The organism is Luteolibacter sp. Y139 (genome assembly GCF_038066715.1).
Taxonomy (GTDB): domain Bacteria; phylum Verrucomicrobiota; class Verrucomicrobiia; order Verrucomicrobiales; family Akkermansiaceae; genus Haloferula; species Haloferula soli.
Genome location: NZ_JBBUKT010000010.1, coordinates 173,015 through 230,685, shown reverse-complemented (window position 1 = coordinate 230,685; position 57,671 = coordinate 173,015). Strand labels below are relative to the sequence as shown.

Annotated in this window: 40 protein-coding genes and 2 tRNA genes (2 of these 42 running past the window's edge); 20 read left to right on the top strand and 22 right to left on the bottom strand. The window is 62.2% G+C overall.

Features of this window, described 5'->3' with window-relative positions; translation table 11 throughout:
* Together WKV53_RS22235 and WKV53_RS22230 are read left to right on the top strand one after the other, a co-directional pair.
* On the top strand, positions 1–403 hold the end of the coding sequence (locus WKV53_RS22235) for an SGNH/GDSL hydrolase family protein (RefSeq protein ID WP_341407011.1). Its footprint begins 887 nt before the window's first position; only the last 403 of its 1,290 coding nucleotides appear in the window; its start codon lies beyond the left edge, outside the window; it ends in the stop codon at positions 401–403.
* A gap of 43 nt (positions 404–446) precedes the next feature.
* Positions 447–1,337, top strand: a complete 891-nt coding sequence (locus WKV53_RS22230) for an aldo/keto reductase (protein WP_341407075.1) — start codon at positions 447–449, stop codon at positions 1,335–1,337.
* 215 nt (positions 1,338–1,552) lie between these two features.
* Here WKV53_RS22230 and htpG read toward each other — a convergent pair whose 3' ends face one another.
* Entirely contained in the window at positions 1,553–3,397 is a 1,845-nt protein-coding gene (htpG, locus tag WKV53_RS22225; protein WP_341407010.1) for a molecular chaperone HtpG, read from the bottom strand.
* Between the two features lie 179 nt (positions 3,398–3,576).
* Between htpG and WKV53_RS22220 the strand changes: the two genes are divergently transcribed.
* Entirely contained in the window at positions 3,577–5,073 is a 1,497-nt protein-coding gene (locus WKV53_RS22220; RefSeq protein WP_341407009.1) for a glycogen synthase, read from the top strand.
* A gap of 28 nt (positions 5,074–5,101) precedes the next feature.
* Here WKV53_RS22220 and WKV53_RS22215 read toward each other — a convergent pair whose 3' ends face one another.
* Positions 5,102–5,704: a DUF4304 domain-containing protein gene (locus WKV53_RS22215; RefSeq protein WP_341407008.1), complete on the bottom strand. Its 603-nt coding sequence runs from the start codon at positions 5,702–5,704 to the stop codon at positions 5,102–5,104.
* Positions 5,705–5,975: 271 nt separating this feature from the next.
* On the opposite strand from WKV53_RS22215, the gene WKV53_RS22210 reads away from it, so the two are divergent.
* The 4 genes from WKV53_RS22210 to WKV53_RS22195 all read left to right on the top strand — a co-directional run bounded on the left by WKV53_RS22210 (position 5,976) and on the right by WKV53_RS22195 (position 16,656).
* On the top strand, positions 5,976–7,706 hold the full coding sequence (locus tag WKV53_RS22210) for a bifunctional alpha/beta hydrolase/class I SAM-dependent methyltransferase (protein ID WP_341407007.1): 1,731 nt from the start codon (positions 5,976–5,978) through the stop codon (positions 7,704–7,706).
* On the top strand, positions 7,703–8,968 hold the full coding sequence (locus WKV53_RS22205; protein ID WP_341407006.1) for a phosphatase domain-containing putative toxin: 1,266 nt from the start codon (positions 7,703–7,705) through the stop codon (positions 8,966–8,968). The genes WKV53_RS22210 and WKV53_RS22205 overlap by 4 nt, the downstream gene beginning before the upstream one ends.
* A gap of 46 nt (positions 8,969–9,014) precedes the next feature.
* Positions 9,015–9,929: a metallophosphoesterase gene (locus WKV53_RS22200; RefSeq protein ID WP_341407005.1), complete on the top strand. Its 915-nt coding sequence runs from the start codon at positions 9,015–9,017 to the stop codon at positions 9,927–9,929.
* A 232-nt stretch (positions 9,930–10,161) separates the two neighbouring features.
* Positions 10,162–16,656 carry a LamG-like jellyroll fold domain-containing protein gene (locus WKV53_RS22195; RefSeq protein WP_341407004.1) on the top strand — a complete coding sequence of 2,165 codons (6,495 nt, stop codon included), beginning with the start codon at positions 10,162–10,164 and terminating at the stop codon, positions 16,654–16,656.
* Positions 16,657–16,755: 99 nt separating this feature from the next.
* Here WKV53_RS22195 and WKV53_RS22190 read toward each other — a convergent pair whose 3' ends face one another.
* The 3 genes from WKV53_RS22190 to WKV53_RS22180 all read right to left on the bottom strand — a co-directional run bounded on the left by WKV53_RS22190 (position 16,756) and on the right by WKV53_RS22180 (position 20,993).
* Positions 16,756–18,792, bottom strand: coding sequence for an autotransporter outer membrane beta-barrel domain-containing protein (locus WKV53_RS22190; protein ID WP_341407003.1), 2,037 nt, complete (start codon positions 18,790–18,792; stop codon positions 16,756–16,758).
* A gap of 87 nt (positions 18,793–18,879) precedes the next feature.
* Positions 18,880–19,629, bottom strand: coding sequence for a LytR/AlgR family response regulator transcription factor (locus WKV53_RS22185; RefSeq protein WP_341407002.1), 750 nt, complete (start codon positions 19,627–19,629; stop codon positions 18,880–18,882).
* Positions 19,626–20,993: a histidine kinase gene (locus tag WKV53_RS22180; protein ID WP_341407001.1), complete on the bottom strand. Its 1,368-nt coding sequence runs from the start codon at positions 20,991–20,993 to the stop codon at positions 19,626–19,628. The genes WKV53_RS22185 and WKV53_RS22180 overlap by 4 nt, the downstream gene beginning before the upstream one ends.
* A gap of 153 nt (positions 20,994–21,146) precedes the next feature.
* Between WKV53_RS22180 and WKV53_RS22175 the strand changes: the two genes are divergently transcribed.
* Positions 21,147–22,283 carry an alpha/beta hydrolase family protein gene (locus WKV53_RS22175; protein ID WP_341407000.1) on the top strand — a complete coding sequence of 379 codons (1,137 nt, stop codon included), beginning with the start codon at positions 21,147–21,149 and terminating at the stop codon, positions 22,281–22,283.
* A 148-nt stretch (positions 22,284–22,431) separates the two neighbouring features.
* Positions 22,432–23,562, top strand: coding sequence for a hypothetical protein (locus tag WKV53_RS22170; RefSeq protein WP_341406999.1), 1,131 nt, complete (start codon positions 22,432–22,434; stop codon positions 23,560–23,562).
* Here WKV53_RS22170 and WKV53_RS22165 read toward each other — a convergent pair whose 3' ends face one another.
* The 3 genes from WKV53_RS22165 to WKV53_RS22155 form a co-directional block, all read right to left on the bottom strand.
* Positions 23,563–24,210: a hypothetical protein gene (locus WKV53_RS22165; protein ID WP_341406998.1), complete on the bottom strand. Its 648-nt coding sequence runs from the start codon at positions 24,208–24,210 to the stop codon at positions 23,563–23,565.
* A 148-nt stretch (positions 24,211–24,358) separates the two neighbouring features.
* Positions 24,359–24,433: transfer RNA gene (locus tag WKV53_RS22160), tRNA-Gly, on the bottom strand.
* Positions 24,434–24,548: 115 nt separating this feature from the next.
* Positions 24,549–27,779 carry a S41 family peptidase gene (locus WKV53_RS22155; protein WP_341406997.1) on the bottom strand — a complete coding sequence of 1,077 codons (3,231 nt, stop codon included), beginning with the start codon at positions 27,777–27,779 and terminating at the stop codon, positions 24,549–24,551.
* Between the two features lie 118 nt (positions 27,780–27,897).
* Between WKV53_RS22155 and WKV53_RS22150 the strand changes: the two genes are divergently transcribed.
* Positions 27,898–29,247, top strand: a complete 1,350-nt coding sequence (locus WKV53_RS22150; protein WP_341406996.1) for a right-handed parallel beta-helix repeat-containing protein — start codon at positions 27,898–27,900, stop codon at positions 29,245–29,247.
* Between the two features lie 82 nt (positions 29,248–29,329).
* Here the strand turns inward: WKV53_RS22150 and WKV53_RS22145 are convergent, their stop codons facing one another.
* Positions 29,330–29,812, bottom strand: a complete 483-nt coding sequence (locus WKV53_RS22145) for a DUF3592 domain-containing protein (protein WP_341406995.1) — start codon at positions 29,810–29,812, stop codon at positions 29,330–29,332.
* A 146-nt stretch (positions 29,813–29,958) separates the two neighbouring features.
* Here WKV53_RS22145 and WKV53_RS22140 point away from each other — a divergent pair.
* Positions 29,959–30,032, top strand: a tRNA-Met gene (locus tag WKV53_RS22140).
* An 85-nt stretch (positions 30,033–30,117) separates the two neighbouring features.
* Here WKV53_RS22140 and WKV53_RS22135 read toward each other — a convergent pair.
* Positions 30,118–31,671, bottom strand: coding sequence for an FAD-dependent monooxygenase (locus WKV53_RS22135; protein WP_341406994.1), 1,554 nt, complete (start codon positions 31,669–31,671; stop codon positions 30,118–30,120).
* A 78-nt stretch (positions 31,672–31,749) separates the two neighbouring features.
* Between WKV53_RS22135 and WKV53_RS22130 the strand changes: the two genes are divergently transcribed.
* Complete coding sequence (locus WKV53_RS22130) at positions 31,750–32,415, top strand: TetR/AcrR family transcriptional regulator (protein WP_341406993.1); 666 nt, start codon at positions 31,750–31,752, stop codon at positions 32,413–32,415.
* A gap of 98 nt (positions 32,416–32,513) precedes the next feature.
* Here the strand turns inward: WKV53_RS22130 and WKV53_RS22125 are convergent, their stop codons facing one another.
* Complete coding sequence (locus WKV53_RS22125; protein WP_341406992.1) at positions 32,514–32,984, bottom strand: hypothetical protein; 471 nt, start codon at positions 32,982–32,984, stop codon at positions 32,514–32,516.
* 533 nt (positions 32,985–33,517) lie between these two features.
* On the opposite strand from WKV53_RS22125, the gene WKV53_RS22120 reads away from it, so the two are divergent.
* Positions 33,518–33,940: a GNAT family N-acetyltransferase gene (locus WKV53_RS22120; RefSeq protein WP_341406991.1), complete on the top strand. Its 423-nt coding sequence runs from the start codon at positions 33,518–33,520 to the stop codon at positions 33,938–33,940.
* Between the two features lie 18 nt (positions 33,941–33,958).
* Here the strand turns inward: WKV53_RS22120 and WKV53_RS22115 are convergent, their stop codons facing one another.
* From WKV53_RS22115 to WKV53_RS22090, 6 genes are all read right to left on the bottom strand, one after another.
* The gene (locus WKV53_RS22115) at positions 33,959–34,663 is read right to left on the bottom strand and encodes a hypothetical protein (RefSeq protein WP_341406990.1); all 705 of its coding nucleotides are present in this window, start codon (positions 34,661–34,663) and stop codon (positions 33,959–33,961) included.
* A gap of 11 nt (positions 34,664–34,674) precedes the next feature.
* A complete protein-coding gene (locus WKV53_RS22110; RefSeq protein ID WP_341406989.1) occupies positions 34,675–38,175 on the bottom strand; it encodes a hypothetical protein in 3,501 nt (1,166 codons plus the stop codon).
* A 490-nt stretch (positions 38,176–38,665) separates the two neighbouring features.
* Positions 38,666–39,013 (bottom strand): hypothetical protein, encoded by a 348-nt coding sequence (locus WKV53_RS22105; RefSeq protein ID WP_341406988.1) that lies wholly within the window; start codon positions 39,011–39,013, stop codon positions 38,666–38,668.
* A 594-nt stretch (positions 39,014–39,607) separates the two neighbouring features.
* Positions 39,608–40,000: a bleomycin resistance protein gene (locus WKV53_RS22100; RefSeq protein ID WP_341406987.1), complete on the bottom strand. Its 393-nt coding sequence runs from the start codon at positions 39,998–40,000 to the stop codon at positions 39,608–39,610.
* Between the two features lie 31 nt (positions 40,001–40,031).
* Positions 40,032–41,123 carry a flagellar basal body-associated FliL family protein gene (locus tag WKV53_RS22095; protein ID WP_341406986.1) on the bottom strand — a complete coding sequence of 364 codons (1,092 nt, stop codon included), beginning with the start codon at positions 41,121–41,123 and terminating at the stop codon, positions 40,032–40,034.
* Positions 41,124–41,259: 136 nt separating this feature from the next.
* On the bottom strand, positions 41,260–43,689 hold the full coding sequence (locus WKV53_RS22090; RefSeq protein ID WP_341406985.1) for a transglycosylase domain-containing protein: 2,430 nt from the start codon (positions 43,687–43,689) through the stop codon (positions 41,260–41,262).
* 166 nt (positions 43,690–43,855) lie between these two features.
* On the opposite strand from WKV53_RS22090, the gene WKV53_RS22085 reads away from it, so the two are divergent.
* Positions 43,856–44,839, top strand: coding sequence for a class I SAM-dependent methyltransferase (locus tag WKV53_RS22085; protein WP_341406984.1), 984 nt, complete (start codon positions 43,856–43,858; stop codon positions 44,837–44,839).
* A 268-nt stretch (positions 44,840–45,107) separates the two neighbouring features.
* A complete protein-coding gene (locus WKV53_RS22080) occupies positions 45,108–46,331 on the top strand; it encodes a hypothetical protein (protein ID WP_341406983.1) in 1,224 nt (407 codons plus the stop codon).
* Positions 46,332–46,352: 21 nt separating this feature from the next.
* On the opposite strand, the gene WKV53_RS22075 is transcribed toward WKV53_RS22080, so the two are convergent.
* The gene (locus WKV53_RS22075) at positions 46,353–47,312 is read right to left on the bottom strand and encodes a helix-turn-helix transcriptional regulator (RefSeq protein ID WP_341406982.1); all 960 of its coding nucleotides are present in this window, start codon (positions 47,310–47,312) and stop codon (positions 46,353–46,355) included.
* A gap of 186 nt (positions 47,313–47,498) precedes the next feature.
* Between WKV53_RS22075 and WKV53_RS22070 the strand changes: the two genes are divergently transcribed.
* A complete protein-coding gene (locus WKV53_RS22070; protein ID WP_341406981.1) occupies positions 47,499–48,959 on the top strand; it encodes a hypothetical protein in 1,461 nt (486 codons plus the stop codon).
* Between the two features lie 57 nt (positions 48,960–49,016).
* On the opposite strand, the gene WKV53_RS22065 is transcribed toward WKV53_RS22070, so the two are convergent.
* Positions 49,017–49,445 (bottom strand): dimethylsulfonioproprionate lyase family protein, encoded by a 429-nt coding sequence (locus WKV53_RS22065; protein ID WP_341406980.1) that lies wholly within the window; start codon positions 49,443–49,445, stop codon positions 49,017–49,019.
* 145 nt (positions 49,446–49,590) lie between these two features.
* Here WKV53_RS22065 and WKV53_RS22060 point away from each other — a divergent pair, with 145 nt between their 5' ends.
* Positions 49,591–52,263: an MGH1-like glycoside hydrolase domain-containing protein gene (locus WKV53_RS22060; RefSeq protein ID WP_341406979.1), complete on the top strand. Its 2,673-nt coding sequence runs from the start codon at positions 49,591–49,593 to the stop codon at positions 52,261–52,263.
* 200 nt (positions 52,264–52,463) lie between these two features.
* Here the strand turns inward: WKV53_RS22060 and WKV53_RS22055 are convergent, their stop codons facing one another.
* Both WKV53_RS22055 and WKV53_RS22050 read right to left on the bottom strand, forming a co-directional pair.
* A complete protein-coding gene (locus WKV53_RS22055; RefSeq protein ID WP_341406978.1) occupies positions 52,464–55,220 on the bottom strand; it encodes an Amuc_1099 family pilus-like system protein in 2,757 nt (918 codons plus the stop codon).
* A 15-nt stretch (positions 55,221–55,235) separates the two neighbouring features.
* Positions 55,236–55,772, bottom strand: coding sequence for an RNA polymerase sigma factor (locus tag WKV53_RS22050; protein ID WP_341406977.1), 537 nt, complete (start codon positions 55,770–55,772; stop codon positions 55,236–55,238).
* Positions 55,773–55,887: 115 nt separating this feature from the next.
* Here WKV53_RS22050 and WKV53_RS22045 point away from each other — a divergent pair, with 115 nt between their 5' ends.
* Positions 55,888–56,487 carry a polysaccharide biosynthesis/export family protein gene (locus WKV53_RS22045; RefSeq protein ID WP_341406976.1) on the top strand — a complete coding sequence of 200 codons (600 nt, stop codon included), beginning with the start codon at positions 55,888–55,890 and terminating at the stop codon, positions 56,485–56,487.
* 9 nt (positions 56,488–56,496) lie between these two features.
* Here WKV53_RS22045 and WKV53_RS22040 read toward each other — a convergent pair whose 3' ends face one another.
* Positions 56,497–57,180: a metal-dependent hydrolase gene (locus WKV53_RS22040; RefSeq protein ID WP_341406975.1), complete on the bottom strand. Its 684-nt coding sequence runs from the start codon at positions 57,178–57,180 to the stop codon at positions 56,497–56,499.
* Between the two features lie 117 nt (positions 57,181–57,297).
* Here WKV53_RS22040 and WKV53_RS22035 point away from each other — a divergent pair, with 117 nt between their 5' ends.
* Together WKV53_RS22035 and WKV53_RS22030 are read left to right on the top strand one after the other, a co-directional pair.
* The gene (locus WKV53_RS22035; RefSeq protein ID WP_341406974.1) at positions 57,298–57,564 is read left to right on the top strand and encodes a DUF2164 domain-containing protein; all 267 of its coding nucleotides are present in this window, start codon (positions 57,298–57,300) and stop codon (positions 57,562–57,564) included.
* A gap of 13 nt (positions 57,565–57,577) precedes the next feature.
* Positions 57,578–57,671 carry the start of a hypothetical protein gene (locus WKV53_RS22030; protein WP_341406973.1) on the top strand. Its footprint extends 152 nt past the window's final position, so the window shows 94 of its 246 coding nt (coding positions 1–94); its start codon is at positions 57,578–57,580; the stop codon falls past the right edge of the window.

Sequence of the window (57,671 nt, the reverse complement as noted above, 5' to 3'; positions counted from 1 at the left end):
GAATGACGATGTCATCGCCGCGGGACTCGCACTCGTTCCCTTCGATGACGAGCTGAACCGCCTCACCCTCAGGATCGATTTCCCCGAAGCGAAGAACTACGACGTGACCTGGGGCGACGCGACCAAGACCTACACGGCGGACGAACTCAAGAAGGGCGTGAATCTCGCCAAGGACTTCGTCAACAACCCGCTGGTGCCCGCCTTCAAGAAAGTCTGGGACGCTGTGTCCGCGAAGCAAAACTACGAGACCCGCCAGATCAAGGAGCTGGCCCACGGGATGGAAGGCAAGACGGATATCGATGGAACCTTCACGCTGACCGAGAAGGTCCGCGCTAAGCTCGCCAAGGCAGTCGCCGACTCGGTGCAGCCTGCCGAGCACGTGATCACCGTCACGGCAAAGTAAGCACTTCATCGACAGGCGGCGGATCGATGCCATCGTGCCCGACATGACCCGGCGTGACACCTTCCGACTGATTGCCGGCGGCCTGGCGATGAGCCATGCCGCCGCCCAGCAACCCGCTGCCCCTGCCATGCTCACACGCCCCATCCCCTCGTCCGGCGAAAAGCTGCCCGTCATCGGCATGGGCACGTGGCAGACCTTCGACGTCGCCGATCCAGCGCCGCTTGAAGAAGTGCTGAAGGTCTTCTCCGAACTCGGCGGCAAGCTGCTCGATTCCTCGCCGATGTATGGCAAGTCCGAGCAAGTTGCCGGCGACCTGATCGGCAAGCTCGGGCTGCGCGAGAAGCTCTTCATCGCCACCAAGGTCTGGACCAAAGGCAAGGCGGAAGGCATCGCCCAGATGGAGTCATCGATGAAGAAGCTCCGTGCCAAGCCGATCGACCTGATGCAGGTGCACAATCTCGTCGATGTCGGCACCCACCTCGATACCCTGCGCGGCTGGAAAAAAGACGGCACCGTCCGCTACCTCGGCGTCACCCATTACACCGCCAGCCAGCATGAAGCTGTCGCCAAGCTGGTCGCCTCCGAGACGCTCGATTTCCTCCAGATCAACTATTCCCTCGGCGAGCGCGAGGCAGAGGAGAAGCTACTCCCCTTGGCAAAAGACCGCAGCGTCGCCGTCATCGTCAACCGCCCCTTCGCCGGCGGCGAGTTATTCAAGAAGCTCCGCGAAAAACCTCTGCCCGCTTGGGCAAAGGAAATCGATTGCGACAGCTGGGCGCAGATCATGCTGAAGTTCGTGGTCTCCCATCCAGCGATCACCTGTGCGATCCCGGCAACCTCAAAGGTCGAACACCTCCGCGACAACATGAAAGCCGGTCTCGGCACCATGCCGGACGAAGCGATGCGCAAGAGGATCGCGGCCGAAGCCGTCTAACGGTCCGCCTGATAGTAGCCGAAGGCCCTTGGACTGCTGTGATTCTTCGCAGCTTTCGAATGCATCTAATAGCCGTCTGCCCATGAACGAATTGAGGCGACCCCGAAGGATCGCCTCATCTCCTCACAACGACCAGCTGCACCCTAAGCTCCGGATAACCGGAGCAGCCCAGAGGCGGCTGCGCCGCGTTCATCGCTTCGTGCCGCAAAATGGGCTCACCCCATCGCCTTCTCCATCAGCGCGTTCATCCGCTTCACCGTCTCGCTCGCATCATCCAGCAAGCCGGCAGCAATCAACGCATTGTCAAAAAGCTGCCCCGCCACCAGCTTCGCCAGCTCCGGATTCGACTCACTCGTCTCAGCAAGCTTCTTCACCAGCGGATGCCGTGGATTGATCTCCAGCTCGACCTTCACGTCATCCTGGAAGTTCTCATCCATCGCCTTCATCATCCGGCGCATCTGCGGCGTCATGCCATCTTGCGGGACGAGAGCGATCACCGGGCTGTCCACGAGACGCTTGCCGCTGGCAACACTGGTCACCTTCCCGCCGAGCTCATCCTTCAGGAACGAGCACAGCTTCTCCGTCGCCTCCGCTCCCAGCGCATCGCCTTCCGTTGCATTGTCATCCAGCTCGACACCGGCATGGCTGATCGAAACGAGCTTTTTGCCATCGAACTCGCCCAATGACTCGACGACATATTCATCGACCGGGTCCGTGAAATAAATGACCTCCAGCCCACGCGCCTTGAATGCCTCGATATACGGACTGCTCTCAAGCTGCACGCGGCTCGGGCCCACGAGGAAATAGATCTTGTCCTGCCCGTCCTTCGCGCGGGTGACGTAGTCGGCGAAGCTGGAGAGCTTGCCTTCATCCGTCATCGATGACTCGAAGCGCAGCAGCTTCGCAAGGCCGTCCTTGTTCGCATAGTCGGTCGCCACGCCTTCTTTGAAGAACCGGTCGAACTTCTTGTAGAAAGCCTGGAACTTCTCCGGATCCGCCTCGGCTTCTTTCTCGAACATCTTCACCACCCGCTTGGCAATCACGCTGCCGAGCTTCCGCACCAGCGCACTGTCCTGCATCGTCTCACGGGAAATGTTCAGCGGCAGGTCGGCGCTATCGATCACCCCCTTGAGGAAACGCATCCACTCCGGCAGCAACCCCTTCGGCGCAGGATCGATCAGCACCTTCTTGCAATACAGCGCCACCGCCGGCTCGGTCTTCTGCATGCCCCAGCGCTCCATATTCTCATCGGGCACGAAGATCAGCGCATTGATCGCAAGCGGCGCATCCGCAGCGAAGTGCAAGCGATACGCCGGATCATTGTAGGCGTGGCAGGCGAACTGATAGAACTCCTTGTATTCCTCCTCGCTGATGTCCGCCTTGTTCTTCAGCCACAGTGCCTCGACCTTGTTGACGCGCTCGCCATCGAGAAGAATCGGGAAGCCGACGAAATTGCTGTAGCGCTCGATGAGATGCTTCACGCGCGCATCCTCCGCGTATTCGGCATGCTCCTCCTTGAGGTGCAGCACGATCTTCACGCCACGCTCAAGGCCGCTCGCTTCCTCGATCGAGTAGCCGCTGACGCCATCGCTGGTCCACAGCAGCTCCTCGCCATTCTCGCGCCACGAGCGGGTGAAGACCTCCACCTTCTCCGCGACCATGAAGGCCGAGTAAAAGCCCACGCCGAACTGCCCGATCATGTTCGCCGGCGAGTTGCCGCTTTCCTTCATCGCCGTGAGGAAAGCCTTTGTGCCCGAGTGCGCGATCGTTCCCAGATTCTCCACCAGCTCCTCGCGGGTCATGCCGATGCCGCGGTCGGCGATGGTCACGGTCCGGGCCTCCTTGTCGGTGGTGATTGTGATCTCCAGCGGCAGCGCCGCATCGTGAATGTCCTTCTCCGTGCCCTGCAGGTGGCGCAGCTTCTCCATCGAATCGGAGGCATTCGAGACCAGCTCGCGCAGGAAGATCTCTCGGTCGGTGTAGAGGGAGTGGACGACGAGATCGAGCAGCTGCTTGATTTCGGCCTGGAAGGAGTGCGTTTCGAGAGTGGCGTCGCTCATGGGAGTGGAGTGGTTTGGGGCCGCGAAAATAGCGGGCGATTCCCGGCTGTCAAAGGGCGACCTGCACGGTCCCCGCAGTTCCTCGCCCCGGAAATGCGGAAATCTTTGGTGGTGTCATCACACATTCTTGCTTTCGTGCAACTGAAGCGCCTAAAAAATCGGGAAACCCGGAATAGCCAATGTCTGATAACCCTCCCCGTCGCCCTCGGATCCTCGTCGTCACCCCGGAAATCACCTACCTGCCGGAGGGGATGGGTAACCTCGCCCAGCGCATGTGCGCCAAGGCCGGCGGCCTCGCCGACGTCTCCGCTTCGCTCGTCAAGGCCCTCTACGACCAAGGTGCCGACGTCCACGTCGCCCTGCCGAACTACCGCCGGATGTTCCACCAGGACGTCGCCAGCGTCTTCGACAATGAGTTCGAGAAAGTCAGCAGCGCTTTGCCCGAGCAGCGCATCCACCTCGCCCAAGATCGCGTCTTCTACCACCGCTCCAGCGTCTACGGCGCGGAGAATCACCTCATCGCCCTCGCCTTCCAGCGCGAGGTCATCAATCACACCCTCCCGCAGGTCCGGCCGGACCTCATCCACTGCAATGACTGGATGACGGGACTGATTCCCGCCGTGGCGAAGCAATACGGCATCAAGTCCCTCTTCACCGTCCACAACATCCACTCCGAGCACCTTACGCTCGCGCAGATTGAGGACCGTGGCATCGACGCCGCCGCATTCTGGCAGCACTGCTACTATCGCCGCGCCCCATGGAACTACGAGGAAAGCCGCGCCAACAATCCGGTCGACCTTCTAACCACCGGCATCCTCTCCGCCGACCATGTGAACACGGTCAGCCCGACCTTCCTCGATGAAATCGTGCAGGGCTATCACCACTTCATCCCGGATGCGATCCGCAACCAGCTCCGCGACAAGCATCGCGATGGCCGCGCCACCGGTATCCTGAATGCCCCGGACCCGGGCTTCGACCCGGCCAGCGATCCCTACCTGAAGAACCACTTCACCGCCGCCGACCACTCGGAAGGCAAGCGCAAGAACAAGCTGGAACTCCAAGAGCGCCTCGGCCTGATGGGCGATCCGGATGTGCCGCTGTTCTTCTGGCCTTCACGCCTCGATCCCGTGCAAAAGGGCTGTCAGCTCCTCGGTGACATCCTCCACAGCCTCGTCACACAGAACAAGCTGCAGATCGCGATTATCGCCAGCGGCGCTTACAAGAACCACTTTCACGACATCGTGAACCGCCACCGCTTCCACGGCCAGGTGGCAGTGCGCGATTTCGATGAAGGACTCTCGCACCTCGGCTACGCGGCCAGCGATTTCATCTTCATGCCCTCCTCCTTCGAGCCCTGCGGCCTGCCGCAGATGATCGCGCCGAAGTATGGCAGCCTCACCCTCGCCCACGACACCGGCGGCCTCCACGATACCGTCGACCCCTTCGACGCCGAAGCCGACAAGGGCAATGGTTTCCTCTTCAAGCACTTCAACGGCGACGGCCTACGCTGGGCAGTAAACGAAGCTCTCAAGTTCTACCACGGCGGTGAAGAGCACCGCACCCACCACCGCGCCCGCATCATGAAGGAAGCCGTCGCCCGCTTCAATCATGAGGCCACCGCCGCAGCCTACATCAAGCGCTACGAGCAGATGCTGGACACGGCCGTGATGACGTGACTTGGCAGCCTCTCTGAAACCCCTCCTGTCAGTCGTCGGACTGAATGGGAATTGATAGCGATCTCGCGATACGCAGGAGGCGGGGACGGAAATGCTCGTTTGCACTCGAAAGGGCCTTGGCCATCATTGCCTCCGCCTCTATCGGCATCTCCGCCAGATGAAAGGCGACAGCCGCCTTGAAGTCGATTTCCTGCCTCTCAAACTCCTTCGCTAAACCTTCGAAGGAATCCAAGCTCTCAAGCCACGGAATGCCATGGTCCGCAATCTCGGCAAAGAGTTCGTCGGCCAAGATGCCTGGCGATATTGAGGGAGTGACTTCCCACCAGTAGTCCTTCCTGTCCGGTCGGAGCTGTCCGATCCTGACACGGGGCATGCAGTGATACTCCTTCAGCTTCCCCTTCAGAGGACTGTCACCCACTATCTTACCGATCTCCTCCACAAACACTCCGAAGTTTAACGTGATCTTCGCCTCATCAGCCGTGTTCCATGACGAGAGTTGGAGGTTGATCACTTGAGGCCATTTCGACGTCCGCACCCACGTATTGCCATCCTTGCGAAAACCGAGGCCTTTCAGGCGCCGGGCATGCAATGACGATACGGCCTCCTTGATCACATCTTGGGCGGTGGGCATTTGTTCAGTCGGACTTTGAACAGATGTTCTAAGCCGAAGGAAAGGGGCCTTTCAATCGAAACCCCAGATGCCAAATTTCAATTCATTGAGAAAACCGATACATCTCCAAAAACTCACGATGAGGTCCTGACGCCAGCTCATGCCACACTCCCCGGTGACTCTTATGAACCTCAGCTTCACGATGCCTCTCGAATGGGTTAGAGAACCAGTTGACCGCAGTCCCTCCCCGCCACCCGCGCAGCCCGCGGCCGAGCTTCTCCCCCGCCCCACCATGAGCACCCGTCTCCAATTCACTGCCGACGACGGCGCTTGCCTCCACTACAAAACCTGGAACGTCCAAGGTGCCACGCGCGCCCTGGTGCTGATCCACCGCGGCCACGAGCACGCCGACCGCTGGGATCCCGTGATCCCATCGCTCGAAATGCCGGACACCGCCATCTACGCGTGGGAAGCCCGCGGCCACGGCCAATCCGAAGGCCGCCGCGGCCACGCCACCGGCTTCATGCAGTATGTCCGGGACCTCGACGCCTTCGTCCGCCACCTGAAGGCTAGCCACGGCCTGACGCCAGAGCGCACGGTTGTCGTCGCCCACAGCGTGGGTGCAGTGATCACCGCAGCATGGGTGCACGATTTCGCCCCACGGATCGCCGGACTGGTGCTGGCAACCCCTGCCTTCCACGTGAACCTCATCGTGCCCGGCGCGCTCACGAACATCCGCCTGATGCAGAAGCTCAAGCCGGACTCCACCATCAAGAGCTACGTCCGTGGCTCGTGGCTGACCCGCGATACCCAGGCAGCCGCCACCTACGACGCCGACAGCGCGATCTCCAAGGACATCTCCGCGAAGATTCTCGTCGAGCTCTTCGACACCGGCAAACGCGTCACCAGCGATGCCGCGGTCATGGACCGCCCGCTGCTGCTCTTCTCCGCCGGTGCCGACCGCGTCGTGAAGCGCGAGGCGATCGATGCTTTCTACGACAACTATGGTAGCGATCAAAAGGTCCACCTCTCGTTGAAGGACGCGCGCCACGCCATCTTCCACGACCTTTGCCGCGAGGAAGCCATCGGTGCCATCCGCCGCTTCGCCGAGCGCTGCTTCGAGAAGCCCACACCACCGCGACTGGAAGCAGACCTCTCCCATCCCGCGACGAACGAGGAATACGCAGGCCTCCAGAAGCCGCTGCCCGCGCCCTCACTAAAGGGCCTCTCCTTCTCCATCCAGCGCTCGATGTTAGGCACGCTCGGCAAACTGAGCCGCGGCATCCGCATCGGCCACGCGACCGGCTTCGACTCCGGCGAGTCGCTCGACTACGTTTACGAAAACCAATCCCGCGGTGCCCTCGGCCTCGGCAAGGTGATCGACCGCGGCTATCTCGATGCCATCGGCTGGCGCGGCATCCGCCAACGCCGCGAATGCATGAACCAAGCCCTGCGCTTCGCCCTCACCAAGGTCCGCGAGGATCACTTGCCGCTCGAACTCATGGACATCGCTGGCGGAGCGGGCCGTTACTTGCTCGACATCCTCGATGACCCCGAAGTCGGCAGTAACCTGCACGTGCTGTGCCGCGATTGGAGCCAGTCCGCGCTGGAAACCGGACGCGCTGCTGCCAGCGCGAGGTTACTAAAGAACCGAATCGACCACATCCGCGCCGATGCCTTTGACGAAACTTCCCTCGCCAGCGTAGATCCCAAGCCCTCGGTGGCAGTCGTCTCCGGCCTCTATGAACTCTTCCCCGAAAACGATCGCCTCCAGCGATCCCTGCGCGGCCTCTTCTCCGCCGTCTCTCCCGGCGGCTGGCTGGTCTACACCGGCCAACCCTGGCACCCTCAGGTGGAAATGATCGCCCGCACCCTGACCAATCGCGACGGCCGCTTCTGGGTCATGCGCCGCCGCCCGCAGGGCGAAATGGATGCGCTCGTCGAAGCCGCCGGCTTTCGCAAGGAACGACAGTGGATCGATGACTTCGGCATCTTCACCGTGAGCATCGCTCGCCGTCCATGAACCTAAACCTGCCTCCCCGCGAACCCGGCCTGCTGTGGGCGAGACTATGGCGCTTGGCCCTCGCCGGCGGGATGTTCGTGCTGGTCTACGGCTTCTGCAATCGCTTCACTTCCACGCGCCCCAACGTCGGCACCTGGTTCTGGGAATGGGAACGCCACATTCCCTTCGTGAGGGAAATGGTGGTCCCCTACTGGTCGCTGGATCTCTTCTTCATCGGGTCGTTCTTCCTGTGTTCTAACAAAGCGGAACTGAACCTCGTGACCAAGCGTCTGGTCGCTGTGGTCGTGGCGAGCGGACTCTGCTTCCTGCTGTTTCCCTTGAAGATGGGCTTTCCCCGGCCGGTTCCCACCGGCTGGACCGCCCCGCTCTTCCACGCGCTCTACGCGAATGACATGCCCTACAATCTCGCGCCGTCGCTTCATATCAGCCTGCGCTCGCTGGTATGGTTCGTCTACGGAGCCCATCTGACAGGCCTCACAAGGAAGATCACCAAGGTCTGGTTCATGCTGATCAGCCTGTCCACGCTGCTGGTCTGGCAACACCATGTCATCGACGTGGCCACCGGCTTCATGATGGGGTGGCTGATCGCAGCGCTGATTCCGGATCCGCGTTTCAAAACCGGGCCCACTCCGTCGCCAAAGCTCGCATTCCGTTACGGGATCGGAGCACTCGCCTGCGCGGCGCTGGCGTTCCTGTGGTTCGGTTTCGCTTGGCCGGCACTTTCTCTGGGCATCGTCTCCCTCGCCTACGCCACCGGCCTTGCACGCGTGCTGGGGAAGGAAAATGGCACGCTTTCACCCGCCGCGGAGTGGTGCCTGATGCCGGTGCTACTGGTGACGCGCCTCTATCAGCGGCGCTGGCTGAGGCGCGAGCCGGCGTGGTGCGAGATGGCACCGGGAGTGATGTTCGGTCGCAGGTTGACCGGGCGCGAAGCGGAAGGACTGCTGACGGGTGGCCCGCTCGCCGTGCTCGACCTGACCGCAGAGTCGACCGCCGCGACCGTGCTCCGCGAGCAAGCCCTTTACCGCAGCCTTCCCCTCCTCGACCTGGTAAAACCCGCGGACGAAGAAATCGCGAAAGCCATCGCCTTCATCCGCGAACAGCAGCCGCAGCGGCGGGTCTATGTCCACTGCCAACTCGGCCTCCAGCGCTCGGCCCTGATCCTCGCCCACTGGCTGGTCGAAAGCGGCGGCGCAGGAGACTTGGAGCGAGCCAAAGCCATGATCTGCACCCGGGTGCCGGAGGCCGTTCTGTCACGATGAGCGATGTTGCAGCCGTCCCGTCGGGCCGCTATGGAGTGAGGGAGCCATGAAACGCCGCCATTTCCTCGGCACCGCCGCAGCCATCCTGCCCGGCGCAGCCCTCGCCGCAGACGAGCCAGCAGTCGCTGAAGCCCAAGCTCCCCTCCTCCGCTTCGGCCTCATCGCCGATGCCCAGTACGCCGACGCCGACCAAGAGGGCGAGCGCCACTACCGCTCCACTCCGGAAAAACTGAAGCGCGCCGTGGAAATCATCCGAGCGGCGAAGCCAGAGTTCACCCTGCAACTCGGCGACTTCATCGACCGCGATTTCAAGTCCTTCGACACGATGCTGCCGATCATCAAGGAACTCGGGCACCCGGTGTATCACCTGCTGGGAAATCACGACTACTCGGTTGCGGACACTGAAAAGTCCCGCGTGGTGGCGACACTCGGCATGCCCCACGACTACTATACCTTTCGTAGTGGCAACATCCGCATCGTGATGCTGGATACCAATTCGATCTCGACCTACAAGTATCCCGCAAACACTCCCTCCGCCACCGCCGCGGCAGAGCAGCTGAAAGCCCTCGAAGCCACCGGCCAGCCCGGCGCGAAGCCGTGGAACGGCGGAGCATCCACCCCGCAGCTCGAGTGGCTCGACCGCGAACTCACCGCCGCCGACGTCGCCAAGGAGCGAGTGATCCTCTGCGGCCACCATCCTCTGATCCCCGCAGACATGCACCAGCTCTGGAACCACGAGGCCGTCCTCGCCGTGATCGACAAGCACCCCAGCGTCGTCGCGTGGTTCAATGGCCACAACCACGCCGGTGACTTCGTCGAACGCAAGGGCCTCCCCTACCTGACTTTCCGCTCAATGCTTCATCAACCGGAGAACACCGCATTCTCCATCGTCGACGTCCACGCCGACCGCATCGTCATCACCGGCCATGGCCGGGAGATTTCGCGCGTGCTGAAGGCCTGATCCCGGGCGCGAGTTTCAGGGCTCCACGAGAACCACGGCCCGCGGCCATGGTCGGGGATTACCGTGCCTTTGCCCCAAATCGAGGGAAAACCAAAGAATTGGTGCGAGATGTCGGGGTTTCGCGCGGGTTCTCGTTCATGTAATAATCCCTCCCTACGCGGACCGGCAGGCAAACCCAAGCCCCGCTTGCCCGGCAAACCCGCGGGGGGCATTCCCCAAGCAAGCCCACTCCATGAAACCCACCCCCGGAACTCCCGGTTGCGCCGCCGTCGCTCTCGTCGGCAGCCTCTTTCTTCTCGCCACGAGCGCCTCGCATGGCCAGCTCACCGTCTCGGACAGCGTCCAGACCTACGCAACGCTGACGAACACCGCTGTCACCGTCACCGGCAAGTCCGAGCTGCACATCACCGGCACCAGCAACCCGATCGCCGGCAGCACCATCAATCTCAATTCCGAGGATTCATGGCTGTGGTTCGACAATCTACGTCCCACCACCGCCGACGACTATCTCAGCCAGATCAAGGTCAACGGTGCCACCGCAGTGCACGGCACCAACGTGCGGGTGGTCCAGTATGGAAATGGCACCGTGATCACACCGTTCACGAATGCCGTCCAACCCCTCCAGACCTTCACCGATCCCAAGTTCAGCGGCGACTCGAAGTCCTACAGCCTCTACACCTACTACGATAGCGCCGCCGAGCTCGGCGTGATGAACCGCAATATCAGCTCTTTCAAGCTGAAACGCGGCTACATGGCGACCTTCGGAACGCAGACCAACGGCACAGGTATCAGCAAGGTTTACATCGCCCAGGACCACGACCTGACCATCGCCAACATGCCGGCGAATCTCGACAACGCCGTCCAGTTCGTCCGCGTCTTCCCTTGGCGTTGGGTTTCCAAGAAGGGCTCTTGCGACGTCTCGGCCGATGTCCTGAACGCGGCTTGGTTCTACAACTGGAACAACGACCAGAACTCAACGCTCAATTGGGAATACGTCCCCATCCGCCAGCAGCGCTACTGGCCGAGCCTCCCGACCGCCAAGACCAGCATCACCCACCTTTCCGGCTTCAATGAACCGGACAACTCGGTCGAGGATTCCTACACCAGCCTGGACAATGGCTCCCGCGACTCGGCCATCGCCGCCTGGCCCGAATTGCTCGCCACCGGTCTGCGCGTCGGCTCCCCCGCTTGTACGGACGGAGGGCGATGGTGGCTCTACGAATTCATGGACAAGGCCAACGCCGCCGGCCTGCGCGTGGATTACATCACCATCCACTTTTACCAGTGCGGACAGTCAGCAGCGAGTTTGAAGTCCTTCCTCCAGGAAATCTGGGACCGCTACCACAAGCCCATCTGGCTGACCGAGTTCAACAACGGCGCCAACTGGACCGGTTGCGGCGACCCCACCACGGACCAGAACGCCACGGCCATCGGCAACTTCATCGACATGATGGACGATACGCCGTGGATCGAGCGCTACGCCGTTTACAGCAATGTCGAGTGGCAGCGCAACATGACATGGGACGCCCGCTTCGACGGTGGCTCCGGCCTCACCCCTGCCGGCATCGTCTATCGCGACCAGAAGTCGCCCATCGGCTATCTCCAGGAAAGTTATCCCATGGGCGTGAAGCGCGGCGTGGTGCAGCTCACGCTCGATGGAAATACCAAGGACACCTCCGGCTACGACAACCGAGGCGTCTGCTACGGCGTGCCAACCTACACCGCCGGCCAGCATGGACAGGCTCTCGACTTCAATGGATCTAACAATCACGTCGAGCTGCCGCCCGCGATCGCCAATACCAATGCCTTCACCTTCGCCGCCTGGGTCAACTGGGACGGCGGCGCAGCCAACCAGCGCATCTTCGATTTCGGTAACGACACCACCCAGTTCTTCTTCCTGTCGCCAAATGTCGGCGGCGAAATGCGTGTTGGATTGAGAAACGGCTCCGGCACCACCGGCAGCATCGCGACTTCCGCACTCCCCTCCGGAAGCTGGCAGCACGTCGCCGTCACCATGCAGGGCAGCACCGCACGGATCTACCTCAATGGTGTGCAACAGGTGCAAGGCACGCTTTCCGACCCGGCCCTGTCCGGCACCATGCAGAACTATCTCGGCAAGAGCCAATGGGCCGCCGATCCGCTCTTCAACGGCAAGCTCGATGACGTCACGATCGCCGACTCCGCCATGAGCGCCGACCAGATCGCCGCGCTGATGGCGAATACCCTCCCGCCATTCGCCGCCCACTGGCAGGGCGATGTGGACGGCAGTTGGAGCACGAACAACGCCGGCAACACCAACTGGGTCACCGCTGCGGGTGGCTCGACCGATGCCGGACAAGCGCCCGCCATCAATACCGCGGTGAGTTTCTCTCCCGGTGGCGCCAGCCCATCCAGCACCACCTTGGGCGCTGACTTCACCATCGACAGCCTCTCCGTCACGACACCATCGCCCGTCGGCATCGGCGGCACTCACAACCTCACGATCGGTGCCACTGGCATCGAGATCGCAAGCAGCGCAGGCCCCACCGCCATCAATACCACCGGGCAGGTAAACGTGGGAGTCGATCAAACGTGGACGAACAACTCGGCGAACCCGCTCACCGTGAGCAGCGCCATCTCCGGCACCGCCGAATTGAGAGTCACCGGCGCTGGCACGGTCGCCCTCACCGGCACCAATCTCACCACCGGCAACCTTTCGATCTTCGGCGGCGGCACGGTGAGCGTGCCAAACATCGCCAGCACACTCGGCACCATGACTCGCGTCGGCATGGGCGGCGGAGGCCTCGAGGGAAAATTGGTCTACACCGGCAGCGGTGAGACATCGGGCCGGGTCCTAACCTTCCAAGGTGGCTTCGGCACTCCCGGCATGATCCTCGATCAGTCCGGCACCGGACTGCTGAAGTTCACCTCTAATACCGCCTCTATCGCCAGCGTCGCCAAAACGCTCACCTTACAGGGATCCTCCAGCGGTGCCGGTGAATTCGCCGGCATCATCGCCAATGGCAGCACCACTACTTCTCTGACAAAGGCAGGCTCCGGCATCTGGACGCTATCCGCCACCAATACCTACACCGGCACCACGGCACTGAATGCCGGCACCCTCGCCATCGCCAACAACGCCGCCTTGGGAACGAGCACCCTCGACTTCCGTGGCGGAGCCATCCAGTCGTCGGATGCCTCCACACGCACGATCGCCAATGCAATTTCGGTCAGCGCGGACGCTATCTTCAGCGGCACCGGCAACCTGCTCTTCACCGGCGCAGCCAATGCCGGCAGCCTTCCAAAAGCATTCATCGTGAACAATGCCCGCACCGAGCTCAGCGGCGTGCTGAGCGGCAGCGGCGCACGCTCGAAAGCGGGCTTCGGCAAGCTGGTGCTGAGCGGCGTGAATACCTACACCGGTGCAACCACCGTCAGCGCTGGCACCCTCGAGGTAAATGGTTCACTGGCCGTGGGCACCGCCGTCACTGTGGCGAATGGCGCCGTGCTCACCGGCACCGGCAGCGTGAAGGGCAGCACCGCCTTCGCCAATGGCTCCCGCTTCGGATGGTCGCTCGCTTCTAACAGCGCCACCGCCGGCAAACTTACCGCGGCAGCCGTCACCGTCACCAGCGGTGCGGGCGTGAACCTCACCTTCAATGGTCCGGGCAGCACCATCGATTTCACCGATGCATTCTGGACGCAGAGCCACAACTGGCAGGTGCTGGCGAGCACCGGCATGACCGGGGCCTTCGCCCTATCCACGGTCACCACCGATTCCGCAGGCCATTCCGCCGCGACGGCCGGAAGCTTCTACCTTCAGCAAACCTCGGGCGGCTTGAAGCTGTTCTTCTCCCCCATCGGCTCGCTGCCGCCCTCGGCTCCATCGGGCCTCACTACCTCGATCATGCCCGGCGGTGTCACGCTTGCTTGGAATTCCGTGGTGGATGCCGCCGGTTATAATGTCCTACGTTCCACCCATGCTGGCGGCCCCTACGAGATCGTCGCCACCGACATCGTCGGCTCCAGCTACACCGACCGCGCCGTCGCCAATGGCACGCCCTACTACTACGTGATCGTCGCGGTGAGCCCGAACGGCGAAAGCCCGCCAAGCGCCGAAATCGTCGCAACCCCACACCTCCCGTCGGTGATCGACAAGGCGGACAACGCCACCGATCTCAGCCTCGCCGCGAGCTGGTCAGGCGGTGTAGCCCCCAGCCCCTTCGATACCGCCCGCTGGAGCGGCCTCGCCGGCGCAAACTTCGTTCTAACAGGTTCCGACCTCCGCTGGAGCGGCCTCACCATCGGCGACACCGCCGGCGCGGTCACCATCGGCTCGGGCAATACGTTGACACTCGGCCAAGGTGGCATCGACATGAGTTCTGCCACGCAGAATCTCACCATCTCCTCCACCCTGGTGCTCGGCGCCGGCCAATCGTGGAAGGTGGCCACCGGTAAAACCTTTACCCTCGTCGGAAGCCCCCTCCGCAGCCCGGGCGCCACGCTCCTCGTCGACAAGAGCACCTTCACCGGCACCGTGACCGCCGCACTGCCGGTCACCGACGGAATCACTGGACCGTGGTCGATGGTGAAAAGCGCGGGCACCTCGGCCAATGGCGCGGCCGGAGGCTTCACCTTCGCCACTGTCAGCGGCGGCAACGTCGTTCCCTACACCTCAGCCACTCCACTAACCACCGGACTGTGGACAGCCCCGGGAGCGAACACGGTCAACTACGACGTCTCCGGCGCCACCCTGAACATGGGCGTCAGCCGCGTGGCAAAGACCCTGCGCTACACCGGCGCCGCCGCCACCACTTACACCGTAAACTCCGGCGCGACCCTAACGGTGAATGGCATGCTGAACGCAGGCGGCGGACTCTGGACCTACAATCCCGGAGTGATCATCGGATCATCCGGTAATAACGAGCTGGTTCTCGGATCAGGCACCGCCGGACTTGCGCTGACCGGCATCATTGCCAATGGCCCAGCCGCCAGCTCAGTCACCGTCGCAGGACAAGGCACCGTCACGCTTTCCGGAGCGAACACCTACACCGGAGGAACCTACGTCAGCTCGGGCAAACTGGTCGCCTCCCCCACCGCGCTCAATAGCGGCCCCATCACCATCCAGAGTGCCGGCACGCTCACCTTCAATGGCAACAACCTGACGAGCACCAGCGCCGTGTCCGGCTCCGGAGCGATCCTCAACGACACCGCGAATACGATCGTCTTCACCGGTGACCACTCCGGCTTCACCGGCAGCTTCACCCACACCGCAGGTGCCAATAACACCCAGTTCAACTCGGCCACCTCCGGCAGCCCGGACGCCGCCTACACCATCACTGCCGGCGAATTGATCTTCGCTCTCAACGGCAACTACACGGTGAAGATGGGCTCGCTGGCCAGCACCGGCGGAAACATCCGCGGCGGAAACAGCGCCACCGGCACCACCACCCTAGAAGTGGGCCAACTGGGCACAAACACGTCGATCGTCGGCAACCTCAACAACGGCACCACCAAGGTCATCGCCCTCACGAAAGTGGGCACCGGCATCCTGACCGTCCTCGGCCCTAACAACTACTCCGGCGGCACCACGATCAGCCGCGGCACATTGATGGCCAACGGCACCCTAACCGGCACCGGCACAGCTGCCGTCAACAATGGTGGCGCGCTCGCAGGCACAGGCACCGTAAGCGCACCAGTCACCGTAGCAGGCGGCGGCACCCTGTCTCCCGGCAACGGCAGCGGCGGTGTGCTCACCCTCGCCGGCGCCGTGTCGCTGCAAGATGGCAGCGCCTTGGAAATCGGACTCGGCACCAATTCCAGCCGGCTCGCCGTGGGTGGAGCCTTCTCCGCGGACGGCAGCGTCACCGTGAACCTGAAGGCCTTGGCCGGCTTCGGCCCCGGAACCTATCAGCTCATCACCGGAGCCACCGGCATCAGTGAAACGAATTTCACCGTCGGCACAATCCCCGCCGGTTACGCCTGTGTGCTCACAGCGAACGCTGGCACCTTGTCAGCCACCGTAGCCATTCCCCCCGCCATCCCAGCCTCCCTAACCGCGACCGGCGACACGTCGGAGATCGTATTGAATTGGACCGCTTCGCCATCAGCCGCCAGCTACAATATCAAGCGCTCGACCGAAGCAGGCAGCGGCTATTCAACCATCTCCACCGGCGTCACCACTGCCAACTACATCGACGCGGGCCTCACCGTGGGCACCACCTACTACTACGTCGTGTCCGCAGTGAATACGCTCGGAGAAAGCGCCGATTCAAATGAAGCAAGCGCCCTCGTCCTCAGCGCCAGCGAATCGTGGCGCAAGCAACACTTCGGCTCGACCGAGGAAACCGGCGACGCGGCCGACGCGGCCGATCCCGATGGCGATGGCCTGTCCAACCTGATCGAATTCGCCCTCGGCACCCTTCCGAATCAGTCATCAGCAGACACCGCACCTGAAGTCTCCGTTATCAATGGCAAGCTGACGATCACCGCGACCCGCAATACCGGAGCGATCGATGTAGTGATGACGATTCTCGCAAGCGACGACCTCACATCGGAGAACTGGCAACCCATCGCCCGCAGCGCCGGTGGTTCTCCCTTCACGGACATCATCCAGAATCTTCCCACCGGAGCCACGATTCAGGAAACTGGCACCGGAGCCACCCGCACGGTGCAAATCAGTGACATCCAAATGACCAACGATCCGGCGCATCCCAAGCGCTTCCTCAAGCTTCAAGTCGAGCGTTGAGATCGGAGGACACTTGACGAAGGCCCCTTGGGAAAGGCCGCCGCGCGCTCCCGTGCGTGGCGACCTTCCCCTGTCTCCTCCTACGGGTGCCATGAGAAATCAAAACTCCACCTTGAGGCGGGCAAAGAGCTTGCCACCAGGCGGCAGAGGAAAGCTCACCGTCCACACCTCACCGCCCGGACTGGCCTCCGTGGCGATGACGACGCCATCCTCGCCGTCCGCCGCGGTGAATGGAAAGTCGAGCTCTGAACCGTATTCGATGACCGGCTCTACCGAAGAAGCGCCGGCACTGCGCTCGAAAGTGAAGATGAAGCGATCACCCGAAATCCTGCCGGTGGGTTTCCCCGCCGGCTGACCGGAAACCAGCGGATCTCCATCAAGGAAGAATTCCAGGGCATTCGCGAAGCCATCACCATCAGGATCAGCCTCAGGCAGCTCATCGCCTGCATTCGCCCACTCGTAATTCGATGCCCAGCCGGCATACGGCGACGCACTGGGCGTGACCGCGATCTTGTTCCCCTGATAGGCATAGTCGATGGCGTAACCATCACCTCCCTCGATCGAAGCGAAGCCACCGCCACTACGAGTCCCGTAGGTCGCGATAACATACGGCTGCGTCAAGGGCGGACCATCGGGAAGCTCGATCCGCAACGTTGCGCCTTCGACCTTCAGGTCACCAGCGACGGCGAGCAAATCACCGGACGTGGCCGTGAGTTCAATCGCCAGCGTCCCACTCACGACTGCATCATCCTCCACGGTCAGCGTCCCGACTCCATGGCCCGGCGCGATCGTTCCGGCCGCCGTCACCGATCCACCTAGCGTGCCCGCGCCGGCGATCGCGCCGCCTTCTTGGACAGTCACATCGGAGGCCACAAGCTCATCATCGATATACAAGGTGCCACCTTCGACCACAGTTGCCCCCGTATAGTAGCAAGTCCCTGCGCAGGTGAGCGAGCCAACTCCGCGCTTCGTCAGTCCGCCACCCCCATCGAGCAGATCCACCGTGAAGCCCACCTCATGCTCCGTGAAGCCGCTGTTGATCTGTGGTGTGGTATCAATGAAAAGGCCGCCATCTTCGACTCTCACGGTGTCGATGCCAGCCAGCAAATCGAGATCGTTTGCTCGCGGCGTAAGCGTGCCGCCATTGAATACAAAACTGGTGGCCCCGGTGCTCTCGCCCTTCAGGATGTGGCTCGCAGTGAGGGTGCCGCCATTGAGCTCGAAGGTCGCACTGGCCGAGTCCGCATAGCCGAGGAACAGCGTGGAAAAGACCGCGATCGAACTGCTGCCGGTGAGCGTCCAGGTGGCGGTGGCATTGCCACTTTCACCGAGATAGGTGTCAGTGGACATGTTGATGAAGTAGCCGCCGCTTTGCAGGACGGTTGCGCTGCTTCCATTCCCGCGACCGATGGCAACATGCGTGCCGGGCATCGTCGGCAGCTTGTTGAAGGAACCGCTTCCACTGAGCTTGAAGGTTCCGCTGGCCCCGTCTGCTCCGACGATGAACCAATCATGGGAATTCGCCGCGGCGTGACCATTGAAATCAAACTCGCCTGTCGCCCCGGCCCCACTGCCAATCTTCCATGGCACCATGCAGTTCATGAAACCCGACGACTGAACGTATTCGCCGATGCTGCCATTCCCCTCACCGACGACCACGCTGCCCGCACCGACACGGTTGATGAAGCCATTGTAGAATTTGAAACTGCCACTCCCGCCGGTGCCGCCAATCGTCATCGGCCCGTTGGAGAAGAACTGGCCATTGTCCAACTCGAACGTGCCTGAGCCGCCCGATTGCTGCCCGAGGGAAAGAGCACCGTTGCAGGTGAGCATCTGGCCGGGCGTGATGCCGAAGTTGCCTTCGGACACGTTGAGCGCGCCCACCGTGCGGACATCGGTCAGCCAGACTATCCCTCCATTGGCGACGATCGCGGTATCACCGCCGCCGGGCAGAACGCCGCCGGTCCATTTGGAGGTCTCGTTGAAGTCGCCTTCACCCCCCGACCACGAGATATTCGCGGCATGGAGCGGAGTGGCGAGCAGGATAGCCGTCGCCAAGGCCTGAAGCGAGCGACGGTTGATTGGGGAAGTGGTGAAGCGGGTTTGTACGGGGATCGAGGGCAACCTGTTTTTCACGATCGCCCGATATCCGTCCGCCATGACGATCTCCACCCGGATGGGACGAAGGGGTGTGTCCGCGTGACGAAAGCGTCATGGAAAGGATCAACCCGCGCCGAGACGCTCCTGAAGATCACGGAGCGGAGCCGTCATGTCCACGCGTGCACCGGACTTCAGGATCACGCAATAGCTCCCCGCTCCCATCGGCTGCACCTCCCGCAGACGGGAGAGATTGATGATGGCCGAGCGGCTCACGCGCATGAAGCCATTTGGCTCCAGGCGCCCTGTCATCGCCGCCATGGTCTCGCGAACGATATGCCGCTCGCTCCCGCAATGGAGCACCAGGTAGTTTCCCGCCGCCTCGACATGATCGATCTCTGCGGCGCGGACGAAGAGGATGCGCTCCGGCGACTTCACCAGCACACGCGGCCCGCCATCCACCGCGTGCAGGTGCGACTTCAACTGCGCGAGCCCGCCATCGGAGCCCGATGCCAGCCTCTCGCGGGCCCGGGCCACCGCTTCCTTGAAACGCGATGCCTTGAACGGCTTCAGCAGGTAGTCCACTGCACTCACTTCAAAGGCCCGGACCGCATGCGTGTCGTAGGCCGTGGTGAAGATCACTGCTGGCGCAGGATCGGATGGTAGCTCCTCCAACACATCGAAGCCACTCAGGCGCGGCATCTGGATATCGAGAAAGAGCAGCTCCGGCCGTAGTTCCGTGCACATGGCCAGGGCACTCTCTCCATCAGCAGCTTCCCCCGCGATCTCGACGTCCGGCTCACTGCCTAACAAGCCACGCACCCGCTCGCGAGCCAGCTCTTCGTCGTCCACGATCACGCAGCGGATCTTTTTCATGAGGCGGAAGTGTGGGCGGGAAGCTCGATGATCATGCGGACACCGCCCCCCGGCGGTTCCTCAGAGCGGAAAGCGTGCCGTCCGGGATAGAGTGCCGCCAGCCGCTCGCGGATGCTTGCGAGCCCGATGCCACTGCCGGAGCCGCCCTTCGAAGGATCGAGTCCCACGCCATCATCCTCGATGCGGATGACCAGCCTCTCCCCTTCCACCGCGGTGGTGATTCGCACACAGCCTCCCTGACCACGCGGCTCGATACCGTGATGAATGGCGTTTTCCACCAAGGGCTGCACCAGCAGCGCGGGCACCAGCAGCCCAAGCGTATCACGGTTGATCTCGCGTTCCACCTTCAGCCGCTCACCGAAGCGCATCCGCTGCAGATCGAGGTAGCGATCGATGAAATGCAGCTCCTCGCGCAATGGAATCTCCGCCTGCCGTTCTCCATCGAGCGCGATGCGTAGCAGCTCGCTGAGCGAGGTGATCATCTCCTCGGCCCGCTCCGGGTCCTTCCGAGTGAGCGTCGCGATCCCATTGAGCGTGTTGAAAAGGAAATGCGGCTGGAGCTGGGCTTGCAAGGCACGCGCCCGCGCCATGGCGTGACTGGAATCGAGCAATGCCGCCCGTTCGTTCTCCCGCCGCGCCGTCCGCAGGAAGATCCCCGCATGAGCGGCGATCAGCAGCGCTCCGAAAGCGAACGCATCTAACAAGATCGCGGAATCCCCCGGCGACTTGGCCAGCCCGCCGAGCGCGGCCTTCGAGCGGCTGGCGATCTTCGCCCACCTCGCCTCGATCCGTTGTTTCATCTCCTCGCGGGTGAAGATCATCCCCGGCAGCTTTCGTGGATCGACTTCCGGCGGCAGACCGAAAGCCTCGGGTAGCTCGATCTGCGGATCGCGGCCGATTTCGCGCGCCAGCGGGATGCCAAACTCACCACCGGGCGTCTTGTCGAAGCCGGGAGGAAACCACGTTTCCACCGCGGGCATGGGCGCCAGGATCGGCTGCTGCCGTGCCGCACGGTCTTGGAACGCGGCACTCAGCCCCACGAAGAGCGCACCCGCCACGAGGAGCACCATGCCGTTCCGCCACTTCGCTGTTCCGAACAGCGGAAATCGGAACGCGGTCCACAGCACGTACGGCGCGAGTAGTAGCCACGGCATCCACGGCAGGAGCTGCTGGTGCATCAGCAACCGCGAGGCCGACACATCCAGCGAGCCACCCGCTCCCATCTCCACGAAGATCACGCGGCTCGTCGGCTCGCGCAGGGCGAACCACCACACCGCCACGACAGCCAGCATGGTCCACGTCACAAAGAACGCCACCGGCAGCCACCGTGGCAAGGCACCGGCGCGAGATGAAGACAGGGTCATCGGCGCAGTCATTATGAAGGATCACCACCCCGAGGCGGCGCGCATTGGGACGAACTAGCGGGCGGCGGGGACGAAGGCACCAAAAATCGGGATGGCGGCACCCCACTCGATCGGAGGATCGACGCGGTCGCCGGTTTCATCCAGCGTGATGAAATGAAACCCACGTTCATGCTCGTCGCCTTGCTCCCGGCCATCGCATTCGCCGAGCCGGAACTTCGCCAAGGCCGCTTTCACACGCCGGAGCAGGCGAAAGCGGAGATGGACGCACGGTGGCAGGACTACGGCACCCACGACGGCTGGACCAAGCGGGCAGCAGAGATCCGCCAAGGCATCTTGGAAGGAGCCGGCCTCTGGCCGCTGCCGGAGCGAAAGCCGCCAGCAGTGATCCGCCATTCAGAGCAGAAGCAAGCTGGCTATACCGTGGAGAATATAGCGCTGGAAACCGCTCCCGGCTTCTACCTCTGCGGCAATCTTTACCTGCCGGAGCAGCGCGAGAAGATGCCGGTGGTTCTCTGCACCCATGGTCACGGGCCACCAGACCCTCTGACGCATGGCCGCTTCACCGAAGCCATGCAGAAGCGCAGTGGTGCCTTGGCGCGCATGGGCTGCGCGGTTTTCGTCTATGAGATGGTCGGCTACGGTGAGTCGGCCATCGCGGGCTGGAAACATGGAGTGAGCGGGCAGGAGCTGCGACTTCAACTTTGGAATTCGATCCGCGCACTCGATTTCATGCTCTCCCTCCCCGGTGTGGATCCCACAAAGGTAGGAGTGACCGGCGAATCCGGCGGTGGCACGCAGTCCTTCCTTCTGGCAGCAGTGGACAGTCGCGTCACGGCATCGATGCCCTGCGTGCAAGTGTCATCGTGGTTCTATGGCGGCTGCACCTGTGAAAGCGGCCTGCCCATCCACGTGCGTCCCGACCACGTGGCAAACAATGCCGAGATCGCCGCCGTTATGGCCCCCAAACCGTTGCTCGTGATTTCCGACGGCAAGGACTGGACCCAAAATGTCCCCGAGCTGGAACTGCCATACTTGAAGCGGATCTACACACTCTTCGGGAAAGAAGACGCAGTGGAAAACGCCCACTTCAAGGACGAGGGGCACGACTACGGCCCATCCAAGCGCGCGGCGATGTATCGCTTCTTGGCGAAGACTTTCGCCCTCGATGACACGAAGGCGGACGAGGCAAGCGTCCCGGTGCTACCGGGCGCATCGCTGAGAGTCTTCGATGAGAACCACCCTCGACCGAAGAACGAGGTGCCACCGAACTCCGAGGTGAAACTTCATTAAGGGGTGTCGACGTTCCGTCGACGCGTCCACACGCCCAAAAGCTTTGCCGTTTCCCCAGCCGCCGCTGCCCCTTTCGCCGCATGCACCGGATAGGATGGAGCTTCTGAAATTCGCCGGAAGAATGCCACCGTAGTCTGCCCCAATTGCCATGAAACCCTACGTTCCCTTCACCCTCGCCCTAGCTGCGGCACTCTCACTCCCCGCCTCCGCACAAGAGCGCCCGAAGCTCCAAATCATTAACGGCAGCAAGCAGACAATCGATGTCTTCTGGATGAAGTCGGACACCGAGCCAGTGGCCAATGGCAGCCTGGAACCCGGCAAGGACACCGTCATCACCACCTCGCCGGGTCACAAGTTCCAGATGATCGGCCGCGACGACAAAACGGAAGCCACCGTCACTTCGCAGGTGCCCGTGCAGGGCTTCCGCTTCGATCCACCGGACAAGGAAGGCATCCCCGCCTTCTACACGCAGTCCCTGCGCCTGCGCGGCTTCCCCATCGTCGCCTCTGCCAAGGTGAATCCCTACGCCCTGAAGGAAGCAGCCTTCCTCTGCGACCTGATGCTAGGGAAGCGCCCGGACGTGCTGGAGGCCATGGTGAAAAGCGGAGCGCGCCTGTGCATCATGGCGCATGACGAATACACCACCGATCTTCCGGAGTTCGCCCACATGGGTGACGAGCCCATGCATGGCTTCGAGGAATTTTCCGGCAAGGACTTCTGGGACGCCCGCGCCCGCGGCACCGGCGGCAGCGAGACCGATCCGTTTTGCACGTGCGCCGAGGAGAACCTGTTAGGCTTCGAGGGCGACCCGTATTCCACCGAGAACATCCTCATCCACGAGTTCGCCCACAATATCCACCTGCGCGGCCTCAACAACGTCGACCCCACCTTCGACAAGCGCCTGAAGGACACCTACGACGCCGCGATGAAGGCCGGCCTGTGGAAGGGCAAGTACGCCAGCACCAATCACCACGAGTATTTCGCGGAAGGCGTCCAATCGTGGTTCGACAACAACCGCGAGAACGACCACGACCACAATCACGTCAACACCCGCGCGGAGCTGATCGAATACGATCCCGGCCTCGCCGCCATGTGCCGCGAGGTCTTCAAGGACACCGAGTTCAAATACACCAAGCCCGCCACCCGCCTCACCGGCCACATGCAGGGCTACGAGCCCTCCAAAGCCCCCCACTTCGTCTGGCCCGCAAGGCTGGATGCCATCAAAGCCGCGATCCGCGACAACGCCGCCGCACGCGACAAGGCGGCGAACGGCGGATAGTCACTCAGGCAGTGCCACCTTCGGCTTCTTGCCGTTCCAGTATGGCTGCGCCGGATCGAGAATGCTTTTACCGTCGGCCGTGACCACTTCACCTTTCGCTGTGATCGTCTCGATCTTCAAGGAGCCATCGATCCGCAGGATAACCGCCTTGCCGCCGAGAGGACCGGGATCGAACTCAAGCTTGCCGGGCACCAACGGCGCGAATGCCAATGGGATGGACGGATCATTGGACGTGGTGAGTCCCGTGACGTAGGCGATCCCGCACTCACCTTTGGCCAGTGCCTTCGAGTCATCCTTGAAATCGTCGTCCGGCGCTTTGGCCCCGCCGATCTGGAAGATCTTTTCGGTCTTCACGCCCATGGCCAGGAGCTGGCGGAGATAGGCATTCGAAGAGCCTCCCTTGAAGGTAAGGGTCGTGCCGGTGGCGTCGGTCACGTCTTGCGCGGTCTCGTCATTGGGAAAGGCACCGTAGTCGGTGTCAAAATCGATTAACGACAAGTAAAGCTGCTTGAGGTTTTTGACCGTGGACGCCGCATTCATTCGCGCGGCATCTACGTTCTCTGGTTCAGCAGCGGGCTTTGCCTCGGGCTCCGCACCAGCCGGAACGGCGAACGCGAGCAAAAGAATGGCAGGAAGGAAGGTCTTCATCACGGATTCTTGGATCCCTTCTATTTGGTCCCTCACAACACGACGCGACAAGAACCAACCGAACGTCTTGAGTCCCCGTCATCAACCACGAAACCCGAACCGGAAAACAAAAAAGCCTCCCGGATCCGGAAGGCTTTCTTTGGAAAACTGGAGCGGGCGATGAGATTCGAACTCACGACATCCACCTTGGCAAGGTGGCGCTCTACCACTGAGCTACGCCCGCGTCGCGAAACGCGTGCGCGCTTTCTACATGCGCGCCCCGCGCGGGCAAGAGAAAACTGCCATCAAATTGTCACCTTTTTCCAGAGGCCTTGAAACTCCGACGTTCCACGGCCTCATCACTTCGTCATGTCCGGCCGCGGAGGAGGCTGCGGCACCGGCCGAGGATCCTTTTCAATGAGCTCCTGAAGGTGTTTTACCGCCGCTTCCAGCTGCGAATCGGCACCCCCAAAGGTGGCATGCGGCAGGTTGTCCACGGTCACATCGGGCTCGATCCCGGTGCCCTCGATCAACCACTGGCCCTCGGGGCTATACACCCCGATCTCCGCAGCGCTGCACATGCCGTTGTCGATCAACCAACGCTGCGCATTCAGCCAAATCTGCCCGCCCCAAGTGCGGGTCCCGAAAACCTTCCCGAGGCCGAGCCGGCGGAAGCCCTCGGAAAACGCCTCGCCATCGCTGGCGGTGAACTCGTTGCAGATCACGGCCAAATGACCGCGGAAAGCGTACTGCATGTTCGAATACGGCTGACCGGTTCGCGGTGCCCAGTGGAACCACGCTTTCCGCAGCAAGCGGCCCAGGATCCACGAGTCGGTATTGCCGCCGCGGTTGTGGCGCATGTCGATGACCAGGCCCTGACGGTCGAAGATCGGATAGAAATTGCGCGCCCACTCCAGGATGCTCTCCGCTCCCATGTTCCGCAGGTGCACGTAGCCGATCTTCCCCTGCCCCAGCCGCTCCGTCTCCATGCGGCGCGTGTATTCCCACTCCGCATAGCGCAGCTCTGCGGCATCGTCCGGCGAAAGCGGCTTCACCAGCACATTGCGACGCAGACCGCCGGGCGAGAGAATGTCTAACAGCACCGGCTGCCCTGCCTTCTGCGCGAGCCATTCCTGCGGGTGCTCCGCTCCTTTCAATTCGCGGCCATTGATCGCCACGATCACCTCACCCTCCTTCACGGCCACGCCCGGCTTCGCCAGCGGGCTGCTCTCACCCGGATACTCGGGCTCGGTGGCGTAGATGTGATCCACTCGCCAGCCACCGCTTGCAGCATCGCGGGAAAGCTTCGCGCCCAGCGCCGAGGGCTGGACCTTCTCCGGCCCCTCGCGCTCGTCGCCGAAGCGCACGAAAATGTGCAGCGCACTCAGCTCGCCCGACATCTCATGGAGGATCTCCGCGAGATCCGAGCGATCCGCCACGCGGTCCACCAGCGGCTCGTACTTCTTCCGCACCGCCACCCAATCGAGCCCGTGCATCTTCGGATCCCAGAAGAAGTCCCGCAGCATCCGCCAGGACTCCTGATAGATCTGCCGCCACTCTTCCTTCGGCTCGATCTCGAAGCTCCAGTGATCCAGCGGCACTTCCTTCTCCAGCTTCGCCGGGCAGTCCCCTGCAGACGCGACCACGTAAAACGCATCGCCCTTCCGCAACGCCATCCACTTGCCATCGTAGGAAAGTTCCCACCCCTTGGTCTCTTCGGCGAAGAGCTTCGGCTTCGCCTCCTCATGCGAAATGTCCAGGCGCATTAGGCGTCCCTTGTTCTCATTGCCGGTCCCCTGCGCGTGGTAGAATAGATGCTTCGCCGTCGCCGCCAGGTCCGAGAGATTCCCGGAAACACCCGGCACCTCATAAAGGCGTGCGGCGAGCCCATCCGGATCGATCGCCACGGCCGGCACCGCCGCCGGCTTGTCGTCCTTCTTCTCATCTTTCTTTTCCTCCTTCGGCTCGTTCGCGAGCTCATCCGGAGGATTGAAGGGAAAGCGGCCCTCCTTTGTTAGACCCAGCGCATAGATGCGCGTGCTCTCGGAGAAATACGGCTCCGGCTGGCGTGGCCCCCACGGACTCTTCACCAGCGACTTCAGCTCGCGATCACTGAGGAAATACAGCCACTTCCCGTCCGGCGACCACGCGGGCGACCAGCTCATCACCCGGTCGCTCGTGGCCTCGATGATACTGCCATCCGTCACGTGATAGAGGTGGATGCGGCTGAAGGTGTTCAGCGCCGGCTCCACGAAGGCCAGCCATTGGCCATCCGGCGACCACGCGAGATCGGAAAAGCCGTGCATCTGCGAAGTGCTCACCTTCACCGATTGCTTCGTCGTTAGATCACGCACCCACAGCTCCAGATTCTTGTCGTGCCAGGCGAGCCTCTTGCCATCCGGTGAGCACAGCGGAGGAAACCGGAAAACATTGCCATCCTGCGTCAGCGATTCCGGCGCGCCGATGCCATTGGCCGGCAGCTTCGTCATCTCGATCTCGCCGGTCTCATCGGTCTGCGCCACCAGCGACTTGCCATCTGGCAGGAAGCTCGCCTCGCGGAAACGCACATTCGCCGGGCGCGGGATTTCCACCAGCCGCCCACCCGGCTTCACCGGCGCCACGAAAATGCTGCCCCGCGCCGTCAGCACGATCTTTTCTCCATCCGGCGAAACGCTGAAGCGCGTCAGGTAGTCGAAGGGCTTCTTCACCCAGCGGTCGCGCGTCTGATCAAAGTCCGACGTCAACGTCACCGGGATCTCCGCGTCCTTGCCATCGCCCGGCGTGAACACTCGCAGCGTCCCCGCGTATTGATAGACGATCCGCCCCTCGTGGAAATCCGCGTAGCGGATGTCGAAGTCATCGTGATGGGTCAGCGCCTTCACGTCCTTCCCGTCCGCCGTCATCGTCCACAGGTTCATCGTCCCGCTGCGGTCGCTCAGGAAATAAAGGCGGTCCTTGTCCCACATCGGCCGCTTCGAGGTGCCCTTGAAATCACCTGTTAGAGGCACCGCCTCTGCAGCCCCCTCATCATAGCGCCACAGGTTCTGCACCGTCCCGCCCTGGTAGCGCTTGGTGCTGCTCCCTTGGAACGGCAGCCGGGTGAAGACCAGGCGCTTGCCGACATCGTCGAAATCGCCATCGCTCGCCTGCGCCAGCGGCAGCAGGGTTTCCTCCCCACTCGCGGGATCGATCGCCACCAGCTGGTCATTCGGCAGCGTCGAGTAGCCCCGGGTGGTCACCAGCACCTTCCCGTCAGCCGTCCAGCCGACCGGGCGCGCATTCTCGCCGTCCCAGGTGAGCCGCTTCGGCAGTCCCCCGGCGAGCGGCATCACATAGGCCTCGCCCGTTCCCTCATACTCGGCGGAAAAGGCGACCCATTTCCCATCCCGCGAGATCGTCGGGAAGGACTCGAGGCCCGGATGGGAAGTCAGCCGCTGGGCCGAGCCGCCGGTCACCGGGACCCTCCACAGGTCGCCCTCGGCGGTGAAAACGACCGTCTCGCCATGAATGGCCGGGGTCCGGAAAAAGCCCGTCGCGCCGTGGGCGGAGGCGATCAGGGCGACGTAAACAAGCGCACGGGGGAACAGCATGGTCGGGAAATGCACGAAACGTGCCCGGGTGGCAATCCCGCCCCCCGCGGCATCACCCAATCGGGAGACTCGGAAGATACGGAATTTTGGCGTATTCCTTCCGCCGCCCGTTCCATTCATGAGATTTTTGCTTCCACTGCTCCTCGCTTCCGCCGCCCACGCCGCGACCTGGTATGTCGCGCCCGATGGCGACGACAAGGCCCGCGGCGACAAGCCGCACCCCTTCGCCACCGTCCAAAAAGGCCAAGCCGCCGCCGCTCCCGGCGACACCGTCATCCTCCGCGGCGGGACCTATGCGATGAAGGACTCCATGATCGCCCACCGCGAGCGGATCTGGGCCTACGTCACCTTCCTCGACAAAAGCGGCAAGCCCGGCAAGCCGATCACCTACCGCGCCGAGACCGGCGAGAAGCCCGTCTTCGACCTCTCCGCGATCAAGCCACCCGGCATTCGCGTGCACGCCTTCGAGGTGGAGGGCTCCTACCTCGTGCTCGATGGCATTGCGGTCACCGGCGTTCAGGTCACCGCCACCCAGCACACCCAGTCGATCTGTTTTTCCAATACCGGCAGCAACAACCGCTACGAGCGCCTCCAGATGCACGATGGCATGGGCATCGGCTTCTACCTCTCCGGCGGCTCTAACAACCTCGTGGTCGATTGCGACGCCTGGAACAACTACGACCCTGTCTCCGAGGGCGGACGCGGCGGAAACGTCGATGGCTTCGGCTGCCACCCGAAGCGCGGCGACACCGGGAATGTCTTTCGCGGCTGCCGCGCGTGGCTGAACTCGGACGATGGCTTCGACTGCATCTCGGCATGGGAAAGCATCCGCTTCGAGAACTGCTGGTCGCTTCAGAATGGCAAGTCACCCGAAGGCAAGAGCCTCGGCGATGGCAATGGCTTCAAGATCGGCGGCTTCGGCCTGGAAGCCGTCCGCGGCCTCCCGCGCGAAATCCCGCGCCACACGGTGATCCGCTGCGTAGCCGCATCTAACAAGTCCAGCGGCTTCTACGCGAATCACCATCCCGGCGGCAGCGATTGGACGCACAACAGCGCCTTCGGAAACCGCGCGAACTTCAACTTCCTCGGCCGAGACTTCACCGAGGACCGCGACATTCCCGGCAAGGACCACAACATCCGCAACAACCTCAGCTTCGGCAGCCGCAATGAGCTGTCCCAGATCAATCGCGAGGCCTGCCAGCTCGCCGGAAACATCTTCGGCGAAGGACTCACCGAAAAGGACTTCGTTTCACTCGACGTGAAGCTGCTCACGGCACCGCGCCAGCCGGATGGCTCGCTACCGGAGACCGATTTCATGAAGCCCAAGCCAAAGGGCAAGATGGTCGACGCCGGAGAAAAGGGCAGCGAGCCCTTCACCGGTCGTGCCCCGGACGCCGGAGCCTTCGAACTCGGCGACGACCGCCGCGCCGCGGAGATCCCACGGGACGGCAAACGGGTGATCCGGTGACGTCACTGGGAACGCGGAATTCATTCCGCTTGGACGGTCGGCTCGCCGGTCCGATGAGCCGGGGTAATTCCGCAACCCCGGTTCACCTCCGCCAAGCCCCCACCACAATCCCGATCCCCCCGACCACGAACAGCAACGGAAACCACAGCGAATACCCCGGTGCCTTCGATTCCGGCTCCAGCACCGCGATCTCCGGCTTCTCCGGATTCACCCGGCACTTCTGCTGCGAACCTTCCGGATACCGCTCGATGAAAATCTTCACCGCCGCCTCCTTGCTGACCCACGGGCTGCCACGGAGCTTCAGCAGCTCGCTCTCCTTCGGCGCGCCTTCCCACTGGTAGCCGTAAAGCAGGCCGAAGCGATACTCCGGCTGGCTATTCGGATCGATCTGCCGCGTCTCGACATCCGAGCGCAGGATCACGCACGGCACCTGCGGCCAATGGTCCTCCGCGCGCGCCCGCTCGAAGCTCCGCCACATCAGCCAGGTGAAGACCCCACCGGCCAGCGCCAGCATCAGCCCGATGAGCGAGAGGTAAATCCGGGAACCAATGGAGCGCTGCGGCATGCGCCCCCATACCTTCCCGCGACCTGCACGCCAACGCTTTCGAACGTTCTCAAAAGAACCCGCAACAAAACCGTCAAAAATCCCTTGCACCGCCCCGCGATCTGAATAGGGTGCCGCCCCGCACCGCAAGGTGCACCACACAAAATCGCGGGATGGAGCAGCCAGGTAGCTCGTCAGGCTCATAACCTGAAGGTCGTAGGTTCAAATCCTACTCCCGCCACTTAATGAAGGCCGCTGGATTCACATGAGTCCAGCGGCCTTCGCCTTTTCCCGCGACTTGGCTGCGGCGGCCTCGACAAAAACGGTCAGCAAGCCGCCATCGACCCGCTTTCTTGGGCGGGCTCACCCAGCCATCGCGCCGCCGCCTTGGCAGCCTCACTAAGATCAGGCGTATCCTCACAGGCCCAAGCCACGATGCCGTCAGGGCGAACAAGGACCGCACTCAATCCCAGCCTGTCCTTGGCTCCATTGGCGAGATACTCCATCCGCTTGCCCCAGCCGCTTGTGAATACCTCGAGTTGCGGACGCGCATCAAAATCCAGAAGCAGGCTCCTGCCGCTCCTGAGCAATTCCCCGGTCCGCGTCCCGTCGCTCAACTCGAAATCCGGAACGCTACGCCCCACCAGCGGATGACTACTGCCCAGATCGTAGCGAAGGGAAACACCCCACACCCGCCCGGCAAAGTAGGTCGCTCCATCGCTCGTATCGATGAGATCCCGAATGATGGCTTCAAGCGCGCGTGCGCTACGGGTCGGCCGCATCAGCGCCACCTGCGCGCGCGACCAATCCAGAACCTGCGCCCCCACCGGATGCCTCTCCTGCCCATACGTGTCTAACAAGTCCGCCGGCGCCTCGCCTCGAATCGTGGCCGCCAACTTCCATCCCAGGTTCATCGCATCCCCAAGCCCCAGATTCAGCCCTTGGCCGCCCAAGGGGGAATGGATGTGCGCGGCGTCTCCCGCGAGCAATACTCGCCCCTTGTGATAAGACGTCGCTTGGTAGGCACGGTCAGTCCACGTGGTGGCGAGCCGAAGCGCGGTCAATGTGACGTCCGTGCCGGAAACATGGCGCAAGACCGACTGCACATGCTCAAGGGTGATCGGCTGGGTTCGATGGAAGGCACCGCCGTCAAAGTCGACCATCGCGATCGTTCCGGGCTTGGCATAGGTATACACCCCCGTCGGCGTGTAATGCCTTCCCGTGCGGAGCTTGTCCGGATCGGAGATCTCCACTTCCACCGAATAGCCAGTGAACTCCGCATCGGTGCCCACGAACTTAAAGCCCCCCACCTTGCGGACCATGCTCCGCCCGCCATCACACCCGACGAGCCAGCGCGCGCGAAACGTCTCACCACCCGCACGGACGCTCACACCATCATCTAACAAATCGAAATCCTCGACGCCGAACCCGTATCGGATCTCAACCCCCATCGCCCTTGCCCGGGCAACAAGGACCGCTTCGAGCGACTCCATGGTAATCGCCATGCCGGTCCCCGCCGGGCTCGGCAAATGATATTGCCACTGAGAGCTGTCGATGCGGTCATGATAGAATTGGATGCCAGCGAAATGGCCAGCTGGACGACGCTGCTGCTCCATCCAATGCGCGGCGGCCGGAGCACTCTTGCCACCTGAGCCACCGTCTACACGTTGAGCCTCGATCCCGTCGAGCAAGCCACGGCGGTAGAAGCCTTCCAAGCTCGGCACCGAAAGCCCTCGCATCCCGAACGGCATCCGCTTCAAGGGAGAAGCGGGATCCTCCGCCTGCTCCACAAGCAGCACCGACAGATTCGCGAGCCGCAGCTCACACGACAGGAACAAGCCCACAGGGCCGGCCCCCGCAATTACCACATCGTAGATCATAGGATTCCCAGCTCATTGGAACGTCGTTCCAATACATTTACACTGGAACACCATTCCAACCCGGTCAACCTGAGAATCATGAAACCCAAGGCTCGCACCCGGCGGTCGGAAGCTCTCTCGAAGGAGAGGATCGTGGAGGCAGCAATCGAGATCCTCGACACGGACGGCGAGGAGACCCTGACCTTCCGCAACCTTACCGCCCACCTGTCCACCGGCAGTGGCGCGATCTATTGGCATGTCGCCGATAAACACGAATTGCTCGCTGCGGCCACGGACCATGTCATCGCCCGCGTGATGGCGGAGGTGGTGAAAGAGGCAGACCCCCAAGGGGCCATCCGCACCCTCGCGATGGGAGTCTTCGATGCCATCGATGCCCATCCTTGGGTAGGGACGCAACTCTCCCGGAACCCGTGGCAGCATGCGGTCCTGAGAATTCTGGAAGGCGTCGGAGGCCGGATTCAGGCGCTTGGAGTTCCCGGGCAAGATCAGTTCAATGTGGCCACTGCGCTCATGAGCTTCATTCTCGGCATCGCCGGACAATACGCCGCGAGCGCGCGCTTCGCCTCCAGCAACACCACTCGAACGGAGCATCTCGGAGCAGTCGCTGCAAAATGGGAGCAACTCGACCCGGCAGAGTATCCGTTCGTACACCAGGTGGCGAAAATCCTGCCGGAGCACGATGACCGCGACCAATTCCTTGCCGGCATCAACCTCATCCTCGCCGGCATCAAAAGCGCCCTCTAGGCATCCACCATCCTTCGTTTGACGAGCGATGTGAGCACCCACGCATTGGCCGCCTGTCAGCGCCCTGTCGTAGTGCTCCACCTCCCCGTAAGTGGAAGTCATTCCCTTGCATCTGTTAGACGCCTCAAGCGGCACCAACGCCATGCGAGAAGCGACACCCACGGGACGAGAGCCGCGAGGACTAGGATCCAATGAGGCACATTGAGGAAGGCGTATGCTCCGCTTGGAACAAAGAACAGCATGCTCCGCAGCTGCTCGCTCGATGTCAGACCGGAGAAGGCATCCGGTACCTTGTAGGCCTTGCTGCTGCCGCTCGTCACGAAGCTCGGTGCGGCGAAGGCCGGGCGAGGAGCGGCTCCCGGACTGATATCGCGACGTCCCGAGCCCCCATGGTAGTTCACTTGGTAGCATGCGAGCGAGACCCCTCCCGCCACATTCGAGCAAGCAAAGTGGCCCCCGGTCCGCCAAGTATCGTGGCGAAAGGAATCCCACCACGTCCAGCTGAGGAAGATCATCACCAGCATCCCGGACCAGAAACTGAGCGAGCGATAGAGTGGGCGGGGAGACACGAGCACAACCCAGCAAAAACCCCCGATGCAAGCAACCCGAAGCCGCGTCGTCCGGACTGTCCGCTCCTACGGCATATTTATGCAAGTTGCATGAAACACCCTATCCCTCGTGAGGCACGACCCTCCCAGCACTTCAGAACTGCGACGGAATCCTCCCATCCGCGGATTCCCCGAGGGAAGTTCCATATCCTCGGTCCAAGGAAAGACCCTTGAGTCGTTCGGATTGCACCCGCTCCTCCTCATCACGATCCGAAACGGAGACCGTGGGTGCTATTGCCGTCGCCGAGGCCGTTCCCGCGTCCAGGGGATCGCTGCCATTCAGGGGTTTGCAACTCGCTAGGGTTGCAAAGCCGACGAGCCCGAGGATGCCATGGCGAAAAATCATGCCCGGAACGTTCCACGCCGGGCAGCAGCCGTCCAGCTTGGGCGCGAGGCAACGTTGGAGCGTCGTTTGACGAGCGCGATTTTGGAGCGACCACTCTATCAGAAGGATCATCATGATTGCCTTTCCCCTCTTGCCCCCGCCGCCGCCCATGGCCCTGCACGCAGACGGCGTGGCCCTCCACTTCTCCAGGGTGGTGGTCCCCTTGGACCGCCGTCAGGCGCCCTACTATCACTTCCGCATCCTCGCCGGCACTCGTGACGTGGGACACATCAACCTGCGCATTGGAGAAAGCGAGCACGTGCTCCGGGTAGTCGGCCACGTGGGCTACGGCATCCACAAGCGCTATCGAGGAAGACACTACGCACTCCTCGCCTGCCGCGCGCTGGCTCCATTTGCCCGGACCATCACCTCCGAAGTGATTGTCACCTGTGACCCCGCCAATCACGCATCACGGCGCACCATTGAGCAGCTCGTGGGAGGCAAACACGGAGAGGAGGTGGCGGTCCCTCGTTCCGATCCTCACTACCGGCGCGGTGCCCGGACCAAGCTACGATTTCGATGGGTGCCGTGAACAGGCGCGCGATCCTCACTACGGCAGCGGTGCCGCCTTCGGCGTATCATCCACCAGCGTCACCAGCGTCGGGCTCTTGCCACCCGGCCTAACAGCGCAGATGAAGACCTGCCGGTAGTCCTTGAGGAATTTCATCTTCGCCTCACTGAAGGGAACCCACGCATTGCCCGCCTGATACAGGAAATTGGTCTGCGCCATGTTGTAGGGATCCACGCTTTTGACCGGCGGGACCGGGGTGATCTTTCCCGGCGCAACCGCGATCTTATGCTCTCCCGCCTGGATCGCGATCGGCAGCGTGGTGAAGGAAATGGCGCGTGACTCACCCGGCGGGAAGGCCGCGATGCTATCATCCACGAAGACGATGCCGCACGGTGGCTTCTTCGCATCGCCCCGTGGCTGAATGATGGCGATCGCCTGCTTCAGGCCCTTCGGAACCGGAGCGGATGCCACCAGAGAAGCAGGATCGATCTTCGCGGAACTGTAGAGGTTCAGCTTGCCATCGATCACGACGACAGTTTGCCCCGCCGGGAGCTCACCCGGCGCGAGCACTAAGGGGAGAAGGTGGTCCGGTGCGTCGTTGGCAAACAACTCGGCCGCAGGATTGGCGGGATCATTCAGGAACGCGCGGACGGTCAGCTTGGTGGTCGATTCCTCCTGCGCGGAAACAGCGAGCGGGAACAGGCACGCCACTGCGAGGAGCGACGGGATACGGGCTTGGATCATGGGTGATACTCTTAGATTTCCGCACCGGAGAGCCAGCGGAATGAAACAATTTCCAACCGCCGCCCGAAGGTCTTGTTGGCGGAGTTCGACGAACCGTAGGCGTCCTCGGAAGGCTCCGTCGAGGAATCGATGTATTCGGGCATGCGCTGGACCACCGCCTCCGCATACGCGCGGGTGATCTGACCATCGCGCTTTGACTCGCCGCACACACGGATCACGAAGGTATCCGAGCGAACTGTAGCGGCCGGCTCCAGCAGCTTGAGAAGATCACCCTGCGTGATCCATCCGGGAGCCCCCGCGGCAGGATTGCCGGTGACCACCTCGGGAGTCGCGAATCCGTAGTCCGGGCCACTGATGTCCGGCATATTGATCGGGATCTGATTGGAATACGCGCTGCCATTCAGCTGGGCATTCTCGATCGCGGCCTCCAACGCCCCCCTGCGCGTCTCGTCGGAATTGGAACCAATCCGGCGGTTCACGAAGTCCGACATGGAAAGGAAAGGCCCGCGCTTCTTCACCTCCTGGACGATGCGTTTCGCGAGCTCATCCAGCTGTTGGTCGCTCAATTGCCGGAAGCCGCTCCACTGCGTTTCCTTCGCTCCATCGGTCAGCGCGGGGGCGGATGGATCGCTGGCGAGGGCATTGGGCATCGTCATGGAGAGCACCGGCGTATCCTCCGTAGCGACTGCCTTGAGTCCGGTCCCTGTTAGATCGAATACCGGCACCTTGCTCTCCCGCAGGGCGGCGAGCTTGGCCTTCCACGCCTTCGTGCTCGTCGAGTTCACATTGAAGGAACCGCGGACCATCTGATAGGCCGCCGCGCGCTGATAGGCGGAATCGTTCGGCACCCCGCCTGAGAACAGATCTCCGCTTGCCTTCTCGAGTGACTTTCCTCCGGCCAGATGAGGCGTGAACGCTTGCGATAGCAGCGGGCGGGTTCCTTCGATGAAATCCTTGAAGCAGCTCTCCGGCGACCGGTCCCCATCGGTCGCGAAAGTGGAGAAGTAGAAGCTGTCATAGAGCGCGTGATTCGCCAGCAGCGAGTGATCGAGCAAACGATAGCCGCCGGGACCCACCTGCGAGGCGGATCCCGTGCTCATCACCGGCGGCACCACGGAATTGCCGATCGGCTGCACCAGATTCGGCGCGAACCCGCTCGCGAGCACGTTGGTGCGGCGGAAGTCCGCGATTGCCAGCATCGGGCCGCCGGGAACTTCCAGCATGCTGCCCGACTTGATGCCATAGTCCGGGGTATTGCCCGTGATGAAGCGCGTGCGATTCCGTGCGTCGCTCTGCAGGATCTTCGAGACCGTATTCCGGGTCACACCTTCCAGACTCAGCTCATACGATTGGGTGCCCGGCTTGTCGTTCTTGAGATTGGTGACCGTCACCGGCAGCGCGGCATTGTTGAAAAGGAAGGGTTTTCCCGCATACACCCCGTTCACTAGGATGTTGCCGGGGGTACTAGCCAGGGCCCTGCTTCCCGCTTCATTGACGCCACCGCTCGTGGTGCGCGCGGCCGCGGTGAAAAGCGCGAATGGTTTCGCTCCGGCATGCCGGCTGATCAGCGCATCGCCGCCTCCTTCATTGGGGACGAAGGAATCCAGTGCGGTGGTGGTGAACTTCGTCTGCTTCATCACCTTTTCCAGATCGCTCAGATTCGGATAGATCATCTGGAAGCCACCATAGTTCCGCACCTTTCCACTCACGGTGATCTTCGCGGCGACTTCGAATGAGGCGCTTCCTCCGAGGCTCGGGCTGGCCACTCCACACGTCACGCCGAGCACCGTGTTCTTAGGCCGACGCGGATACTGCACCACGCTGCGATTCAGCCAGTCGATGTCATACCCGACCGTGTTGCCGAAGAAACCCGGCTTGGTCTTGATCGAGCGCGTGAGCTGGTTGCCGAAATCAAAGAACGTGTTGGGCGAACCGGTCCGTCCGAATTGCGAATTGGGGTCGATGTAGGGCGAGCAAATCAGCGTCTGGCCCGGCTCCATCACGATCGCATCCTTCGGATCGGAACTCTCCTTCTCCGCCTCCTTGTCGATCTGGGACTCGGCCTTGCCACCATTGATCTCGGTGACGGTCGTATCAAAGCCTCTCCAGTTCGAAATCTTCAGCACGATCGACTTCGCGATGCCCCCTTGGGTCCGCCCCTGATCATAGAGTTCGTTGAAGGGAATCAGCTTCCCACCATTGAGAGCCACGCCATCGAGTTGGAAATTGAATCCGAGCGGCAGGCTCTGGAACGACACCTCCAGCATGTCGAAGGAGATGCGCACATTGTACGGATTGAAGAGCGTGACGATTGGCGTGTACATCACGTGCATCTGGCCGCTATTGCCGTCGTCCGGCGCGCCGCCATGGATAGGCCGGGTAAGCAGACTGAAGAGCACCTGCACCTTCGCGATCACCGGCCCGGGGGAGAAATACTTTGGCTGCACCGGCTTCGTTCCCACTCGCGGGACCGTCACGTTTTCCAAGGGACCCTGGTTATAGAGCGGACGCGTCTCGGCATTGGCGAGCTGCTTGAAGGTATTGTAGCAGGAGCACAGGCGCGTCCACTGCGGGTCCGACTCGCCGGTCACATTGTGTGTGCTGGCATAGAGGCCCTTGCCGGAATAGCCACCCGGCAACGCGGCCCCGCCCGCGGGCTGCCGCACCTCGAACATCGAGGAAAGATCCTTCTTCAACCCGCCGAGCCGCACATCGGAAAGCACGCCCAGCGAGTAGGGCGTCACATCATCCCGCAGCGGCTTCAGCCGGTCGATGCCGCCGGGGCCGCTGAGCTCGCTCTGATAGAGATCCGTGACCTTCTTGCCGGTCTCGTCCGCGGACTCGAAGGCATCCGCATCCACGTCATTGCCGAGAAAGGCGAGATCACTTCCAAGCGCCGCAACGTAGGGACGATGCCCCGCGAGCAACGCGCGCTTCCGTGCCAGCGTGTCGGAGCGGGAAGGATCACGGAAGAGATGGACACGCGACTTCTGGGACTCATCGGACACGTGCCATGCATAGCCTCCCGTCTCCTTGTCCTTCTCTGTTAGAGAGACCCGGCCGGCTCGGAGGGCTCCCTCGCTGGGAAGGTTCCCGCCATACGATTCGGCTCCCGCCAGCGTGATCGCCGTCTGCTCCCAGTCCGACTTCGCGAAGTCGAGGTCTTCAGCATCCGCCGGAGTGCCGGTCGAGACCATCCAGCCCTTGAAGCGCTTTTGCTTCTCTCCCTGATAGTCCGGCGACGAACCTGCTCCCAGCAGAGTGGAAGTATTGTCCCACGATTCCCACACGCCCATCAGCTTCGGCTTCGCCGGCGAGTCACCTTGAAGCTCCGAATTCGCCGTGACCGCCTTGTCCGGCCCCAGCGATTTCTGGAGTTGGCCGATCGCCAGCATCAGCGCCATCCGCGCGTTCGCCTGAGCCTCGCTCCGCGCATCGCCTTGCGTCGAGGCGCGCAGGGAAATGCTGGAAAGCGACAGCAGCCCCACCGCCATCACCGTCATCAGCACCATCAGCGAAAGCGTGATGACCAGCGCGAAACCGCCCGCGGGCCGTCGCTGTCGCCGTGCTCGTGGTCCTCTGCGTCGCCCGGACTTGGGCGCGCCGTGAAAGAGTCTTGGGTTTCTCTGCGGGGTCACGCCAACATTGGTCCGCCCCGGTCTCTCATTTGTAAATACGCCCCAACCCGCGAAAAAGAATAGCTGTCATTACTGCACTTTGAAGCTGTTATGCATGATTGATCCTCTCCCTCACGCCGGAGAAAGCCTTCCGGCGAGCGATTCAGCTCCCATCGGAGACGGCTTGATTCCCCCCTAACGGCATTTGAAATCCACCGCGCTTCCCGCTAAAAACCGCGCCTGTGCTCCCTTTCCCTGATCCACCCGATTGCCAATTCGCCACCGATGCGGCCATTGTCGTAGCCCTCGCCATCGTCTGGCTCGTCGGGCGATTCATGGAGGATCCTCAGTAGCTCGACAGCAGGCGATAGGCTGCCAGGGCATTTTAGCCCTCTTCCGCGCCAAGATCGTGGTCCCACCTGTAACTCACGTTCTCCTCGGGGAGCCTGGATTCGCGGATAATCGCATCCACTGTCGATGAGTTCCCCGTGGGGATTTCAAATCCCGGGAAGAAGGCAAGTCGCCGGGTTGCGGTTCCGTAGAGGATGCCCACCACTTCGCCATTGCCCAGCTGTGCCATACAGCTGAACCCGGGTTCAGGGAAGACCAACGGATCTTCCTCATGGAGGCTCACAGGCATGGCATCCACGACCTCCCGGCAAACATCAGAGAAGATCACCACCGTCCTGCAATCGTCGATGCGCGCGTGCGGTCCTGGCACAATGTTCTTCATCCGGGGTGCCCTTCTGTGCTTTGAAGCGGTGCCTTGTTAGACCTTGGCTTTTACCGGTGCGAGGACTGGAGCTGAAAAGGGATGATCTGGAGATCTCATGTCCGATGGCAGCGGCTCCGGCCGGGTCATTTCCCACAGGTGATTCAGAAATCGCTGGAACGTCGGCATGACTTCGTCGACGGCCAATTCATATGCCAATGACTCGTCACGCTTTGGCCTGGGGATCGCAGGCCAATAAATCACCTTCACGGTCTCAGGTGGGACCAAGGAGACTCTCACTGTAGGCACCGTGGGTCCGCCGCCCAACCCGAGATGATCGAGGGTGGAAAAAACCAAGGTCTGCATGCTCGAACCAGCCCGGAAATGACGGTCGAAGTTCCGATCCACCCCGAGCTGAATGAATCGCCGGGCCAACGGCTTCCATTCGCCCCACGATGCATCTGGAAACCTCTCAACGAACTCGCGGAGATGAACCCACGACTCCCTATTCGCAGCTATGTGTTCCGGTGTCATGGCAATCCCACTTGGGCAGAATAATGGATAGGAATCAGACCAATCTCGCTAACCGAGAGCCCCTTTCATCGCAAGGCAGAATCAACCCCGCACCACCTTCGGATCCGTGGCAAACACCAGCACGTTCCCATCCGGATCGCGAATGATAAGCTCACGGTTTCCCCACGTCTGATCGGTCGGAGGCAATTGCACATCCGCGCCTCTCGCAGACACCTCGTCATGCAATTGGTCCACGTCGGCCACCCAAAGAAACGCATCCGTCATCCCCGCGCGCTCCGGCTTGTAGGAATGCAAGTGCAGCCACACCCCATCCCGCGCGAGGCCGATGTATCGCGGCTCGGGCTTCGCCCCATCCGGCGGATAGGCGAACATCTTCTCAAAGCCCAGGACCCGACAGTAGTAGTCCACAGCCCTTCCAGAATCGGAAACGGAAAGCACGGGGATCGCGGTCTTGATCATGATGTTCTTTTCCACGATCCAAATTCACCAACGGTACCCCATCGACTCAGTTCTCCGGCTTCTTCGCCACCCAGCCCTCCGAGACAACACTATCAATCAGCACCTGATTGTCGCGCGTGGCCTTCGGCGGGAACTTCAGCTTGAGCGTCCACTTCACCTTCGCGCCGGGATCGGCCGGACGCACCCGTTGGTCCAGCGCTCCGGTACGCGGGACGTAGCCGTAGAAGAATTCCAGGCCGTCCTGCGAATCGAGGCGATAGCACGACCACTCGCGGTCATCGCGGAAGTCGAAGTTGAAATACTCCACCACCGAAAGCTGGACGCGGAAGAGCACCGGCTCCGTCGGCTTCTTGGTGCGGAACTCCTCCCATGACATCTCCGACCACGCGGCCCAGCTGTCCCAGTCCACCCTCTGGTGACCATCGTGCTTCACCAGATTGATCTCGCGCACCTTGAAATCACCGGTGCGGACCTCCACCGTGGAGACTGCGCCCTCGCCGGTGCCCGCGGTGACCGGCTCGCCGACCAGACCTTGGAAACCGGGAGCCTTATAGGCTTCACCCGCAAGCCAGCCATCCCACTTGGCAGAGGTCGCAGCGGGATCGAACACCACGGCGAGCGCCTCCTCACGGGTGCGCGCTTCCAGGAAAGTCTTCACCGTCGATTCAATCTCGATCAGCAGCGGCTTCGGCGCCTCCACCGTGACGCCACCGGGCCCCGGAGCAGTCGCGCTCGGGGTCGTTCCAGTGGCCGATGGTTTCGGCACCTCCCCCGACTCAGCAATCGCTGCCGGTGGCTTCTTCTCCGGAGCCATCCACCAAGCCACCATCCCGACCAGCACGACCGCAGCCACGGCGAGGATCGCGATGAAATTCCGGTCGCTGCGGACGGCTGCCACAGCCTCGTCCGACCCCGTCTCCTCATCGTATTCCTCCACCTCCACCGGTCCCGCCTCCGCGACCGGCTGGGACATCAGCGGCGGCAATTCATCATCCGGCCCCGGCAAGCGGAGCATGATGCGGCACGCCGGGCACACCACCCCCGTGCCATCGTGATCCTGCGGCACCCGGAAGACGCAGCGGCATCCCGGGCACACGAAGCTATTCCAGCGTCTGGCGGTGGTCACCGTGTCGGACACGCGGGGAGGCTGCGACGTGCGCAGCGGAGGTGCAAGGGTTTCATCCACACGCTGACGCAACCGTTGGTTTCTCAACCGCAACGATCAGACGAACCCCAAAGGGCCATCGCTTGCGGTTAAATTTCCGCCACTCCCGCTACTCCGGCGAAATCTTCAGCCGGTCCGGCCACGGCAGCTTTATCTTCGCCTCGCCGTCACCGAGGTCGAAGCTATCCAGCACATTCGTCCGGTTGCGCGGAGTGGGCTGCGCCGAGCTATCCAGCACCACTTGTTCGGTGTAGTAGGGATCTTCTCCCAGCAGCACCGGTGCCTTCGAGCGCACCGGCGTGGTATCGATCCAGGCGGTAGGGATGAGATTCTTCCCGGAAGCCGCTCCAGGATCGGTCACCGCGGCACCCGAGTGCAGTGGGCAGAAGGGCAGGTTCTCGCTGCCCTTGCGGAAAAATTCCGTTATCCTCGAGGGCCCGGTCAGCGTCGCCCCGGTCGCGGCATCGGTATAGGTATCGTAGCAATACGGCGTCGCGCGCTGGCCGGAGACGCGGCAGATTTCCGCCTGCACCACCGAGTCCGGCTGGGAAATGACCTTGCCGCCATAGTTCGCCGCAGCCGCATTCATCGCATCCTCCCACACCGGCATCGCGATGTCCTTCGAGAAGGCGCCCTCGTAGATCGTCTTGCCGGGCTGCAGGAAGCCAGCCCACACGCCGCAGCTCACGCGGCCATTGTAGCCGAGAAACCAGTTGTCGGAGAAATCATGCGTCGTGCCGGTCTTGCCCGCACCGGTGAAGGGCTTCTCTACCATCCGTTCGGCGAGTCCCGCCACATTCCCCCGCTCCATCCCACCGCGCATCATGCTGTGCACCATGAAAGCGGTCGCATCGTCGGTGGCTTCCAGGCGGGTCGGCGCGTGAATCTCCCGCTGATAGACCGACTTGCCGGTGGCGTTGTCGATGCGATCCACGATCGTGAACTGCGTCGGTGCGGTCGCGCCACCGCGGGCGAAGGCGGAAATCCCGCGCACCGCTTCCTTCAGCGACGCAGCTTCCCAGCCCACCGCCATGCGCGGCAGCAGCTCCGCGTCCTTCATCGGCAAGCCGAAGCGAGCCACACACTTCCGGACATTCTCAAGCCCGGCCATACCGGCGAAACGGACGGCCGCGGCGATCTTCGACGTCTCCAGCGCGCGGCGCACCGTGATCTTGCCCTCGTAGCGCGGCTTCGCGGTCTCCATGCCCCATTCCCCAAGCACCCCTTCGCGCCCGCCGACCATCACCGAGCGATTGTCCATCTGCTCGTCATCCACCAGCGACGCCGGACCCATCCCCTGCTCCAGACCCGCGGCATAGAGGAAGGGCAGGAAGGCCGTGCCAAGCGGACGGCGGCCCATTTCGATCACATCATACGGCGCATCCTCATAGCTGCGTCCGCCGACATAGGCGAGAACCTCACCCGTCTGGTGATCGATCATCAGGCCCGCGCCCTGCAGATACTCCGGCGGCGCGCCGGACGACTTCTTGTACTGCGAGCGCTTCTGGTTCGCGTAGCCCTGATGCTGCTCCGCCTTGTCCAGGCTCTTCTGCAGGCTCTGCTCCAGTGCCCGCTGCACCTCGCCATCGATCGACGTGTGAATGCGGAAGCCTCCGGCCGCCAGCGCATCCTCACCCAGCACCCGACGGATCTCATCCGCCACGCGTTCGTAGAGGTGGGTCGTGCCACGTTGCAGCGGCTTCGGATTCAGCTTCAGCGGCGTCACCCGCAGCTTCGCGGCCTCGCTGCTACGCAGGGCGCCGATGTCGACCATCCGACCCAGCACCAGGTTGCGCGAAGTCTGGTTCGCCGCCGGATTGTTGAGCGGGGAAAGATTGCTCGGATTCTTGATGCACCCGACGATCGCCGAGCTCTCCAGCGCATCCAGATCCTTCGGCTCCTTGCCGAAATAGCCGAGCGATGCCGAACGGATCCCGTAGAAGCCACTGCCGAAATAGATGCGGTTCAGGTAGAACTCCAGGATCTCCTTCTTCTGGTAGCGCTTCTCGATCCGGCGGGCCAGGAAGGCCTCCACCAGCTTGCGCTCATAGCCGGACTGGTTCTTCGCCTTGCGCTCGGCCTCCAGGTCATACGCATTCCGCGCCAGCTGCTGGGTGATCGTGCTCGCCCCCTGCGTCGTCTCGCCGGCCTTGTAGTTCAGCCACACCGCGCGGACGATGCCGATGTAGTCCACCCCATCGTGCGTCTCGAAGCGCTGGTCCTCACCCGCGCGCAGCGCATCGATGAAAATCTGCGGCACCTGCGTGATCGGGATCACGCTGCGGTTCTGGACGAAGACACGGCCGATCTCCTTGCCATTCCGGTCCAGGATCAGGCTCGGGATTTCCAGGTCATTGATGCGGGCCAGATCGAAGGTATCCGCATGCTCGCGATACGGCCGGGTGAAGCGCTCCGCGCCCACCAGTCCGAGGCCGCCGACAAGCAGACAGAAGAGCAGGAAGAAGCCCCAGAAGCGTTTGCGCTTGTAGAAGCGCCGCTTACCCGGCTTCTTCCGATTGTTTTTTTCGCTGGTGGCCATGCAGGAATCCGATCGTGACAGGGGCCGGAACGTCCCCGGTGCCCCCTCCGCATACCCGCCGGAAGGCGATTGCGCAATACCGGGCTTGGCATCTCCCGGACCAGGCTTGGCGGACAGGCTCCGGGAGAAAATACGCGCATCCGGCACGATTTCCTTCCCGGATTTCATGGCCGCCGCCCTCTACGACCCGGAGGACGGCTACTACGCCCGCCCCGCCGGCCAGGTGGGGAAGGCTGGCGACTTCATCACCAGCGTCAGCATCGGCCCCCTCTTCGGCCGCCTGCTCGCCCGCCACATCGCCGCCTGGCACCAGAACTCCGGCTCCCCGGAGCGCTGGCGCGTCCTCGAAACCGGCGCCAACGATGGCTCGCTCGCCGCCGATATCATCACTGGCCTGGAGCGCCTTTCCGCCGATGCCGGGCTGGAATACGTCATCATCGAGCCCCTCCCCCACCTCGCCCGCATCCAGCGCAAGCGCGTCCCCGGCGCCGCCGTCCTCGAAAGCGCCACCCTGCTGGCGGACGATCCCCTGCCCACCTTCGTCTTCGGAAACGAGGTCATCGACGCCCTGCTCTTCCACGTCATCGAGTCGGACGGCACCCGCTGGCTGGAACTCGGCGTCGCAGTCGATGAAAACGGCACCTTCCTCTGGCACCCCCTCGGCCCCGCCGCCGCGGAAGTCGTGGAAAACCTCCCCGTCATGCCCGCCGGCTACCGCACCGAAGTCCGCGGCCGCAGCGTCCGCGAATTCCTCCAGCCCCTCGCCTCCTCCATGGCAGGCGGCCGCATGCTCTGGATCGACTACGGCTTCCCGCGAGACGACTACTACCACGAAGCCCGCACCACCGGCACCCTGCGCACCTTCTCCCGCCACCGCGCCGGCGAAGACCCGCTCGATTCCCCCGGCGAGATCGACATCACCGCCCACGTCGACTTCACCGGCCTCGCCGCCGACATCGATGCCGTCGGCGGCCAAGTCATCCGCTTCGAGCCCCAAGGCCGCTTCCTCACCCACGTCGCCCGCCCCTGGCTCCTCGAAATGGAAGGCCGCACCGATGACGATGCAAAAAAGGATCTCCGCGCCTTCCAAACCCTCACCCACCCCGGCCACCTGGGGTCACGCTTCCACGTGATGGAAGCGGCGTTCTAACAGCATCTCCTCGTAACGGGATGTCTTCCTCCAGCGGTTTCCCCTCGTATAACGGCACTCCTTCATCCCGCGGGATTGCCCTCGTCCAGCGCATCTTCGTCCCAACGGGACGGCTCATAAAAGCCCGGCACAAAGTGCCGGGTAAACTGCCAATGATCATCGCGTGCTGAAAGCACGCCTCATGCGTCTGGCGGCGATATCCACCTTCCGATTCGCAGCCTTCCCTTCGCATCTCACGAGAAAGATCAAAAGCTCCGCCGGCACCCAAATGAAGCCCCGCACGTTCCTCCTGTTAGCCGCCATTGCAATCGGCAGCAGCGCCTTCGCTGAAGCGCTTCTTCCCGAGAAGCTCGCGGAGCAAAAGGCATACACCCGCAAGATGATCCCCTACCGGGATGGAGTGCTGGTAGAGTGCGATTCCCTCTACGCTCCCGCCCACGCCAGCTACATGTTCGCCCGCTTCGAGGCGAAAGAGCTGTCTCCCGTGAACATCGACGGCATTGAATTGCTCCTGGACGTGGGGACCGGCTCCAAGGGTCGCATCTTCCTCGGAGCGATTGAGCCAACCGAAGGCGAGCTGAAGGCAGTCATCTTGGGAGAAACGGCGGATGCCAAACTGCGACCTCTGCCGGTGCCTGACGAGTTTCACGCATTCTTCGCCACGGACTCGCCGTCCACCACCCCTCGGCTGATCGGCACGAATCACGAAGCAGCCGCTATCGTGGAAGACATCATATGGTGGCTGGAGGGTGAGACATGGAAGAGCCGGAAACTGCCCAAGGTTCCCAAGTTCCACGACGAATTCCTCACCGACCATCCCTACGGCGCCAATTGGTTCCTCGACGGCAACATTCTCTACGGCGGCTGGAATCACGGGGAGTGGGGCGGTGCCCTAGGCTCGATCGACCTCGGTGCCGCAGATTCCAAGTGGGTCCAACTGAGCGGAAAGCCCCTCAAAGACGACGCCGGAATACCCGAGAACAATCCGATCCAATCCATCATCTCACCCCGCAGCGGAGAACTCTGGGTGGCGACCGGCTTGTCCCACATGGGTGGCACATGGCGCGGCCTCTACCATCGTGAGCCTTCAGGGAAATGGCATACCTTGATCCACGGGGAATCTGATCGAGACCAAGGCGAATTGAAGCCTTTTGTCAGCGACATCAGTGGCCTGGCTCTGGGTAGGGAAAACTCTCTCTACGTCCTCGCCAGTGAAACCGGCATCTACCGCCTGACAGGAAAACAAGTCGAATGCCTCATCCCACATCAGTTCCGCGACTACTTGAACGGAATCGCCGTCGTTCCGAATGGCGACATTTACGTCTCCACGGATCGCTCCGGCGTTCTGGCTTTCCACAAGGCCGGCGACCAGTGGCACGGCAAGCAGATCGTCTTCGGCAAACAAGAAGAAGAAGAGAAGGACAATCCCGATAAGAAGCCCGACACCGACAGTCCCCCTGCTCCGCCCAAATCGCCCGCACAGGAGAAATAGGAATAGCGCCCTTCGCATCACTCACACCAGCGCCTCCTCCGCATACCTCTCCGCAATCGCCCGCGCCACTTCCCCCATTTTCTCCCGCAACTCCGGCGGATGCACCGCCTCCACCCGCGGACCGAAGCCTAACAGCCACTCCGCCATCCACGGGATCGAGAAGCTCAGCAGCTCCAGCTTCACCCGCCCATCCGCCTGCACTTCACTCGACACCGGCGTGCACGGCATCTCGTTGCGAAAGCGCTCCAAAGCCTCCCGCTCGATCAACACCGTCGCTGGCGTCAGCTCATGGCTCTCGATGTTCTCCTTCAGGAAATCCTTCACCGAGAATCCCGCGTGCCCCTCGAAGCACTCGCCAAGCACTTCCCAACGCGCCATCCGATCCAACCGGAAGTCCCGGAAATCGAACCGCATCCGGCACCACGCGATCAGGTGCCACTGCCGCGAATAAAAGATCAGCCCCACCGGCTCTACAATGCGATCCGTCAGCGCCCCGCGGTTCGCCGTATTATAGCGGATCGAAAGGCACAGCCGCCGCACAATCGCATCCTGGATCGGCATCAGCGACTCGCGCTTCACCCCATCATCCGGCCTGCGGAACCACACGCCCACCGCATCCTTCAGCCGGTTCAAGTAGTCCCGCTTCTCCTGCGGCAAGACCGAGCGCACCTTCAGCAAGGCCGCGCGCAGCGCCTGCTTCAGCGAATCATCCGCGATCTGCTCCGTCACCTCCCCGCTCATGAATAACGCCGCCGCCTCATCCTCCGTGAACATCACCGGCGGCATGTGATACCCGCGCACCAGGCTATATCCCACGCCCGGCTCCGCGACAATTGGCACCCCCGCCTCACCCAGCGCAGCCAGATCGCGATACACCGTCCGCACGCTGATCTCGAAATGCTCCGCGATCTGCTCGCCCGTGATCACCCGCTGCCCTTGCAGCAGCAGGATCATTCCGGTGAGGCGGTCGATACGGTTCATGGCGCGGCCTTCTTCTCCCCCAACGCCACTCCGCCCCTCAAGGCGAAATGCATTTCCCCTCCGCGATTCCCTGCCGCCAAGGCAAGGTCCAGGTGAATTTCATGTGAAGACAAAGGAAACACCCCGGTGAACGCCTCTCCCAAGATTGACACAAGTTTCCGCCCGTCTTCCATTCGTAGCGTCCCGATGCCTTATCACTCCTCCACGGTCTTCTGCCTCGGCCTCCTCTGCAGTCTGACCTCCCTCACCGTCGCCCAAACGACGACCCCGCGGCCCGTCATCGCGAAGGTCGAGATCATCTTCTCGATGGTGAGTCACTACAGTCACATCCCCGACCGGGTGAATTTCTATAACCTCAACGGCGTCCCCGCGGGAAACACCAACTACGCCGTTCCCCACCTCGTGTACGAACCCTCCGTCACCCTTTACAATCCCTACAACGAGTCGCTGACCATGCCCCGTTGCCGGGTCAGGATCTGTGACCCACCGGTCGGTTTCGCCTTCAAGAAAAACGATGTCTTCCTCCGCAGCGACTTCTCGAACGGAAACTTTCACGGGCTCGCCCGCTTCCAAATCGCCAACGAGACCGATCCGAACACCGAGAAAACCTTCACCTTGTCCTTGAGTTCCCCGAAGTCCGATGGAACTCCCGGAGAACCTGTCGTCCTCCAACCCGGCGAAAGCAAAACCTTCTCGGCTTGGGTCGAGAAAAACTGGACCTGGTCCTTTGAGAATAGCAGCATCTACATTCCGCGCTCCGTCTTCGATTGGAATGCCGGTAGCAACTTGACCAACCGGGACAATCGCACCTCGAACACTTTTGGCTTCGAAGCCATTGCCAATCCGCTCCCGCTTTCCGTCTTGAATGATCCGCGTGCAGGCTTTCAGACGGATTGTCTTTCCTACTACAACGGCAAGCGCCCGAACGCGTCGCGCTACAGCTTTGAAAGCTCCGACATGGGAGGGTCGGGCTGGGTGGCCATCAAGTTGGACGACACGGTCACCGTGCAGGCCAAGTCAATGAGAACCACGACTCTCCATCCCTTCTTCAAGGACTTCGAAGTCGACATGCTCAAGGGACAGGTGCAGGACGCTCAGAGCGACATCGCGCGGGAGTATTTCCTCAGCTTGGACGGGATCACCCAGGATAACCAGAACCCAGTGATCACTCGCACCTACCGGGTGGGAGACCTCCTGCAAACCCCGACGAACAAGACTTCCGGAGGCAAGTCTCCCTTCGCGAGATTCTCCATGGTAGCGAAGTCGGGTGCCCTGCGTGCCAATCGCTTTTACAGCTCTCCAGCCCTCCTTCCGAACGACCTCTACGAGTTGCAATTCGGCCAACTCATCGACTTCAATTCAGCGGGCCCTTCCGTGCCAAGCGATGCTCTCGCCTCCGCCACGCCCGTTGTCCATGGCGTTTCGCGCATCGGCAATACCCTGTTCATCGACTTCTCAGGCAGCGCGAACAAATTCGGCATCAACCCTTGGAAAATCCGCGGCAGCTCCTCTCTCGACGGAGGATTCAACGACAATCTCGACAGCGCCACCACCGTGGTCACCAGCATGTCCGCCTCCGGCATCTACAAGGCAATCATCGACATCTCCGGCCGCGGTGATCGCTACTTCGTGCGGATCGAGGAATAGCATCTCTCTCGATCCGCCTCCCGCCCGCTTTTCATGAAGCTCGGGGCCACGTCTTTCCTAGACGTAGTAAATCCCATGCTCCGCGCTGACCGCGCCCACTCGCTCCATATCCGGCCCGCCATCGCGATTGAACTCCTCCGCCATCCGGGAGAAGAACGTCTCAAACCCCGAGGGTGCCGTGTGGATGATCTGCTTCAGCGGCGTATCCCCCACATTCCGGAACGCGTGAACCGAGCCCCGCGGCATGAAGACCGCCGTGCCCGCCGGCACCTCCGCCCACTCACCATCCTGGAAAAACTCCGCCCGGCCCTCGACTACGTAAAACCACTCGTCCTCGTTCTCGTGCCGATGCGGCGGCGGTCCACCACCCGGAGCTGTCACATTCACGAACATCGTGTAGCTACCACCGGTCTGCTCGCCGGTCAGCAGGAAGGACGCGGTATCGCCGAAAGCGTGGTAAGTCTTGGCCTCGGCGGGCGGAATCACGGCAGGCGGAATCAGGGTCGAAGTGCTCATCAACCTCCGGCCTAACCGATTTTCCGCCCCTCGCAATCCGTTGTTTCTCATTTGGCACGAAAGACCCACACACTCTTTCTGGCAGAGTGCACGGTTCCTGCTCTACACCTCCGCCGTGACCCGCGAACAGGAACGTCTCCAGGAAGACGAAGGCCGTGCAAAGAACTGGAAACGCTGGGGGCCCTACCTCAGCGAGCGCCAGTGGGGCACCGTGCGCGAGGACTACTCGGAGCACGGCAATAGCTGGAGCGAGTTCCCCCACGACCACGCCCGCCGCCGCGCCTACCGCTGGGGCGAGGATGGCCTGAATGGCTGGTGCGACCGCCAGGGACGCCTCTGCTTCGCCCCCGCCCTCTGGAATGGCAAGGACACCATCCTCAAGGAACGCCTCTTCGGCCTCGGCGGCAATGAGGGAAACCACGGCGAGGACGTGAAGGAGTGCTACTACTACCTCGAGTCCACCCCCACCCACTCCTACACCAAGGCGCTCTACAAGTATCCACACGCCAAGTTCCCCTACTCGGAGATCCGCGAGCGGAATGCCGCTCTCGGCCGCGGCGGCCCCGAACTGGAGCTCGCCGACATGGGCATCTTCAATGACGGCCGCTACTTTGATGTCGTCCAGGAGGTCGCCAAGCGCTCGCCGGAAGACCTCCTCTGGCGCATCACCGTCACCAATCACGGCCCCGACCCCGCACCCATCCACGTGCTGCCGATGCTGTGGTTCCGCAATATCTGGAAATGGGGCAGCGACCGCGAGACGCCATTGAAGAAGCCCTCCATGGAACTCAAGGACGGCCGCATCCACGTCTCCCACGAGTCGCTCGGCGAATACTTCTTCTACGCCGATTCGCCGGACTGCGGCGACGCCAACTGGCTCTTCACTGAAAACGAGACCGACTACGCCTCCGTCTACGGCTACGGCTCTCCTGCCCCGCAGGTAAAGGATGCTTTCCACAAGCTCCTCATCCACGGCGACCGGAATGCCGTCGCGCCCTACCCCTCGGGCACAAAAGCCGCCGCGCACTTCGTTTTTAATGTGCCGCCCGGCCAGAGCATCACCATCCGCTGTCGCCTTCACACCGTGAAGAACGACAATGGCCTCGGCGGACTCGACCAATTCGACGAAACCTTCGCCGCACGCGTCGCAGAGTGCGACGAGTTCTACCACGAGGTCATTCCAAAGGGTCTCTCTCGAGACGAATACCTGATCTGCCGCCAAGGCTACGCCGGCCTGCTGTGGACGAAGCAATTCTATCACTACGTCATCGAAGACTGGCTGAAGGGTGACAAGGACGGCCCTGCACCACCAGCCGCACGGCTCGATGGCCGCAATCACGACTGGTCGCACTTCTTCGCACGCGATGTCCTCTCCATGCCGGACAAGTGGGAATATCCATGGTTCGCCGCGTGGGACTCCGCCTTCCACATGATCCCCTTCGCTGCGGTCGATCCGCACTTCGCGAAGGAGCAGCTCCTCCTGCTACTACGGGAATGGTACATGCACCCGAATGGCCAGCTCCCGGCCTACGAGTGGAACTTCTCCGATGTAAACCCACCCGTCCACGCATGGGCCGTATGGCGCGTGTATAAGATCGCCGACCCCAAGGGCAACCGCGACCTGCTCTTCTTGGAGCGCTGCTTCCAGAAGCTGCTGATGAACTTCACCTGGTGGGTGAATCGCAAGGACATGGAAGGCCGCCACGTCTTCGGCGGCGGCTTCCTCGGCCTCGACAATATCGGCGTCTTCGATCGCTCCCACGAGCTCCCCGACGGCGGCAAGCTCCACCAGGCCGATGGCACTGCATGGATGGCCTCCTACTGCCTGCTCATGCTCGCCATGGCACTGGAGCTAGCCGAAGAGAAGCCCGCCTACGAGGACATCGCATCGAAGTTCTTCGAGCACTTCGTCAATATCACCGACGCGATCAACTCGCTCGGCGGCACCGGCCTGTGGGACGAGCGCGATGGCTTCTACTACGACCAGCTCATCGTGAATCACGATGAGCCGCTGCCACTGCGCATCCGCTCGCTCGTCGGCCTCCTCCCCATGTGCGCCGTTACCGTCCTGAAGCAGACGAAGATCGAAAAGCTCAAGGGCTTCCGCAGCCGCATGGACTGGTTCCTCTCCAGCCGCCCGGATATCCTGAAATACATCAGCGTCCGCCGCCCGAATGATGACAAGAAATCCGCCCTCTGCCTGCTCGCCATTCCCTCGGAAGTCCAGCTCCGCAAGACCTTGCGCCGGATGTTAGACCCGGAAGAGTTCCTTTCGAAATACGGCATCCGCTCCTTGAGCAAGGCCCACGGCAAGGAGCCCTTCGTCTTCGAACACGGCGGCGAGCGCAATGAAGTGACCTACACACCCGGCGAATCCGACACCGGCATGTTCGGCGGCAACTCGAACTGGCGCGGCCCCATCTGGTTCCCCACGAACTTCCTCATCATCGAGGCGCTCGAGCGCTACCACCACTTCTACGGCGATAGCTTCAAGATCGAGTACCCCACCCGCTCCGGCGTGGAGAAGACCCTGCGTGAAGTCGCCATCGACCTCTGCGACCGCCTCATCGCCCTCTTCTGCCCCGGCCAGGACGGCAGCCGCCCCTGCTTCGGCGGAGCCAATCGCTACCGCGACGTCCCCCACTGGCAGGATCTCCTCCTCTTCCACGAATACTTCCACGCCGAAACCGGCGAAGGCCTCGGCGCCTCCCACCAAACCGGCTGGACCTCACTCGTCGTGAAACTCGTCAAAGACCGCCGCGAGAAACTCTGCGAAGGCGGAATGTAAAACACTGGGAGCGCGGAATTCATTCCGCCCGACAACCGACAGCGTCCCTAAGGGGCTAAATAGAATAAGTTCCGGGCAAGCGCAGCGCAGCCCCATAAGGGGTGTCGACGTTCCGTCGACACGGTGTGAACGGCGCGCCCACATTCCTCATGGCGCAACAGGGGGCGAAGCGTCGCAACACCTCGCCCCCGCACACCCAACTACTCCCCACTCGCCTTCAGAATCTCACGAGTGACCACCTCCCCATTCGCGCCTTTGCTTTCGACCACCACACCCTGCGGAGTCACATCCTTCAGGAAATACTCCTTCCCGCTCGGATCCCCCGGCAGCTTGAACGAGGTCCGTTCTTCGACCGCCATCTCCTGGTCACCCGACTTCAAGATCGCCGTGCGGTCATAGTAGGCCTTCCCCTTCAGCTCCGCATCCGGCAAGCCAGCCCGAGACTCATACCTCGTACCCTTCTTGTTCGGCTTCAAATCCTCATAGATCGCAATCTTCACCTCTTGGGTGAGCTTGGTTTTCTCACTTGTGACATTTCTCATCTCAAGGCCGATGAACTTGAAGCGATCGGCAAACACGCCGTCCTTGAAGAAGGTATCGCCCAAGTCCAGCATCTCAAGCGCACTAACACGATTCTCGAGGACCTTGTGGCCCGATGTGAGCCCTGTGAGCCTGGGTGCCCACTTCCCTCCCGCCTCGAAGCCGAACATCACATACCACTGGATCGACTCATCCTTGAGATAGCTTACGCCCTCGAGCGCATCAACCTGCGGCTCCGCCGTCACCATCGGCGGCAACGCAAAGCGCCCATGCTTGGCCACCATCTCAATGAACTCCGACCGCTGCTCCCGCGGATCATCCGCCACCGCCGGACGTGCGATCTCCACCACCTTCTGCCAAGCCACGTCCGCCATCTCCGGCATCTCCCGCAGTTTCATCCCGAAAAGAGCCACCGCCGAAGCAAAGCGGAAATCATGACCTGCCTTTTCCCACGGCTGCGGCTCACCCTTCAACGGTGTCTCGATCAATTGGCTCACCTCGCCCTCGGGATGCTTGTAGCGCAGCTTCAGCGTCAGCCAATCATCACTCGGCACTACCTCCTTCTTCTCCGCCGTCTTCTGATAGCGCAGGCCATCCACGTTCCCCGTGTTCGGCATCGCCACCCCCGGCGGCACGATTTCATAAAACGCGGTCACCGTATGCCCCGCGCCGATGTCCCCGGCATCTACCTTGTCATTGTTGAAATCCTCATGGCGCAAGATCCGGTTCGCATACCCGATCAGACGATACGCCTGCACCTTCCCCGGATTGAACTCCACCTGGATCTTCACATCCTTCGCAATCGTCACCAGTGTCCCCGTCAGCTTCTGTAGGAACACACGGCGTGCCTCCTGATCGCCATCGATGTAGAAGTAATTCCCGTCCGCATCGTTGGTGATCGCTTCCAGCATCGCATCATTGAAATTGCCAGTGCCGAAGCCCACCACACTCAGGCTCACGCCCTTCGCCGCGCCCTGCTTCACGAGGTTCACCAGATCGCCTTGACCCGTGGTGCCCACATTGAAGTCACCATCGGTGGCAAGGATCACCCGGTTCACACCGCCGGGCACCATGTTCTTCGACGCCATCTCATAGGCGCGCTTGATCCCCGCCCCGCCATTGGTCGAGCCCCCGGCCTCAAGCTTTTCAATCGCCTGGATCGCCGCGGACAAGCCACGCTCATCCAGCTTCGTCGGATCCAGCACCACACCCTCGCTGCCAGCGTAGACCACGATGCCAAGCCGGTCCCGCTCATCGAGCTGATCTAACAGCACCCGCATCGAGCGTTTCAGCAGCGGCAACTTGTCTGGTTCCTGCATCGACCCGGAAACATCGATCAAGAACACCAGATTCGAAGCCGGCCGGGCCTTCGCTTCGATTTCACGCCCCTTGATCGCCACCCGGGCGAGCAAGTGCTGCGGACTCCACGGACAAGTCGCCAGCGTGCCATGAACCGCGAATGGCCCATCACCCTTCGGACCCTCATAGCGGTAGTCGAAGTAGTTCACCAGTTCCTCAATCCGCACCGCATCCGCAGGCACCGGGCGACCCTCCATCAGCATCCGCCGGACATTCGTGTAGGAAGCCGTATCGACATCGATCGAAAAGGTCGAAAGCGCATCCTGCCACGGCGACTTCCACGGCTGGTCCACGAGACGGCCGTAGTTCTCGCGGGACTGTCCATCGTCAACAGCAAGCCTTGGGTCCCTAGACCGCCCCAGCGCTTCTTCCGGCGCCTTGGCCTTGTCAAGCGAGGCCGGGCCACTCCCCAACCACCACACGTTGGGAATGGGCTTCGAAGGCCTCGCAGCCACAGCAGGCCCGGATCCCGCACCTGTACTCCTTCCCCCTCCCGCACCGCCGCCGAGACCAAGCCCCGCAGCCGGCGCAGGCGCGGCGTCCGTCCCTCCGGAAAGCGCAGCGCTGTCGTCACTGGCGAACGGGTCAGCCACAGGCCCTGTGTTCATCGCCAAGCTTCCGCCGGAGGCAAATGGATCCGCCTCAAGCGCAACCTCGGGACCCGAAGCCGCCTCGGGCAACACCAGCTCTGTCGAGCGATCGCTCCCGATCTTTTTGAAAACGTGGCCCGCCTCCTTCGCGATCCTCTTGTGCGCTTCCACGGCGGGGTCATACGAAGCCCTGAATGTTTGGGCATCCCTCTTCGCCAGCACCTGCGCTCCCGAGGGAAGCTGGTGCGTCTGCCAGGTGATCACGCCGATGGACAATACCACCACCGCCGCAGCAGCCGCCGACCAGATCATCGCCCGCGGGCTTCTCTGCCGCCGGTGCGCAGGCGCTTTCCCGACATCCAGCCGGGCCTCGATGCCTTGCAGCAATTCATCGTCCGCCTTGCCACGCGCTTGCTCGCGCAGCAGCGAGTCGAGCAGACGATCATTCGGATCTTCAGAAGGATTCATGGGAAAAGAAAAGGGTCAGTTGTTTTTCGAGAGACACAGCCGCAGCGCCTCGCGGGCGCGCTCCAGGCGCTTGCGAAAGGCGGCAGCATTCAGGGACAGCATCGAGGCGGCCTCGTCGCTGGTACGACCTTCATCGTAGGTCGCGCGCAGCGCCTCGGCCATCGGCTCGGGCAGCTTCTCCCGGCACTCGGCCAGCCGGGCGAAAAGAGCGGCATCCCCACCGGAATGAGGAGCCAGCGTTTCCTCCAGATGCGAGAGCGCCGCTTCGTCAAAGGGCACCTCCCGCGCATGGAGCCGGCAGTGTTCGCGCCACTTGTTGCGCACGATCCCGCGCATCCACGCGGCGAAGTCCCGGGTCACTTCGAATTTCCCGACACTCTGCCACGCCGCGACGAAAGCGTCCTGCACCAGCTCTCGCGCCGTGCTCTCCGCCCCGGCCAGGGCCCGGGCGTAGGATAGCAGCGTCAGGTGATGCAGGCGGACGAGTTCGGTGAAGCGTTGCCGGTCCATCGGTTCAGGCGGGGATAGGGCGAGGGCTTGCATGGCTTTCATAGGGCATTGCCAGCAGGGCTCCGGATTGTGACATAAATCTTTCCATCATCGCGCGAATGACGAGGCGGAAAGATTGACTTGCCCAAATAAACTTTGCCACACAAAGTTCATGCCGATGAAAGCAGCCCTGTTCCTCTCGATGGTCCTTTCCATCTCCCCCGCCCTCGCCGGCCTCGAGCCCGGCGACACTGTGAAAATCAGCCTCCTCGGCGTGGAAGGCGACGAGCAAGCCAAGGTGAACGGCCAATACCGCATCGGCGAATCCGGCACCATCGCCATGCCCCTGCTGGACAAGCCCGTCACCGCCCGCGGCCTGAATGCTGAGCAACTCGCCCGCGCCATCGAGGCCGCCTACCGCGCCGAGCAGATCTACACCAAGCCCTCCATCCAGGCCGAGGTCTTGAAGGGAGTCATCGTCGATCCCAACGAGACCATCGTCAGCATCGGCGGCCAGGTGCGGAAGGCAGGCCAAACCACCTTCCGCAAGGGCATGACCGTCATCCTGGCCATCGACGCCGCTGGCGGCCGCAATGACTTCGGCAGCCGCAACGTCGTCCTGCTCCGGGCCGGCAAGCAATACTGCCTCGATTTCCACAACCTGAAGCACAAGAACATCGAGCTCCTGCCCAATGACTCGCTCCAAGTGGAACAAAAAGGCGTGATCGACCGCTGGAAAGGTGACGATGAGACGGTCAAGCCACTGATCTCGAAGTAGCAGCCAGCCTCACATCCCCATCGTCTCCCCGATCGCCGGCAGCAGCAGCTCCACACCCCTCTTCGCGAACTCCCCGGCCGCGATCTTCCGGTCGATCATGATCGGCGGGAAGGTATCGTAGTGGACCCCCACCACGTGCTTCGCCCCCACCCACTCCGCAGCGAGCGCAGCATCCGCAGGCCCCATCGTGAAATTGTCCCCGATGCACATCACCGCGAAATCCAGCGAGTGCATCTCGCCTAACAGCTTCATGTCCGCATGTAACGCCGTGTCACCCGAAACATAGAAGCACCCGTGCGGCGTCTCGATCACAAAGCCCCCCGGGTTCCCGCCATAGCTCCCATCCGGCAACACCGACGAGTGGATGGCATTCACCAGTTTCACGCGGCCGAAGGGAAAATTGAAGCCACCTCCCAGATTCATCGGATGCGCCTTCTCGATCCCCTTCGCCCCATACCACGACACGATCTCGAAATTCGAAATCAGCGTCGCCCCGGTGCGCTTCAGGATCCGCTCCGCATCCGCCACGTGATCCTCATGCCCATGCGTCAGCAGCACGTAGTCCGCCGGAATCACATCCACATCCACCGCCTTTGCGAGGCCGTTCGGCGTAATGAATGGGTCGAAGAGAAGGCGGGTGCCGCAGGCGAGTTCGATGCCGACACAGGCGTGTCCGTAGTAAGTGAGCTTCATCGTTCCCCAGAAAACAAAAAGGCCCGCGGGGATCAAGAGCCTCGTCATCCACAGGCACACTCCGGAAGCCCCCGACTGCAGCCTTGATGCATCCACCCCGCCGCCGCATCCTGAGCCATGCCAGTCCGCTTGACGCCTGATCAACGCAAGAAAGCAATCCAGTCCATCGGTCGCTATCTCGAAAAGGAACTGGAGCAGGACATCGGCGAAATGCAGGCCGGCTTCCTGTTAGACTACATCCTCACGGAGATTGCACCCATCGCCTACAACCAAGGCGTCAGCGATGCCCGGCGCTTCGTCGAAGAAAAGCTGCTGGACCTGTCCGGCACCTGCTTCGAGCACGAGTTCAGCTTTTGGAACCAAGGGACAGGCAAACGGAAATAACCAACCCTTTCCCATGAGTCAGTCGGAATCCTTCGAGGCCCTTGCCAGCCATGTTCGCGAGAAGCTGCAGGAAGAACCGGAGTTTTACATCCGGACCCTGACTCTGG

Bases quoted from the DNA above. Each gene is read 5' to 3' on its own strand.
- WKV53_RS22230 (WP_341407075.1), top strand. From the start codon at position 447: ATGACCCGGCGTGACACCTTCCGACTGATTGCCGGCGGCCTGGCGATG.
- htpG (WP_341407010.1), bottom strand. From the start codon at position 3,397: ATGAGCGACGCCACTCTCGAAACGCACTCCTTCCAGGCCGAAATCAAG.
- WKV53_RS22220 (WP_341407009.1), top strand. From the start codon at position 3,577: ATGTCTGATAACCCTCCCCGTCGCCCTCGGATCCTCGTCGTCACCCCG.
- WKV53_RS22215 (WP_341407008.1), bottom strand. From the start codon at position 5,704: ATGCCCACCGCCCAAGATGTGATCAAGGAGGCCGTATCGTCATTGCAT.
- WKV53_RS22210 (WP_341407007.1), top strand. From the start codon at position 5,976: ATGAGCACCCGTCTCCAATTCACTGCCGACGACGGCGCTTGCCTCCAC.
- WKV53_RS22205 (WP_341407006.1), top strand. From the start codon at position 7,703: ATGAACCTAAACCTGCCTCCCCGCGAACCCGGCCTGCTGTGGGCGAGA.
- WKV53_RS22200 (WP_341407005.1), top strand. From the start codon at position 9,015: ATGAAACGCCGCCATTTCCTCGGCACCGCCGCAGCCATCCTGCCCGGC.
- WKV53_RS22195 (WP_341407004.1), top strand. From the start codon at position 10,162: ATGAAACCCACCCCCGGAACTCCCGGTTGCGCCGCCGTCGCTCTCGTC.
- WKV53_RS22185 (WP_341407002.1), bottom strand. From the start codon at position 19,629: ATGAAAAAGATCCGCTGCGTGATCGTGGACGACGAAGAGCTGGCTCGC.
- WKV53_RS22180 (WP_341407001.1), bottom strand. From the start codon at position 20,993: ATGACCCTGTCTTCATCTCGCGCCGGTGCCTTGCCACGGTGGCTGCCG.
- WKV53_RS22175 (WP_341407000.1), top strand. From the start codon at position 21,147: ATGAAACCCACGTTCATGCTCGTCGCCTTGCTCCCGGCCATCGCATTC.
- WKV53_RS22170 (WP_341406999.1), top strand. From the start codon at position 22,432: ATGAAACCCTACGTTCCCTTCACCCTCGCCCTAGCTGCGGCACTCTCA.
- WKV53_RS22165 (WP_341406998.1), bottom strand. From the start codon at position 24,210: ATGAAGACCTTCCTTCCTGCCATTCTTTTGCTCGCGTTCGCCGTTCCG.
- WKV53_RS22155 (WP_341406997.1), bottom strand. From the start codon at position 27,779: ATGCTGTTCCCCCGTGCGCTTGTTTACGTCGCCCTGATCGCCTCCGCC.
- WKV53_RS22150 (WP_341406996.1), top strand. From the start codon at position 27,898: ATGAGATTTTTGCTTCCACTGCTCCTCGCTTCCGCCGCCCACGCCGCG.
- WKV53_RS22145 (WP_341406995.1), bottom strand. From the start codon at position 29,812: ATGCCGCAGCGCTCCATTGGTTCCCGGATTTACCTCTCGCTCATCGGG.
- WKV53_RS22135 (WP_341406994.1), bottom strand. From the start codon at position 31,671: ATGATCTACGATGTGGTAATTGCGGGGGCCGGCCCTGTGGGCTTGTTC.
- WKV53_RS22130 (WP_341406993.1), top strand. From the start codon at position 31,750: ATGAAACCCAAGGCTCGCACCCGGCGGTCGGAAGCTCTCTCGAAGGAG.
- WKV53_RS22120 (WP_341406991.1), top strand. From the start codon at position 33,518: ATGGCCCTGCACGCAGACGGCGTGGCCCTCCACTTCTCCAGGGTGGTG.
- WKV53_RS22115 (WP_341406990.1), bottom strand. From the start codon at position 34,663: ATGATCCAAGCCCGTATCCCGTCGCTCCTCGCAGTGGCGTGCCTGTTC.
- WKV53_RS22110 (WP_341406989.1), bottom strand. From the start codon at position 38,175: ATGGTGCTGATGACGGTGATGGCGGTGGGGCTGCTGTCGCTTTCCAGC.
- WKV53_RS22105 (WP_341406988.1), bottom strand. From the start codon at position 39,013: ATGAAGAACATTGTGCCAGGACCGCACGCGCGCATCGACGATTGCAGG.
- WKV53_RS22090 (WP_341406985.1), bottom strand. From the start codon at position 43,689: ATGGCCACCAGCGAAAAAAACAATCGGAAGAAGCCGGGTAAGCGGCGC.
- WKV53_RS22085 (WP_341406984.1), top strand. From the start codon at position 43,856: ATGGCCGCCGCCCTCTACGACCCGGAGGACGGCTACTACGCCCGCCCC.
- WKV53_RS22080 (WP_341406983.1), top strand. From the start codon at position 45,108: ATGAAGCCCCGCACGTTCCTCCTGTTAGCCGCCATTGCAATCGGCAGC.
- WKV53_RS22075 (WP_341406982.1), bottom strand. From the start codon at position 47,312: ATGAACCGTATCGACCGCCTCACCGGAATGATCCTGCTGCTGCAAGGG.
- WKV53_RS22070 (WP_341406981.1), top strand. From the start codon at position 47,499: ATGCCTTATCACTCCTCCACGGTCTTCTGCCTCGGCCTCCTCTGCAGT.
- WKV53_RS22055 (WP_341406978.1), bottom strand. From the start codon at position 55,220: ATGAATCCTTCTGAAGATCCGAATGATCGTCTGCTCGACTCGCTGCTG.
- WKV53_RS22050 (WP_341406977.1), bottom strand. From the start codon at position 55,772: ATGAAAGCCATGCAAGCCCTCGCCCTATCCCCGCCTGAACCGATGGAC.
- WKV53_RS22045 (WP_341406976.1), top strand. From the start codon at position 55,888: ATGAAAGCAGCCCTGTTCCTCTCGATGGTCCTTTCCATCTCCCCCGCC.
- WKV53_RS22040 (WP_341406975.1), bottom strand. From the start codon at position 57,180: ATGAAGCTCACTTACTACGGACACGCCTGTGTCGGCATCGAACTCGCC.
- WKV53_RS22035 (WP_341406974.1), top strand. From the start codon at position 57,298: ATGCCAGTCCGCTTGACGCCTGATCAACGCAAGAAAGCAATCCAGTCC.